Origin of the sequence: Bradyrhizobium sp. NC92 (assembly GCF_025200865.1) — a bacterium.
Classification (GTDB): Bacteria; Pseudomonadota; Alphaproteobacteria; order Rhizobiales; family Xanthobacteraceae; genus Bradyrhizobium.
The window spans coordinates 7,264,119-7,321,789 of sequence record NZ_CP104171.1; the positions used below are offsets into that span (position 1 = coordinate 7,264,119).

General features: G+C 57.7%; 44 protein-coding genes and 5 pseudogenes (1 of these 49 only partly in view). 23 read left to right on the top strand and 26 right to left on the bottom strand.

Annotation, left to right across the window (positions count from 1 at the left end; genetic code table 11):
- The 7 genes from sctV to N2602_RS33835 form a co-directional block, all read right to left on the bottom strand.
- Positions 1 to 2,094: the 5' portion of a type III secretion system export apparatus subunit SctV gene (sctV, locus tag N2602_RS33805; RefSeq protein WP_128266609.1), read on the bottom strand. 24 nt of this gene lie to the left of the window's left edge; the window shows 2,094 of its 2,118 coding nt (coding positions 1–2,094); its start codon is at positions 2,092 to 2,094; the stop codon falls past the left edge of the window.
- A 10-nt stretch (positions 2,095 to 2,104) separates the two neighbouring features.
- Positions 2,105 to 2,530 (bottom strand): histidine kinase, encoded by a 426-nt coding sequence (locus N2602_RS33810; protein ID WP_128266608.1) that lies wholly within the window; start codon positions 2,528 to 2,530, stop codon positions 2,105 to 2,107.
- Positions 2,531 to 2,532: 2 nt separating this feature from the next.
- On the bottom strand, positions 2,533 to 3,069 hold the full coding sequence (locus tag N2602_RS33815; protein WP_260380816.1) for a hypothetical protein: 537 nt from the start codon (positions 3,067 to 3,069) through the stop codon (positions 2,533 to 2,535).
- 32 nt (positions 3,070 to 3,101) lie between these two features.
- A complete protein-coding gene (locus tag N2602_RS33820; protein ID WP_128266606.1) occupies positions 3,102 to 3,995 on the bottom strand; it encodes an EscD/YscD/HrpQ family type III secretion system periplasmic domain-containing protein in 894 nt (297 codons plus the stop codon).
- Positions 3,996 to 4,104: 109 nt separating this feature from the next.
- Entirely contained in the window at positions 4,105 to 4,338 is a 234-nt protein-coding gene (locus tag N2602_RS33825) for a hypothetical protein (protein WP_128266605.1), read from the bottom strand.
- 1,180 nt (positions 4,339 to 5,518) lie between these two features.
- Complete coding sequence (locus N2602_RS33830) at positions 5,519 to 7,312, bottom strand: HrpF/NolX family T3SS translocon protein (protein WP_311738719.1); 1,794 nt, start codon at positions 7,310 to 7,312, stop codon at positions 5,519 to 5,521.
- A gap of 778 nt (positions 7,313 to 8,090) precedes the next feature.
- Complete coding sequence (locus N2602_RS33835) at positions 8,091 to 8,762, bottom strand: nodulation protein NolW (protein ID WP_128266604.1); 672 nt, start codon at positions 8,760 to 8,762, stop codon at positions 8,091 to 8,093.
- Between the two features lie 208 nt (positions 8,763 to 8,970).
- Here N2602_RS33835 and N2602_RS33840 point away from each other — a divergent pair, with 208 nt between their 5' ends.
- The 11 genes from N2602_RS33840 (at position 8,971) to N2602_RS33890 (ending at position 17,650) form a co-directional block, all read left to right on the top strand.
- The gene (locus N2602_RS33840; RefSeq protein WP_244941535.1) at positions 8,971 to 9,486 is read left to right on the top strand and encodes a nodulation protein NolB; all 516 of its coding nucleotides are present in this window, start codon (positions 8,971 to 8,973) and stop codon (positions 9,484 to 9,486) included.
- Between the two features lie 10 nt (positions 9,487 to 9,496).
- Entirely contained in the window at positions 9,497 to 10,357 is an 861-nt protein-coding gene (sctJ, locus tag N2602_RS33845; RefSeq protein WP_128266603.1) for a type III secretion system inner membrane ring lipoprotein SctJ, read from the top strand.
- 10 nt (positions 10,358 to 10,367) lie between these two features.
- Entirely contained in the window at positions 10,368 to 11,000 is a 633-nt protein-coding gene (locus N2602_RS33850) for a nodulation protein NolU (RefSeq protein ID WP_244941536.1), read from the top strand.
- A complete protein-coding gene (gene sctL / locus N2602_RS33855) occupies positions 10,997 to 11,620 on the top strand; it encodes a type III secretion system stator protein SctL (RefSeq protein WP_128266602.1) in 624 nt (207 codons plus the stop codon). Before N2602_RS33850 ends, sctL begins: the two co-directional genes overlap by 4 nt.
- On the top strand, positions 11,617 to 12,972 hold the full coding sequence (sctN, locus tag N2602_RS33860) for a type III secretion system ATPase SctN (RefSeq protein WP_128266601.1): 1,356 nt from the start codon (positions 11,617 to 11,619) through the stop codon (positions 12,970 to 12,972). The genes sctL and sctN overlap by 4 nt, the downstream gene beginning before the upstream one ends.
- Positions 12,948 to 13,484, top strand: a complete 537-nt coding sequence (locus N2602_RS33865; protein WP_128266600.1) for a YscO family type III secretion system apparatus protein — start codon at positions 12,948 to 12,950, stop codon at positions 13,482 to 13,484. Before sctN ends, N2602_RS33865 begins: the two co-directional genes overlap by 25 nt.
- A gap of 131 nt (positions 13,485 to 13,615) precedes the next feature.
- The gene (gene sctQ, locus N2602_RS33870; RefSeq protein WP_260380817.1) at positions 13,616 to 14,602 is read left to right on the top strand and encodes a type III secretion system cytoplasmic ring protein SctQ; all 987 of its coding nucleotides are present in this window, start codon (positions 13,616 to 13,618) and stop codon (positions 14,600 to 14,602) included.
- Positions 14,595 to 15,260 carry a type III secretion system export apparatus subunit SctR gene (sctR, locus tag N2602_RS33875; RefSeq protein ID WP_128266598.1) on the top strand — a complete coding sequence of 222 codons (666 nt, stop codon included), beginning with the start codon at positions 14,595 to 14,597 and terminating at the stop codon, positions 15,258 to 15,260. Before sctQ ends, sctR begins: the two co-directional genes overlap by 8 nt.
- A 1-nt stretch (position 15,261) precedes the next feature.
- Complete coding sequence (locus N2602_RS33880) at positions 15,262 to 15,537, top strand: flagellar biosynthetic protein FliQ (RefSeq protein ID WP_128266597.1); 276 nt, start codon at positions 15,262 to 15,264, stop codon at positions 15,535 to 15,537.
- 263 nt (positions 15,538 to 15,800) lie between these two features.
- A complete protein-coding gene (sctT, locus tag N2602_RS33885; RefSeq protein WP_128266596.1) occupies positions 15,801 to 16,616 on the top strand; it encodes a type III secretion system export apparatus subunit SctT in 816 nt (271 codons plus the stop codon).
- The gene (locus N2602_RS33890; RefSeq protein WP_260380818.1) at positions 16,613 to 17,650 is read left to right on the top strand and encodes an EscU/YscU/HrcU family type III secretion system export apparatus switch protein; all 1,038 of its coding nucleotides are present in this window, start codon (positions 16,613 to 16,615) and stop codon (positions 17,648 to 17,650) included. Before sctT ends, N2602_RS33890 begins: the two co-directional genes overlap by 4 nt.
- A 152-nt stretch (positions 17,651 to 17,802) precedes the next feature.
- On the opposite strand, the gene N2602_RS33895 is transcribed toward N2602_RS33890, so the two are convergent.
- Genes N2602_RS33895 through N2602_RS33905 form a run of 3 tightly spaced genes read right to left on the bottom strand, consistent with a single transcriptional unit; the run spans position 17,803 to position 20,599 of the window.
- Positions 17,803 to 18,447, bottom strand: a complete 645-nt coding sequence (locus tag N2602_RS33895; RefSeq protein WP_311738724.1) for a CpaD family pilus assembly lipoprotein — start codon at positions 18,445 to 18,447, stop codon at positions 17,803 to 17,805.
- Positions 18,444 to 19,886 (bottom strand): type II and III secretion system protein family protein, encoded by a 1,443-nt coding sequence (locus N2602_RS33900; RefSeq protein WP_409241940.1) that lies wholly within the window; start codon positions 19,884 to 19,886, stop codon positions 18,444 to 18,446. Before N2602_RS33900 ends, N2602_RS33895 begins: the two co-directional genes overlap by 4 nt.
- The gene (locus N2602_RS33905) at positions 19,883 to 20,599 is read right to left on the bottom strand and encodes a response regulator transcription factor (protein WP_128266593.1); all 717 of its coding nucleotides are present in this window, start codon (positions 20,597 to 20,599) and stop codon (positions 19,883 to 19,885) included. The genes N2602_RS33900 and N2602_RS33905 overlap by 4 nt, the downstream gene beginning before the upstream one ends.
- 1,402 nt (positions 20,600 to 22,001) lie before the next feature.
- Here N2602_RS33905 and N2602_RS33910 point away from each other — a divergent pair.
- The gene (locus N2602_RS33910; RefSeq protein WP_260380820.1) at positions 22,002 to 22,445 is read left to right on the top strand and encodes a hypothetical protein; all 444 of its coding nucleotides are present in this window, start codon (positions 22,002 to 22,004) and stop codon (positions 22,443 to 22,445) included.
- A 191-nt stretch (positions 22,446 to 22,636) separates the two neighbouring features.
- On the top strand, positions 22,637 to 25,090 hold the full coding sequence (locus N2602_RS33915; RefSeq protein ID WP_260380821.1) for an NEL-type E3 ubiquitin ligase domain-containing protein: 2,454 nt from the start codon (positions 22,637 to 22,639) through the stop codon (positions 25,088 to 25,090).
- A gap of 978 nt (positions 25,091 to 26,068) precedes the next feature.
- Here the strand turns inward: N2602_RS33915 and N2602_RS33920 are convergent.
- Positions 26,069 to 27,036: pseudogene (locus tag N2602_RS33920) on the bottom strand (IS630 family transposase).
- A 243-nt stretch (positions 27,037 to 27,279) separates the two neighbouring features.
- Between N2602_RS33920 and N2602_RS33925 the strand changes: the two are divergent.
- The 3 genes and pseudogenes from N2602_RS33925 to N2602_RS33935 all read left to right on the top strand — a co-directional run bounded on the left by N2602_RS33925 (position 27,280) and on the right by N2602_RS33935 (position 27,794).
- A complete protein-coding gene (locus N2602_RS33925; RefSeq protein ID WP_260383837.1) occupies positions 27,280 to 27,495 on the top strand; it encodes a hypothetical protein in 216 nt (71 codons plus the stop codon).
- A pseudogene (locus N2602_RS33930) lies at positions 27,492 to 27,539 on the top strand (hypothetical protein); the annotation flags it as partial. The gene N2602_RS33925 and the pseudogene N2602_RS33930, both read left to right, overlap by 4 nt.
- Before the next feature lie 18 nt (positions 27,540 to 27,557).
- Positions 27,558 to 27,794, top strand: coding sequence for a hypothetical protein (locus N2602_RS33935; RefSeq protein WP_260383838.1), 237 nt, complete (start codon positions 27,558 to 27,560; stop codon positions 27,792 to 27,794).
- On the opposite strand, the gene N2602_RS33940 is transcribed toward N2602_RS33935, so the two are convergent.
- Both N2602_RS33940 and N2602_RS33945 read right to left on the bottom strand, forming a co-directional pair.
- Positions 27,791 to 28,681: a TauD/TfdA family dioxygenase gene (locus N2602_RS33940; protein ID WP_128266711.1), complete on the bottom strand. Its 891-nt coding sequence runs from the start codon at positions 28,679 to 28,681 to the stop codon at positions 27,791 to 27,793. The two genes, N2602_RS33935 and N2602_RS33940, sit on opposite strands and share 4 nt — an antisense overlap.
- A gap of 1,117 nt (positions 28,682 to 29,798) precedes the next feature.
- Entirely contained in the window at positions 29,799 to 30,308 is a 510-nt protein-coding gene (locus N2602_RS33945) for a hypothetical protein (protein ID WP_128266710.1), read from the bottom strand.
- Positions 30,309 to 30,551: 243 nt separating this feature from the next.
- Between N2602_RS33945 and N2602_RS33950 the strand changes: the two are divergent.
- Positions 30,552 to 30,806 (top strand): annotated as a pseudogene (locus N2602_RS33950) (IS3 family transposase); the annotation flags it as partial.
- A 239-nt stretch (positions 30,807 to 31,045) separates the two neighbouring features.
- Here the strand turns inward: N2602_RS33950 and N2602_RS33955 are convergent.
- From N2602_RS33955 to N2602_RS33970, 4 genes are all read right to left on the bottom strand, one after another.
- Positions 31,046 to 31,957, bottom strand: coding sequence for a pantoate--beta-alanine ligase (locus N2602_RS33955; RefSeq protein ID WP_128266709.1), 912 nt, complete (start codon positions 31,955 to 31,957; stop codon positions 31,046 to 31,048).
- A 201-nt stretch (positions 31,958 to 32,158) separates the two neighbouring features.
- Complete coding sequence (locus tag N2602_RS33960) at positions 32,159 to 33,655, bottom strand: pentapeptide repeat-containing protein (protein WP_244941548.1); 1,497 nt, start codon at positions 33,653 to 33,655, stop codon at positions 32,159 to 32,161.
- Between the two features lie 1,110 nt (positions 33,656 to 34,765).
- Positions 34,766 to 36,193, bottom strand: coding sequence for an MATE family efflux transporter (locus tag N2602_RS33965; protein WP_128266708.1), 1,428 nt, complete (start codon positions 36,191 to 36,193; stop codon positions 34,766 to 34,768).
- A 170-nt stretch (positions 36,194 to 36,363) separates the two neighbouring features.
- Positions 36,364 to 36,657, bottom strand: coding sequence for a hypothetical protein (locus N2602_RS33970; RefSeq protein ID WP_128266707.1), 294 nt, complete (start codon positions 36,655 to 36,657; stop codon positions 36,364 to 36,366).
- Positions 36,658 to 37,846: 1,189 nt separating this feature from the next.
- On the opposite strand from N2602_RS33970, the pseudogene N2602_RS33980 reads away from it, so the two are divergent.
- Positions 37,847 to 38,131: pseudogene (locus N2602_RS33980) on the top strand (hypothetical protein); the annotation flags it as partial.
- Between the two features lie 27 nt (positions 38,132 to 38,158).
- Here N2602_RS33980 and N2602_RS33985 read toward each other — a convergent pair.
- Genes N2602_RS33985 through N2602_RS34005 form a run of 5 tightly spaced genes read right to left on the bottom strand, consistent with a single transcriptional unit; the run spans position 38,159 to position 44,764 of the window.
- On the bottom strand, positions 38,159 to 39,865 hold the full coding sequence (locus N2602_RS33985; protein WP_409241867.1) for a dipeptide ABC transporter ATP-binding protein: 1,707 nt from the start codon (positions 39,863 to 39,865) through the stop codon (positions 38,159 to 38,161).
- Between the two features lie 3 nt (positions 39,866 to 39,868).
- On the bottom strand, positions 39,869 to 40,732 hold the full coding sequence (locus N2602_RS33990; protein WP_128266704.1) for an ABC transporter permease: 864 nt from the start codon (positions 40,730 to 40,732) through the stop codon (positions 39,869 to 39,871).
- Positions 40,729 to 41,637 (bottom strand): ABC transporter permease, encoded by a 909-nt coding sequence (locus N2602_RS33995; protein ID WP_244941550.1) that lies wholly within the window; start codon positions 41,635 to 41,637, stop codon positions 40,729 to 40,731. Before N2602_RS33995 ends, N2602_RS33990 begins: the two co-directional genes overlap by 4 nt.
- Before the next feature lie 53 nt (positions 41,638 to 41,690).
- Positions 41,691 to 43,388 carry an ABC transporter substrate-binding protein gene (locus tag N2602_RS34000; RefSeq protein WP_260380823.1) on the bottom strand — a complete coding sequence of 566 codons (1,698 nt, stop codon included), beginning with the start codon at positions 43,386 to 43,388 and terminating at the stop codon, positions 41,691 to 41,693.
- 32 nt (positions 43,389 to 43,420) lie between these two features.
- A complete protein-coding gene (locus N2602_RS34005; protein ID WP_128266701.1) occupies positions 43,421 to 44,764 on the bottom strand; it encodes an NtaA/DmoA family FMN-dependent monooxygenase in 1,344 nt (447 codons plus the stop codon).
- Between the two features lie 1,450 nt (positions 44,765 to 46,214).
- Between N2602_RS34005 and N2602_RS34010 the strand changes: the two genes are divergently transcribed.
- Positions 46,215 to 46,496, top strand: coding sequence for a helix-turn-helix domain-containing protein (locus N2602_RS34010; protein WP_128266700.1), 282 nt, complete (start codon positions 46,215 to 46,217; stop codon positions 46,494 to 46,496).
- A gap of 135 nt (positions 46,497 to 46,631) precedes the next feature.
- Here the strand turns inward: N2602_RS34010 and N2602_RS34015 are convergent, their stop codons facing one another.
- The 4 genes from N2602_RS34015 to N2602_RS34030 all read right to left on the bottom strand — a co-directional run bounded on the left by N2602_RS34015 (position 46,632) and on the right by N2602_RS34030 (position 52,864).
- Positions 46,632 to 48,842, bottom strand: a complete 2,211-nt coding sequence (locus N2602_RS34015) for a hypothetical protein (RefSeq protein ID WP_128266699.1) — start codon at positions 48,840 to 48,842, stop codon at positions 46,632 to 46,634.
- A gap of 554 nt (positions 48,843 to 49,396) precedes the next feature.
- Positions 49,397 to 50,677, bottom strand: a complete 1,281-nt coding sequence (locus N2602_RS34020) for a DUF2130 domain-containing protein (protein WP_128266698.1) — start codon at positions 50,675 to 50,677, stop codon at positions 49,397 to 49,399.
- Between the two features lie 31 nt (positions 50,678 to 50,708).
- Positions 50,709 to 50,924 (bottom strand): KTSC domain-containing protein, encoded by a 216-nt coding sequence (locus tag N2602_RS34025; protein WP_247474327.1) that lies wholly within the window; start codon positions 50,922 to 50,924, stop codon positions 50,709 to 50,711.
- A 14-nt stretch (positions 50,925 to 50,938) separates the two neighbouring features.
- Entirely contained in the window at positions 50,939 to 52,864 is a 1,926-nt protein-coding gene (locus N2602_RS34030; protein WP_260380824.1) for an ATP-dependent endonuclease, read from the bottom strand.
- 914 nt (positions 52,865 to 53,778) lie between these two features.
- Between N2602_RS34030 and N2602_RS34035 the strand changes: the two genes are divergently transcribed.
- From N2602_RS34035 to N2602_RS34050, 4 genes and pseudogenes are all read left to right on the top strand, one after another.
- Positions 53,779 to 54,027, top strand: a complete 249-nt coding sequence (locus N2602_RS34035; RefSeq protein WP_244941551.1) for a hypothetical protein — start codon at positions 53,779 to 53,781, stop codon at positions 54,025 to 54,027.
- 185 nt (positions 54,028 to 54,212) lie between these two features.
- Positions 54,213 to 54,788: an alpha-L-arabinofuranosidase C-terminal domain-containing protein gene (locus N2602_RS34040; RefSeq protein WP_244941552.1), complete on the top strand. Its 576-nt coding sequence runs from the start codon at positions 54,213 to 54,215 to the stop codon at positions 54,786 to 54,788.
- A gap of 596 nt (positions 54,789 to 55,384) precedes the next feature.
- Positions 55,385 to 55,563, top strand: a pseudogene (locus N2602_RS34045) (transposase); the annotation flags it as partial.
- A gap of 249 nt (positions 55,564 to 55,812) precedes the next feature.
- Positions 55,813 to 56,370, top strand: coding sequence for an Mpo1-like protein (locus N2602_RS34050; protein ID WP_244941553.1), 558 nt, complete (start codon positions 55,813 to 55,815; stop codon positions 56,368 to 56,370).
- The last annotated feature ends 1,301 nt before the right edge of the window (positions 56,371 to 57,671 follow it).

The window sequence follows — 57,671 nt, forward strand, 5'->3', positions numbered from 1 at the left end:
ACGACGCTCTCCTGAAGACGTCTTATGTTTTGACGCCTCTAGCTTGACGGATCCGATCGGCTGAATGGTAAACTCCGGAGCGAGATCCTGGTACGAAAGAACAGGCAGTTCGATCCCGTTGCGGGTGAGAAAACCCCGGACGAAACGCCGGATATCCATTGAGCCCAGAATGACGGGTTGGCTCTGCCCCCGCGCGATGCTCGAATGAATCTTGCGGAATTGCGAAAGCAGCATTTCGCTCTCGCGATCTTCCAAAACGAGATAAGGACCCACGGCGGTGTCGCGCACCGCACCGCGCACGATATCCTCGGTTTGGCGCTCTATGATAAAGGCAGCTACAACACGGTGTGCGTTGGCATAGCGATGACAGATCTGCCGCTTCAGACCGGAGCGAACATACTCGGTAAGCAATACGACACTTTGCTCGCGCTCACTCCATTCGGCCAACGCCTCCAGAACTAAGCGAGTGTTGCGAATGGGAATACCCTCGTCCAGTAAGCGGCGCAGGACGTCGGCGATTCGGGGAATCGGCGTCGTGCGCAGCACCTCTTTCACCAAATCGGCATATTCCTGCTCCATTCGGCCCAGCAATTGTCGGGTCTCCTGAATGCCCACCAGACGTTGCGCGTAGCGCGTCAATGTTGACTGAACGCGCGAGCCGACAACTTCGCTCGGACGATGATGCCCTATTCCGGCTGCTTTGAGAGCCGGCGCATGAACTTGTTCGACCCAGATCCGATCTGTCTCTACATCTTGCCGAAAGGGGATACCGCTCAACTCGACGTTCGCTACGTCGTCATTGAGCATAAGTTGCGTCGGGTCCACTAAATCTCGTCCAACGGGCACTCCCTCAACGTCGACCCTGAACTGCGATTCAGGTAAGTGCCGGTCGACCTTGGTTGGTATGCGCGGAATTGTGATCCCAAGATCAGATGAGACCAGGCCCGAAACTCGCCCGATTTCCCGCTCGAGTTCCTCATTGTCGATTGCAGCTGCAAGGTTTGGTGCGAGGAAGAGCGCGATTGGAAGGGCCTCTGCAGGCAAGGTTTGCTTCTGACCCTGTGATGGAGCTTGAGGCGTACCGGTGCTACTGACCTCCTTGTTGGCGGCGGTCTTGCCGCGGTGCACGCCAACATTGACAAAGCTCGCCGCTCCGAAGAGTACGGCCAGTATGATGAATGGAGGCAAAGGGAAACCCGGAACGAGCCCCATCACAATGAGGACGCCGGCGGCCAACCGCAGCGCTTGTGTGCTGGCGGTAAGTTGGCTGACGATATCGGCACCCAGATTGAGGCGCGAAGGACCATTGACACGAGTGACAATGGTTGCTGCTGTAATTGACAGCAGTAGCGCCGGAATCTGCGAAATTAGCGCATCACCTATAGTCAGGATCGTATATTGATGGAGCGCATCCTCCAGGAGCATTCCCTTGGAGAGCGAGCCAATTGTGATGCCGCCTAGCATGTTAATGCAGATCACTATGAGCCCGGCGATGGCGTCGCCCTTCACGAATTTCATAGCGCCGTCCATGGCGCCGTGAAGTTGGCTTTCTTGCTCCAGTGCCGATCGCCGACGGCGAGCTTCGTTCTGATCGATGTGCCCGTTGCGCAGTTCCGCGTCGATTGCCATCTGCTTGCCAGGCAGCGCGTCGAGCGTGAAGCGCGCCGACACTTCTGCGACCCGTTCGGCCCCCTTCGCGAGCACCATGAATTGTACCATGGTCACAATGAGGAATATGACGATGCCGACAGCGATATTGCCTGATATGACGAAATCACCGAATGTATGTATGATGCTGCCGGCATCCCCTTCAGCAAGAATCAACCGCGTCGTTGCGATGGTAAGAGCCAGACGAAAGACAGTGGAGATCAGAATGACGCCCGGCAACGACGAAAAGTCAAGGGGCGTCATAAGATACAGGGCCACCATCAGTAGCAGTATGGCAAAGCCGAGATTGAAGCCGATCAGCATGTCGATCACGACGACCGGGACCGGCATGATCATCATTCCGATCGCGAGAAGAAGCATCAATGCAACCATCAAATCTGGATTGGATGGCGCGCGCACGATGAGGCTACGTAGGAAATTGACCATGAGGAGCCTACTATTGTTCGGATGGAGCCGCGTTGCTCCTCAATGAAACATAGCTCTTGAAGATTGCGCGTGCCTCGGCCATGCGGCCGGCCTGACGCAGCGCGTGACTGCGCAAGACCATCAAAGGCAGACGCGAAGACGGGTCATCGTCGAGTTTGTCCAGCCTATCCAATGCCACCAGTGCTTCGTCACCGTGGCCCTCCGAGATGAGAGCGTAGACTAGAATGCGGAGCAGCTCGACGTCGTGAGAATGTTCGTTAGCTACGATTTGCAACAGAGCCAGGCTCTTTGCGCTCTGACCGCAGGCAAGATGGACATAGGAAAGCGCGCAGAGCAAATCACGCTCTCTCTTCGAGACGTGAGACACCTCACCGACACTTGATAAGTGTGCCGGCGGACCAGGTGTGAGGTGTTGCTCTCGGTCGGGCTCGGCCATTGCTAGCCTTTGATTAAGCCGTTGTGATTCTGCCGGAGCAGAATTAACCGTCGCAGCTCCGACTGCAGAATCGCGAGGTTTTCACGAGACACTGAACTCTCTGGAGCGGCCGAGAGGGTATCAGCCAAACGCTCGAGAAGAATGCCTTGTTTCTCTGGGCGCAGAACATCCGAATGACATAGGCGCGGCGTGACAAAGGAGAGCAGGTTGTCCGCGAGACTGGGACCGTTAAGCCAAGAAACTTCTGATCCTGGCTCGAACTTACCAATCTGGACGCGCGCCTCGTTGTCTTTGATGGGCGAAACGGGATCAGTCGGCTCAAGCTCGAGTGCGGTCTCGATCGCGGAGACACCTGGCAGATCTTGCGGGGGCCCATCCTCGAGGATCGCGAAGCTCTTGCGACCATTTGCATGAGCTCTCTCGATTTCGGTTTCCTCGGCTCTAGCAGTCGTCGGCGTGATAGCAGGTGGGAGATCGTCGACATTGAGCCGCTGAAAAGAGGCGCCAGGCTCTAGCGAATGCTGAGGGAGCCTAGTCATGAGACTTTCCTTCTTAGTTGCGGGCTGAAGCTCTAATAGGGCACGGCAACAAGCCGGCCGTTCCGGCTCAGCAGCACACGCCGTTCATCGATCCCATTGACCGTCCATCCGTTATTCAACATCGCGCCCACGAAATACTTTTGGCCAGCGATGACCACATATGGCTCGCTTCCGCGCCAAACGGCCTCAACGGAAATCGCGGTCGGGCTCTTCTCCTCTTTGACGGCTACTGCATTGACGAGGACATATGCTCCCTTTCGGTCGTGATCAAACCGTTCCTGGACTTCCCGCCATTTAGTGAGAGAGGCGCGAGTTACGGTACCGTCGGCTGCGACAACACCCGACTCAGATCTGACTTTGATATCAAAAAGGCCTGCTCTATCAACTTCCTCTTGCAGCCGTGCGGCAGCTGCGTCGGCGGTCGGAGCATCGGGAGTGCTAGGCGCCTGCTTAGTTGCAACCTCGACGGTCCGCCGCAAGTCGGAGTTCACGGCGACGGCGCTGTCCGTCTGGACGAAACTCGTCGATACTGCGCCGACCGCGACAGAGCTGATCAGGACAGAGGCGAGTACGGCGGCTGATCCGAACCAGCGACCGACAGAGCTAGCTTGTTTAGACTCCTCCATGGAGCAACGGATGGACATCTCGCCTGCGTGTATGACGACGGGAAGAGGAACAATAACGCGCTCGCTCAGGGAAATTTGCTCGCGTCCCTCGATCCTGACGTCCCTAGCAAGCGGCTCGATTTGGATCGAATCGCAATGTGGGGTGATACGAAGGTGATGGCGCTCGAGCCCTTGTTCGATGAAGACCAAGTCAGCATCCAGGTCGCTGCCAATCAGGGTCGATCCCAAGCCAATTTCTCCGGTCAGCCCGGAGTAAAGCCCCGACAGCACCTCGAAATGCAGGGAGTTTAATTCATTCACGATCGATGGTCTTCCGAACAGCGAGGTGAGCCCTGCGGCTCGTTGCGAGCTTTGCAGCTAACGCTATGCCAAGGAAAGGTGGGACGACGACGTCGTCCCACCTCATCCGTTACTGCACCCGCTCGTCGGCGACTTTCTTGATGCTCGTGAGCTCTGTTGAAACTACGCGAAGTTGCAAATCCCTCTCGGTAACTTTGGTAGTTTCTGCAGTCAGAGCGGCGATCTGCCTCTGCCAGGCGGCCTCTCCGGCAACTTCAGCAGCTCCAGTACCAATTGCAGCAATACCAGTGCCAGCCGCCCCACCTGCAGTCGAGGTATTAGCCGCACCTACCTTATTAGCCATAGTCTTCTCCTGTTGTTCGGGTGTTGCCGCTACTGGCGGCTCCTATTTCCTGACGTCGCAACATCCGACGTCAGGAATCCTCCTCGCTAATGGTCTCATGGAAACGAGCTATTGCATTATTTGCCATTTGGAAGGCCGCAGCTCCGAGAGCGGCGTTAAATGCTTGGTTCCACGCGGCCTCTTGCGAGCTACTGTCCGGATTTGACGTGCCACTTACAGGGCTGCTTGCACCGGGCGATTGACCGTGATCGTCATGGACGTCGGGTGTGCGCGAGCCTTTCTTGTCACCACGAGCGGCATGGAGGTCGGAATCCACGCGCGCAGTGGCGCTCGAACTCGGAATGCGCATCGGCTTCTCCTATGTCAACTCGATCCTGCCGCAGTGGCTTTCCTCACTGTGCGAGCGTTAGCTTTCGACAAGCTGACGGATCTAAGAAATTCAGCACCGGTTCTGGCGGATTAACGAATTCAACGTGATTGGTGCATCGGTCACGTGTGGAGATGGGATAGTTGGCACCAAGAAGGACCATCATGTTATGAAGCCGGTTGATCGGGCGATCTTGTTGGTCATCAAGCTTTGAGGTCGAGATGCTATAGCGTCCCGCTCACCGTCGCCGGCGACACATTTGCTTCCTGCCAGGCGCAGGCGGCGATGTGCCCAGATCGGATCAAACACGACCGGGAATGTTAAGCGTGCTGAGACGATCAGAGCGCGAAGGCAACTCTTTCAACCTGCCAAGGCCTCAGCGTCATCGAGGGTTTCCCCGCCCAGCGGGCAAAGGCCACGCCTCGTGCGGTCGCAGCTGGCAAATCCGCTCTGCCCACATCTCACTGCGGTGTAAGCATTCTCGTCGACCTCATCTGGTTCAGTCGCGGTGTTAAGTTAAAACTCTTGACAAGTTCAGCGTCGGCTTTGGAGCTGGATGGCCGCCTATCGAACTGTCGGCGCCGACGTACTGCATTTGCGGCTGCTGCCGACCCGGCTGGTCGAGTACAGCCGAACATAAATTGGGCCTTGATGAAAACCAACGACGCAAAGTCGTCGGATGTGGCTAAGGAACTCCAACACGCTGGCAACGCTTGCGCATCCTACCGGTTTGCAGTGGGACCCGACCGCACCGGGGCCGCGCAAGCTCGCCTAGCTACTCAGTTGTGATCTGAGAGCCCCAAGTCGCTCTGACTAGCTGTAAACGCTTGCAGCTTGCATGCCCTCAGACTCAATCCGGTCCTTTAGGGTGTTCAAATAGTCCTCCGCGTAAGACTGTGCCATCGAGACCGGAAGGTTCACGCCAGTCGTCGCGGCTTCTTGAATTGCCTGCTTCATCAAGCCTTCGCGCATGGCGAGTTTGACCTCAGGACCACCGATACAACCTACCGCCTGTGCCGCAAGACTGAGTCCCGCTTCTTCCAGTGCCTGCTTTATGTTGCCGCCTGTGATGGCTGTGTGCAGAAGATTTGCTGCTTGCGCCTCGCTCTCGAGGACCATTGACGCGAGATCGGCCAATTCGCCCAAACCTGGAATGAAGCCGAGTACACCAACTGCCGTCGCAGCCCAGTCGAGCACTTTGGAGCCCACCTTGAGCACGTCATCAAGGGTGTGCATGAAGGCGCCTCCGTTCTTCTTGGGTGACTTGATGTCCGGCTGGTCTGCCACGCCCATCATCATGTCCGCCACGGCGGCCTGATCGGCAGCAGTCTGAGTGCCGTGCGTCTTCAATTGGTGAGCGGTGCGGTTCGCAGCGGACATGTTGTTGAAGAAATGGGTGAAGTCGTTATTGCTGATGTTGCCGGAATCGACCGTGTGGCCGCCGCCGAAGTCGAAGAACTTGTGGTGGGTCTTGTAACCTGTGATCGAGTTGTTCAGCACTCCGAACAGGATAGGATCCGAAAGCAGCTGGGAGGCCGCCTTTCGCACGTCGGGCGCGAGACTCTTGTCATCGACCATACTCGCGAGCTTCTCCCGTGTCAGGTCACCCTTGCCGAAAAAAGCGTCCTGGTTCTTGTTGATTATACCAAGCGTATCCAACTCCGCATGCGTGAGTCTCATCGATGATGAAGCCGCCTGCAAGAAGTCCTCTTTGTGAACCTTATCTACCGAGCCGCCATACAACTGTTTCCATTCCTCCGGATGATTGAGGAAGTATTGAGCGGCTGCGAGAACCTGAGGTGGGCATTTGCCGGTTTTAGCCTCGCCATCAACGATCTGCCTGAAATCCGCAAGACTCAGGTTCTTGGGCAAGTTCTCAGAGTAGCGATAGAGCTCACGCAATGCGTCGGTCTGGGTCATAACGCATGGCTGGCCATTTCCGGTGCCGTCCGACGGAACGTAGTTATGCTCGTAGCTCCGCGCCTGCTGCTCCTGGAATGCCGCCACTTGTGGGTGATGATCGGAGAAGCCGGAGAGATCACCTGCCTTGATTTTCCCGCCGCAGCGGCCGTCGCCTTGTGAGCCTATCGCATAGAAGAGCTCCGGATCCTGCTGCAATGCCTCGATCGTAGCCTTCAGATCCGGCGGTGTGGAGGGGTCGTTCGCCAAATCTCCGAGCGACTTCCAATCGAGAGGGCATTTATCTTTATGACGGTTCAGCACCGACACAATTTGCAACTCAGTGTCAGTCAGGGTGCCACTGTTCCATGTGATCCGTGAGCTTGGTACTGGCGCGGCTGCAATCGCAGTGGAGCCCGCAGCAGAGGTTGACTGCGGGGGCTGGCCATACGCATCTGCATCCAATGCAGCCCTAATCTCAGGTGGCAAGATATTGCCAGTCAGCTGTATGAGCTCCTCCGTCAGGTCCTTGGTCAACTGCGAGGTCGCATCTTGTGGTGCGGAATGATCGCCGGTCGTGTTTTTTAAGGCGTAGCTCGCTAGCATCGCCTCGAAACTTGACAGCTCCTGCGCCGGCGTCAACCCGGGAGCAATCCCGGACAAAGCCTCGTTCGAGTTGGCGGCTAGAGATAGGTTGTTTACTGACATTATACATCCTGTGCTGTGAGATTGCGCCGCAGTCCTGTCACATCGTGCAGCCCGAGTTCGCGACGAACACCAAAGTGTTGATGGGCGGATCCAACAACTCCTGGCGGCTGCTCCCGGCGACTGAGTGGGCGTCCGGTGCTCAGGTCCGTGCGATCAAGAGGCTCATTGCCTGCTAGATATTGACCCCTTTATAGTAGCGGGAGTTAGCTTTCGAGAAGCTGACGGCGCTCAGAGGAATGCGCGAAGGGACATGGATGGGTGTTGCGCAAAGTTGCAGCGTATTTACAATACCTGCATCCACCCAGAATTTTCTGCCACTCCGTCGCGTCCTGACGCGGGCAGATGGCAAAAATGGGAACTCGGGCCTGCGAATCCGCGGAAGATCGCGCGCGGGTTCGTGCAACAGGTCTAAATGATACGGCTCGCGTCTCGTAGAGAATGCGGTGGCGAGTGGCCGCGCTTACCGCTCCGGTTACGGTCTGCTCCATCGGCGCCGTGAAGCATCATGGATCGGACACCTTTGCCGGCAAATGTGCTCAAACAGTTGAGGGAGAGAGTCCTATTGTTCATAGGCAATCGTCGATCGTTGAGTGGAGCCAAAGGCGTAGTCACCGCAAGAATGATGCCGCCCGGCCGTTCAGTTGAAGGCATACGTGCGCCAATCGGTGCATCACCGTCTGGCCTCGGGCTCTTATGCCGACAGCATCAGCTTTCGAAATGCTCACAAAGAATGCCGCGACCGCATTGAGTTCCCTTGTAAGCTACTCTTGCTGTCAATTCATCTCTGGCTTGGACTAGGCGCGTGAGCCACGTTGTCTTGATGCGGCGCCTCGGGCGAAACAGGTCCCTCCGCTCGTCCATCACGAACGACCGTACTTGAGGAGCCCCGAAACAACATCAAGACCGACTCGGGCGGCGGCTTTGCGGCCGTCGTAAGATTTCGTCGCGCCTGGGCTTCCGCCACTAGGCCTTTGAGCGTTTGGTCGACAAGCGCGATGAAGCGAGGCGGGCCAGAAGCGAAGACCAGTCCATCTTCCGGTGCAGCTCTTACGACGTAGCGTTCATCGGAAATTTTGAGTGCATCAAGTGCCGCCTTGAATGCATCGAAAGTGATCGGATTTAAGACAAGCAGGCGACTTTCCGCCTCGTGCGCGTCGGATACGTACAGCACCAGCCCGTCGTAGTACCACTGAAAATTATAAAGATTGGTCACGCGCTCGAGGAACTCTCGCGGCGCGAGATCCGGCATGCGCCCGCGAATCCGCCCCTTTACCTGGGGGCTGACGTTGATTCGAATTTTCAAGTTGTTGCCGAACTCCTGCAGTGCGGCCGCGAGATCCTGATCCAGAACCGTGTAGGTATAAGGCGTGGATGGCAGCTCTAGGGGGGCGCCGAGCGCCCTAACGACACTCAAGGAGATGAAAACACCAACAATTAGAATGTTCTTCAACGTGTGCAGCCTCGTCGTTTGGATGAGTATTCCTGGCGGTCATGCGCTGGAATTCTTCCAGAAGTTGGAAGACGAAATTCGTCGCAAATTGGAAGCTAATCGTGATTTTTGGATGACGTAGCTCCTGATCCACGTCAGGTTTTGGTCAGCTCGCCTCGCTAGGGTGCTGAGCCGTTCACGGCAACGACAGCTAATAGACGCGAGAGCAATGATTTCTTCCGTGAAGTTTGGCGCTATGCCGATCTCTGCCAACCTCGGCGAGTGTCTCACCGAGGGGTGTTCAGCGGCGCCGGGCAACTTTCATGAGCATCTTGCAAAGGCGGCCTCGAAGCAGGGTGTCGCCTCTTTGGTGGCCGACAGCGCGTTGGCGCCGCCTGCAGCAGAGGTTCAGCGTACAGTCGCGCAGACCCGTCCGCCGGGCGAACGCATCCTTCAGAATCTTTCTGCAGTGCACCTAGGCAAACCATATCCTTCGACTGCACTTCCTTCGATCGGCGAGCCGGCACCTTCGAAGAGCGTCCAGCTTGGGCCTGCCGCGCAGCCTATCGCGCGCTCGGACGGAGTCGATGTCCATCCCGTCGGCAAACCAGAAGGTGCGGATAATTTCGAGTCGACGTTGCAGAATCTGCGGGATGTTTACAACGGTGTTATTGAGGTTTCGCTCATCTCCAAGAGTACCGGCGCCGTCGGTTCATCTCTGAACAAGTTGCTATCAGCGGGCTGAGCGGCGGTTCATGGCTCTGTTCGCCCAAAGAAGGATCGGCCGCGGCGCGCCTGCGGGAAGGCGGCTCGATGTTTTTCTGCTGTTGCCGCTTGTGCTGTTGCTAGCTGGCTGCAAGGCCGATCTCTATACGAAAGTTCAGGAGCGTGAAGCCAACGAGATGCTTGCGCTTCTCCTCAGTAAGGGTGTCGATGCAGTCCGTGTTGTCGCTAAGGATGGTACCAGCACGATTCAGGTCGACGAAAAGCAACTGGCCGTTTCGATAGAACTGCTGAATGACCAGGGCTTGCCGCGCCAAGTGTTCAAGAATCTTGGGGAGGTGTTCAAGGGATCGGGTCTGGTTGCGTCCCCGGTTGAGGAGCGCGCTCGTTACGTTTATGCCCTAAGCGAAGAATTGTCGCGCACGATCAACGATATCGATGGGGTTCTCTCCGCTCGGGTTCATGTTGTCTTGCCGAAGAATGACCTTTTGCGACAGGATGCGACCCCGTCCTCAGCGTCAGTCTTCATTCGACATGGCTCCAATGCGAAGCTCTCGGCCTTGTTGCCCCAAATCAAGATGCTCGTCGCCAACAGCATTGAAGGACTATCTTACGAAAAGGTGGCCGTCGTTTTCGTGCCGGTTGAGCGGGCGCAGCATGAGATGTCCTCTGCACCAGCAGTTGCTTCGATCCAGCCAACCAAGTCCATGTCATCCTCCCTTCTTGCGGTCGGAGGTGCCGGCGCCGCGTTCGGCATTCTATCTTACGTCCTGCTGAGCACACGTGCGCGCCAGCTCGGTCAGTTCTGGCGGAAAGTGGCGAATATTGGCAAAGCGGCGGGTATGCCCGCCGTCCAAGCCGCCGGCAAAAAGCTGAACTCCGATGCGAGATAGGCGGAATGCAATGTCCGCAACGATGACACCCACCGAACCAAATCATTCGCTCAACCGACATTCCGATCGGGCGCGCGAGCTTACTGCTTTAATCCATCCAAGCCGTTTTGCTGAACGGCTTGATGCGTCGCTGGCGGCTTCTACAGTGCTGCAACTGCAGAAAACTCCCAGACTGCAGGAAAGACTAGCCGAACTGCTGCTAGGCAGTGAACTGCTATCGAGGGGAAGTAGCTGGGGAAGGGGCGCTCTGCTTGGGCATGATCCGCATCGTGCGGCACTGCTCGCTGGCGGTACTTGGCACGCCCGTTCGGTCTTGAAGCTGGTGTCAAAGCATGATCTTTCGCTACTGATCGGAAATATCGGTGCGGAAGCACATGCTTTCGCTATCCGACATGTATCCAGCGCCGTCGAAACCCAATTGATTGTCGATCCGGAGGAACTTTCAAAGCGGATTAAGCATGACGGATATGCCTGCCTTGGCGCTTGGCTCAAGGAAGCCTCAGAGCTCGACCGTACGCGCGTGCTTCTCTGCTTGCCTGTCGGGACCGCCGCGGAGAGCCCGGCCGCCGAACACCACAAAGCCGCGGGCCAATTGATGTCTTTGGTGATGACCCATTTGGCCTCGGAGACACGGCCGGCATGACCGCGGGTGAGCCAGCATTGCCAGAACGCCCGCAGATACGTCCCGTGGGTCCACTCATACCAGCCTCGGAACTTGGGATCTGGTACGATGCGGCACAGACGCGCGCGCTGGCAGAGCGGTATCTCCAGCAGGTTCGCAACTGGGCAAGGAACGCTTATCAGCGCGAGCAGGCGCGCGGGCACTCCGAAGGCCTGAAGACAGGCTCGGACGAAATGGCGCGGCTGGTTACTCGAGCTGCTTCTGAGCTGGCGCGACGAAAAGCCGTACTAGAACAGGAGCTGCCACAGCTCGTCATTGAGATCTTGAATGACTTGGTCGGCTCCTTCGATCCGGGCGCAATGTTAGTGAGGACGGTTCGTCACGCCATCGAGCAAAGATATGGCAGCGCGGAATTGTGCCTTCATGTTTCTCCCGTGAACGTCGATGCCCTGATACGCGAGTTCGCGCCATTCGATGGAACACATGGGCGGCCTAAGGTCAGAATTGATCCGGACCCGGCTCTGACGCCGGACCAATGCGTTTTGTGGAGTGAGTTTGGTAATGTCGATCTAGGACTTGCCGCGCAGCTCCGTACATTGCATCTCGCCCTTGCTCCGCCTTCTCAAGAAGGCGACCCATGACTTCTCAAAGGCCAAGCTATGGCGATGCGGCTGATGAAGGCGCTGTGCACGCGGCGTTATCATCTCTGAAATCTACAGCAAAGCATGTCGATACGTGTGCCGTGCGTGGACGGATCACCCGAGCCGTCGGCACCTTGGTCCATGCCGTGCTGCCAGGGGCCCGCGTTGGGGAACTGTGCCTATTGCAGGACCACAATACAGGATGGTCACTTGAGGCGGAGGTGATCGGCCTGCTGCCGGATGGGGTGTTACTCACGCCAATCGGCGACATGATAGGCATGTCTAACCGCGCGGAAGTGGTTCCGACCGGGCGGATGCAGGAAGTTCCAGTCGGAGCCGATTTGCTGGGCCGCGTCATCGATAGCTTCGGCCGTCCGCTCGACGGAAAGGGTCCAATAAAGACGACCCACACTCGCCCCCTCCGCGGCAAGGCACCCAACCCAATGAGGCGGCGCGGTATCGAGCAGCCTTTTCCGCTCGGCGTCCGCGTGCTCGACGGACTTCTGACCTGTGGCGAAGGCCAACGGATCGGAATTTATGGAGATGCCGGTTGCGGCAAGTCGACGCTGATGTCGCAAATTGTTAAAGGCGCGGATGCTGACGTCACCGTCGTTGCGCTTATAGGGGAGCGCGGACGTGAGGTGCGTGAATTCATCGAGCGCCACATTGGCGATGCCATCGATCGTACCATCGCTATCGTGGAGACCTCCGACCGGTCGGCAATGGAGCGCGCGCAATGTGCTCATACGGCGACGGCACTCGCCGAGTACTTTCGTGATCAAGGATTGCGTGTCGTTCTCATGATGGATTCATTGACGCGCTTCAGCCGCGCGATGCGTGAAATCGGCCTTGCCGCGGGAGAACCTCCAACGCGGCGCGGCTTTCCGCCCTCCGTCTTTGCACTTCTGCCGGGTCTGTTGGAACGTGCCGGTATGGGCGAGCAGGGCTCGATCACGGCCTTCTATACCGTGCTTGTGGAAGGTGACGGCACAGGCGATCCAATCGCCGAAGAGTCGCGCGGTATTCTCGATGGTCATATCATTCTCTCACGCGCGCTCGCATCGCGAGAGCATTTTCCTGCCATCGACGTGTTGTCGAGCCGAAGTCGCGTGATGGATGCGGTCGCCTCTGTGTCACATCGAAAGGCCGCCTCCTTCTTTCGAGATCTTCTTTCGCGCTATGATGAGGCCGAATTTTTGATCAAGGTCGGTGAGTACAAGCCAGGGGGCGATCCGCTGACTGACCGAGCAATCGCATCGATCGAGGAGTTGCGGAATTTTTTGCGCCAGGGGCAAGATGAGCCGTCCACTTTTGAGGAGGCCGTCACGTGGATGTCGCGTCTGACCGCCTGAATCCCATCCAAGCGTCGAAACTGCGGCTGGTGAAGGACATGAGGGAGCGAAGTGCGCTTCGTCAATTATCCAATATGCAAGCCAAATGCCAAATGGCGGTTGAAGCGGTGGAGCAAGCTTCCAAGAATGTTGCCAGCGCCGAGAAACGCCGCGCAAGCCTCGAAGCTGAACTTTATCTGAAACTCGCATCGTCTGATACGATGAGCGTCACCGAACTCGACCGTCGGTGTCATCTCGTCATTGGACGACTCACAGCAGAGATCGCATCTGCACTCCAGGCGCTTGAGCAAGCGCGCATTGCTCAAGAGCAGGCCCAGGCGGCGGTTGTTGAGGCGCGGTTCGCGTGGGCCAAGCGTTCGGCGGCGAGCCAGAAATGGCAGCAGATTGAGTGCGATGTTCAGCGCACGGCCAACGCTCGGTCCGAGTTTGCAGCTGAAATCGAAATGGATGATGAAGTCTTGCTCCGGTATCAGAGCGGCTCGCAGAGCCAGGCCGCCGGCGTTTTAACATAATGGCTGCTTCTCTTATGTCGGCGCCAACTTCCGGTCCCGTGAACATGTGCGGAGCAGATGCGGCCGATGAACCTGCGCCATTCGTGCCGCCGCTAAGATTGTCGCACAGCGCGGTCTCGTGCCTCAATGAGATGGCCGCTCGGCGAACGGTGCTGAAGGATCGCCTTGGCGATACACAGGTCTCGATATGTGTTAGCCGGCTTGTGTGGCAGGCGCCACCATCGACTGCGCCCATGCTTGACTGTACATTTCGCGTCGGAGCCGAAATGGCCGTCTTGTCGGTGCCTCGTCCGCTGGCGGAGGCACTTATTTGGACAGTGCAGCATGGCCTTAGTTTACCTTCGGACCCAGCCCGCTCTCTCGTCCTCGAACTTGCGCTTGAATCATGGCTCACTCGACTAGAGGGTCTGCTAGAGCGGGATTTGCAAATTATCCGCATCGACGAAGCATCGACGCAAGGCCCTTATCTGGAACTCGACTTGGTCTATGGGACGCTCGTGGACAAGGCCCGGCTCTTCCTATTCTCGTCTCCTGACTGTCGGACTCCGTCTGCATTCTATAAGCTAGGCGAGTTGCTTGGCCAATTGCCCCGTGAAATGCGCAATCTTTCCCCGGCGTTGCCCATTATGGTTGCCGGCGAGATTGGCTCGTTGCGCGTGTCCGTCGGGCTTGTTCGCCAGGCAAAAGCTGGCGATGCCCTGTTGCCGGACGTCATTCCCTTCGCGAGCGATCAGGTCATCCTGACTGCTGACAAATTGTGGGCGCCGGCCGAGGTTGCTGGCGACAGACTGATCTTGCGGGGGCCCTTCCGCCTGCAACCCCACCCATTAAAGAGTGCATATATGACGACACGACCCCAAACCCAGGCATCGAACTTGCCCTCGGAAACCGACATCGACAGTATTGAGATTACGCTCGTGTTCGAATGCGGCCGCTGGCCTATCCCGCTGGGTACGTTGAGAAGCGTCAACGAAGGGCATGTCTTCGAGCTTGGCCGCCCCGTTGACCGACCGGTTGACATTGTTGCCAATGGTCGAGTGATCGGCCACGGCGACATCGTACGTGTCGGAGAGGAAATGGCCATCAGGCTGCGTGGTGGGTTGGCGGTCAATGACTGACATCCAGCCAGGCATCCTTGCGCTTCTCGCCGTGACGGTCGGCCTCGGTCTGCTGGCCTTCGCAGTCGTCACGACGACGGCATTCATAAAAGTGTCCGTCGTTCTCTTCCTCGTGCGTAACGCGCTCGGGACCCAATCGATACCCCCGAACATGGTTCTGTATGGCGCTGCATTGATCCTTACCGTCTTCATTGGTGCTCCAGTGCTGGAGCAGATCTACAACCGCGTTACCGCTCCGCAACTTCATTATCAGACGCTCGACGACTGGGCGGCAGCCGCTAAGGAGGGAAGCGAGCCGCTGCGCGCTCACCTGAAAAAATTCACCAATGAGGAGCAGCGCACGTTCTTCCTGTCATCCACAGAACATGTTTGGTCAGAGGAGATGCGGGGAAACGCTACAGCGGATGATTTTGCGATTCTTGTACCGTCCTTTCTAATCTCGGAATTAAAGCGTGCCTTTGAAATCGGCTTCCTTCTCTATCTTCCATTCATCACGATTGATCTGATTGTAACGACGATTCTGATGGCCATGGGCATGTCAATGGTATCGCCCACAATGATATCTGTTCCTTTTAAGCTCTTTCTGTTCGTCACGATCGACGGATGGTCGCGGCTCATGCACGGGTTGGTGTTAAGTTACGCCGCGCCCGGAGGTTAATATGGACGAGGCCAGCATCCTCACGCATTTGACCCGATCGCTCGTCCTCTTCATGATCTGGGTTCTGCCACCGCTCCTAGCAGCTCTCGTGGCTGGATTGCTTGTTGGCATCATACAGGCGGCAACGCAGCTCCAGGATCAAACCTTGCCCCTCACCGTGAAGCTCCTCGTCGTCGTTGCCGTGCTCGTTCTGTTTTCTCCGGTGCTGAGCGCGCCGCTTATCGAACAAGCCCAGCATATCTTCACTGAGTTCCCCTCTCTCACATCGAGGCATTAGTGCGGAACTGAAAGGCGGAGTTTGTGAGGACAAAACCGCCCATCGGCATCCCCCTTGAATTACCAAAGTGCGCCAGTTTACCGAGCGAGCATGAGAGTATGGAGATCGTCGGCCTACCGTACAGGATTGCAGTTCGGCCGGTGCTCTCGTTGAGCGCTCATAAAACGAACGCCGCCGACTATCTGCGGCCTTCTGGCACCAAACATTAAGGCACGGCGAGCGGAGCCGGTTAGATCAGCTGAAGCGAACAATGGGCGCCGCGAATGCATGCTTTGTCACCCACCGAGACGCAAGCTCTGATCCAGGCTGCCGTCGAGTTCGTCGTTGCAGCGGGCCTTAGTGCCGCCCGGGCGCTAGGCATTATGTTGGTGCTTCCCGTATTCACGCGGCCGCAGATTAGCGGGATGATCCGGGCAAGCTTGACGATCGTGATCGGACTGCCGTGCCTTGCGCATGTCAAGGCCGGTCTGCAGACCCTGGATCCGGCCACCCGTCTGGCCGCGGTCGCGTTTCTCGGTCTCAAAGAGATATTCATCGGGCTGCTGTTCGGGATGTTACTAAGCATACCGCTATGGAGCATCCAGGCAGTTGGCGACATCATTGACACGCAGCGGAGTGTTTCAAGCCAGCTGGACGACCCTGCGACGCGCAGCCAGGCCTCCGCCACGGGTCTTTTTCTCGGAACTGCTGCGGTTACTATTTTCGTTCTGTCTGGAGGTCTACAGACGATGGTTCGTTGCCTCTATGGCAGCTATCTGATCTGGCCCGTGTACCAGGTACTACCTCCCCTAACAATGCAAGGGGCAATGGAGTTTGTAGCGCTTCTCGATCAGATCATGCGCACGGCCCTGCTAGTCTCCGGACCCGTGCTGGCTCTGCTGCTCCTGATTGAGGTATCTCTCATGCTGCTCGGGCGTTTTGCACCGCAAATTAAGCTGAACGACCTCTCTGGCACTATCAAGAACGCCGCCTTTGGCATCATCATGGTGAGTTACACTGTCTTCCTCATTGAATACATGGGAACGGAGATTGTCCAGTTCGACGGGGTGCTGGAGCGGCTCGGGAAATTCTTGAAATGAACGACTCGAGCGAAGAGAAGAAGCTTCCACCAACTCCTAAGAAGCTACGTCAGGCGCGTAAGAAAGGACAATTCCCGCGCAGCGCCGATTTTGTGAGCGCGCTCAGCATGTGCGCCGCGTTCGGCTGCCTATGTTTCCGAGCGAGCGCGATCGAGGACGTATGGCGTGAAGGGGTGCAGCTCGTGGACAAGCTCCAGGGGCAGCCCTTCAACACTGCGGTCCGGCAGGCACTGGTCGGATTGATCGAACTTTCGTTTACGAGTGTTGCCCCAATCATTGGAGCGGCCGTTGCTGCAGCCATTCTAGCCAGTTTCTTGGCTGCTGGCGGGCTGACGTTCTCCATGGAGCCGCTGAAACTAAGCCTTGAGAAATTGGATCCCATCAAGGGGCTGAAACGGCTTGTCTCTCAGAGGTCTATTGTCGAGCTTGGTAAGTCGCTGATCAAAGTGTTCGTTCTCGGCGTAACGCTGTTTTTCACCTCAGTCGCAAGTTGGAAGGCGCTGGTGTACCTGCCTGTCTGCGGTTTGGGTTGTTTTAGCTTTGTATTCAAAGAGCTCAAGTATCTAATTGAAATTGCTGCTGGGGCGTTTCTGATCGGCGGCTTGGCCGATCTGCTAATTCAGCGATGGTTGTTTTTGCGCGACATGCGCATGACGGAGAGTGAAGCGAAGCGCGAGTCTAAGGAACAGGACGGCAATCCGCAGGTAAAGGGCGAACGCCGTCGGCTCCGTCGGGACTCGGCGAGCGAGCCGCCGCTCGGGGTCAAGCGGGCGACATTGATAGTAGCGGGCCCCGCGATGCTGATTGGACTTCGTTACGTTCGTGGGCAGGCCGGAGCCCCCGTAATGGTGTGCCGCGGCGAGGACGAATTTGCTTCACAGCTGCTTGATCAGGCGAAAGCTCTGCATCTGAACATTATTCAGGAGCCTGGCTTGGCGCGTCAGCTGATCCGAAAGGGAATATTGGGAAAGGCCGTTCCGATAGACTGTTTCGAGGGGGTTGCAAAGGCAGTCTTTGCCGCCGGCCTCGTCTAGCTCGGGGCGCCAAAGCGATGCGTTCGGGCGCTCTAGTCAAAGACGCCATGACGCAACCTGATATCTGAGTGACGTCGGAAACGGCGGAAGCACTTCTGCAGATGTTGGCCACAGTATCGCCAATGCTCTTGCCGCTCAGAGCTCAAGATTGCTCATTGGGGGCCTGACGGAACGCTATTGTGAGTGCCACCTTCCAAGTTGCCCTTGTTGCCCGCGGCGAGACTATCGCGTGCGATAAGGGGAAGCACCGCACGGTCACCACTGGTTGGCAAGACAGCTCTGTTCTCTAGTAAGTCGCCTGGATCGTTGACCGTGACAGCGAGGTTATTGCGGATCGAACAGCCTAGCGTTGGATTGAAAGAATTGTCGTCTACTGAAGGGCCGATGATCGAAAGAGATAGACAGAGCGGAGGACGTGCTTCGTAAATGATCGCCTCGATTTGAACGCCGAAATGGCTGGACACATCCAGGGGGGAAGCGGACAGGCGGATATTATAGCCAGGAACGCCCACCGCCCGGGCCTCATGAGCCACCTGCGCAACGAGCCGGGGTGAGCCACTAACGTCCAGATGGAGTGCATCCCGCCGACCGCGGCTTGCATTCGCAATGAAATTTCGCAGACCAGACCTCTCAGAGCGACGAAGGCTCTGTAATCTCAAGATACTAGTCTTTTGCTCAACTTGGATTGCTTGCTCAGTCGGCCTAGAATAGATCGCAGCATTATGTGTGCATCCGCCGACAGTTGCCGCGACAGCGATCAAGTGGCCCAGGTTTCGCACGGTCATTCGCGGCCTCATTCGATGATAAACCCGGTTCCCCCGGTCGCTTGTGGTTCGGTGCGGGGAGCGTCGCGGCTTCGTGGGGAACTCGCCAACGTATTCGTCAAAATGCGCCCCGCGTCTGATGGCGGCCGGAGGCGGTCAGTCGGCGCACTTATCTTGGCGGCATACGATGCTGGCCGCACAATGTACGGGGTAACGACGATGACAAGCTCCGTCTCCTGCTTCTGAAATGAGGATGACCGAAACAGCGCGCCAAGGATCGGGACATCGCCTAACCCAGGAAACGTGCTGATGTCGGTGTTGAAATTGCGCCTGATCAGCCCGCCGATTGCAAAGCTTTGACCGCTGGCAAGCTCGACGACAGTACTGGCACGTCGCGTGGATAGGCCGGGCAGAGACATGCCGTTGATATTGACTTCACCTTCTTTCGATAACTCACTGACTTCAGGCTTGACGTGGATATTGATCTGGTTGTTGCTGAGAACGGTCGGAACAAACTCCAGGCTAATGCCGAACTGACGGAATTGAACTGAGACTTGACGATTGTCCTGCATGACCGGAATTGGGAACTCGCCGCCAGCCAGAAAACTTGCTGATTCGCCAGACATGGCAGTAAGATTCGGTTCCGCCAGTACTGACGCGAGGTGCTCGTTGGCGAGCGCGTCAAGAACAGCACTGATGTTCGTGCCGCCAACGCCGGCTCCAATACTTGCCGTGCCGCCGCCCCGGCTCGCCGCAGAACCTCCAGGTTTGCCACTGCTAAATCCAAAAGCGATCGCGCCGTTTTGACCCGATGCAGAGAGGTTGATGCCAAACTCCTTCATGGCGCTGCGCGAGACCTCGGCCACGCGCACGCTCAAATTCACCTGTAATGAGCCGGCCACCTGGACCTTGTTGACGACCAGCGCGCCCGCACCGAGAAACTGCTCGGTGATCTTCTTGGCGCGCTCAACGACATCGGCACTGGGCGCTGTCCCGCTAAGAATAGCGCCGCGTGGCGTATAGGTGACTTGGATCGGATAGTCCCCGAGCTCGGCCTTCAGCGCGGCACGCAGATCCTCCACAGGCTGGGTAACAACAACACGAAACTCGGCTAACGCCTCTCCCTTGTCGTTCAATGCGAACAGGCTAGTCCGTCCCGATTTTTTTCCAAAGACGAAGATGGTCGTGCTCGATGGCGCCTGGTAGTCGGCTATCGTCGGGTCGGCAACAAATATACTGGCCGCCGCCGCCGGAAGATGAACGGTCTTCCCCTGAGAGGAGGAAAGATTCAAGGTTCCGCTAAGGCTGCCGGCCGTCGCGAGCGGCGCCCCCTGATTATGGTCGCGCTTTGTCTGAGCTGCGGAAGGGAAGAGCGGCACGAGCGTGCAGACGGCATATAGAAGGCAGGAGAGAATCGCGGCCGTGACTGCGCTCGGCCGTCGGCTACCGCAAGGATCGAGGGCGAACTTCAAGGCAGCGTCGTTTTCAAGTTTGATCGGCAAGGCGGCGGATCGTTCTTCAGCTCAAGCGCGTAGCCGACGCCGCGTGCGGTTTTGATCCGCAGCGTCGCGTCCGAGTTGCTCAAATGTGTGCGCAATCGATAGATCCCCACTTCTAAGGCATTGGTCGAGACTTCGTCGTCAAACGCATACAGACCTTCCTCCAGCGACGCTCGCGGCACGGTACGGCCTGCCCGGCTGAGTAAATGTTCAAGAATGCAGACTTCGCGGCGCGCAATTCTTAATGGCCGGCCGCCAACTGAGACTTGCCGGCCGATAGGATCGAAATGTAAGTTGCCGAAGGTAACGACGGGTGCCGTCATTTGCGTCGATCGTCGCAAAATGGCGCGCATGCGAGCAATGAGCTCATCAAGAGACACCGGCTTAGGCAGGAAATCGTCGGCACCACCATTGAATATCGCAATCCGGGTGCCGAGATCGTTGAGATTGCTCATCATCATGGCGGGCATCGAACATCCTTCGCGCCTCAACTGTTTGAGCCAGTCCAGGCCATTTCCATCCGGCAGTACCAATTCGAGCAGGAGAATGTGATAGCTGGTGCAACCAAGCGCGGTCTCCGCTTCGTCAAGGGTGTGGATTACATCGACGGCGAAGCCGCAAACCAACAGCGTTTCCTTGGCGGCTCGCACAAAGGCCGCATCGCGATCTACCAGGAGAATTCGCATTTCATCGCCTATCGAAAGACTACGCTAAAACTCAAGCGAATGACGATCGACAACGAACTCCGGTGAACCCACTGCGTGCTCAAGCAGGTCGAGTTGGTGAGGAGGTGACTGAAAAGAGATTCGCACGAGTCCTGATTGCTCCTTCTAATGAACGGCCCATGACTTATGAGGCTTCAGGTAAGATCAGCAAAATCTATTTTATTTATGATAGGTATCCAGCTCGCGAATAGATCGTAGCGCGATGCATGGAGTAAGGCGCGCCAAAGATTGCCGAACGAGGCCTGGCTTCGGTGTAAAACGTCGCGTCTTGCAATTGCTATTCCATTCACACTGGCGATCGCAAATGGATGTAGCAACACTCTTATGCTTCGGTGCGACGCACTGAAAAACAGAACCTCGAGCATAGAGCATCGAGCATCGCTTCTGCTGCTGTGGTTGGGGGCCGCTGTCAATCGGCTTGCGGATTTGCCCTCTCATCGGCGTCCGATTGGCGCTGACGCAATTTTGGTGCAGCTCCGCTCTAAGCTGCGCCGATTAGCCTAGCTCGCAGCAGATCGATTTTGACGCCGCCGTGCATTTGCCGCCCGACGAGCTTGACCGTCCCTGCCTTCGAGAGCGTATCGCGTCCAATCGTCATGAGACGAGCGATCGTTCTCGCCGACGGGATACGGTAAGGTTCTGTGCGTTGGCCTTTCCGCTCCCCGCCGGCGTGTTGGCCATTCTGCGACGACACGAAGAGAGCCTCTGGAGCCGCGCGCCTTAGGGGCCGCCAAAGTTCAGCGCCGTTCCGGCACCCGGCGGCCCTCTGGTCGCCGAGCCGGCAGGGGTTAGTCGAGCGAACTGTGTCGGGTCCGGAAGACATCGTGGCGTTCGCCGAGGATCACCTGACGAACCAGATTCCTGCTATGTCCAGTCTGGCCACGACCTGCTTAATCGGCATTCCACTTTTGGACAGGACCAAGATCGTCGCATTGGTCTCTTCGCGACGAAGGTATCCTTCATACTGCAAGGCGCGGGCTACGTTGAGCAGTTTGGGATCGATCGTGGTCGCCGCGATCGTGCTCGGATCTCGCGCATCGATCTGCGGATGGCATCGAGGCAGGCCCGACTGGCATTCTCCATCAAATGCCAATGATCTGCGACCTGTCCCGCGTACGATTCCCCGCTGCGATGGCAAGTGACGTTAGCGATCATGGGATGAGCGGCGAGCCAGCATTGGGCTGTCGACGGCTCACGATCCGACGTCTTTCCAGGTCATGGTGGCTTATCGGTGATTGCGCCGCCACGCCCAATCATCAACGCCGATAACCTTGAGCGGGCAAGATGGGGACGGTAACGGCGCTGGACCACGCGCAGGAGAGTATAGTTTCTCACTTGCATGGCCAAGCGCCGAGCCGAGGTGATGAACGATAGAGTCCAGCCTCGCGAAGCGTCGCGCCGATGGAGCCAGTACCCTTGCGGCGAAGCGCTCAGTAAAGATCTGGCGCCCGCACAGGAGGACATCGCAGCGGAAGCGGCGGGCGGCGATTACCAGGAGCTGGACGATGCGCCCTGCGAGTGGAAGATCGGTCACGCATCTTCGATAATGACTATGGAACACGTCGCGAAACCGTTCCGCGCGATGGGCACAGACTTCCGGACGGCCTGCCAGGACAACGGCCTTATCGCCTTCGTCGTAAGCACCCGCTACGACAAACCCACGCACAGACTAGAGCGGTGGAGTGCTCGCTTGGCGCTGATCACGGTAATCAACGTGACCGACATCCCACAAACTGCATCAAAAGTAAGTCAGAGCCCATCTTGGACGCCGTCCTCCGGTTTAGGAGCAATATTGCAGGCCGAATGATAGCAAAGATTGTGAACGGCCCAACAAAGTCGGTGCGCGGTCCGCAGATCGTTGATCATGAGTCTTGCTCCATCTTTGGCGGCCACGATCATGCTGATTCCTCGTCAGCTTCTCGAAAGCTAAACCTGTTAGCGAGAACGTGTTTATATCCAGATGTCGCGTCAACTGCTCAGATCTGCCAGGAGAATGGGATGGATCCGCTCGACGACCTCAACCCCTTCGAGGTGTCGGGCGTCGATCGGACGCATGACGACGCGCTGCAAACGCAGCAGGCGGACCAAGCGAGCTTTCAGCAGCACCTGAACGAGTTTCACTCCCGCGAGCGCCAATCTCCCAATTCAAATAGCATCGGTGATCTTGTGTCGAGCACAGATGCAGTGCAGTTGAGTATGCAGCACGAGGATCGCGTCGGACAGAGCGCCTCGCGGTCGCCCTCGGATACGGCCTCTGAACAAGGGGGCAATCAGAATGTGTTTTTTGCGGCCACGGATCACCGTGGGCAGTTGCCGGCCGGCAGTCTCGGCCTGACAGATTACCGGCACGTGATGGATGCAGCTGCCGATTGGCCCACCCATGGTGTCGATCAGGAGGAGCATCCGTGGGATGACGTGGTGTCGGAGTGGCCAACGTCCCCAGCGATTCCTTGGGAGCAAGATCTCGGGGCATCGATCCCTGACCGACAGCCCCGCTCAGGCGATGGCAATAGTTTAAGGGGAGGCCGCAGGCTCACCCCGGCCCCGGCGCGGCTGACCGGAGCCTTGCACGGCACAGGCTTCTCCACCTCTAGCTCGGCCGGCAATCTGACGGACCTTGAAGACCCCGTCCTCAGCGAAGCGCGGCTTGACCAGATCCTAGACGCATGGGCTGGCGAGCCAGGGCAGACGGAAAACGAGGACCGGCACGAGGCCATAAGACGAATAAGAGCCTGGGCAGAAGCCGGCTACGTCTATGCACGGCTGGAGCTGACATACCTAGGCTTAACAACATTGCCTGCCGCCTTTCCGCCCGGACTCCAGTCGCTGGACGTCAGCAACAACGAGTTGGTGCATCTGCCCGACGCGCTCCCGGCCGACCTCCGATGGCTCGGCGCCAGCGACAACCGATTGACCAGCCTGCCCGAAACGTTCCCGGCAGGCCTACAGTCACTCGAAATCGGCAACAACCAGCTGACTGGACTGCCCGAGGCTCTTCCGGAAAGCATTTCGACGCTCGCTATCGGCAGCTGCCGGCTGACCAGCCTGCCGGACACACTGCCGGCCGGGCTCCAGGACCTCGATGTCCGCGGTAACCTGCTGACCAGCCTGCCCAACGCACTCCCGACCGGACTTCAGACCCTTGCGGTTGGCGGCAATCGGCTGACTAGCTTACCCGAGACCCTGCCGCCCGACCTCCAGGAGCTCGAAGCCGACGGCAACCGGCTGACCAGCCTGCCCAACGCACTCCCTGCCGAGCTCCGGTTGCTCTTCGCCCGCGACAACAACCTGAACAACCTGCCCGACACCCTCCCGCCTGAGCTTCAGAGACTCCACGTCGGCGTCAACAGGCTGACGAGCTTGCCTGCGACTCTTCCGGCCGAGCTCCAAGTGCTCGAGGTACGAGGTAACCGGCTGACCAGCCTGCCGGAGACGCTGCTAACTCAGCTGGGTCTTGGGTGCATGGTTTATGTAGAGGATAATCCGCTGTCCGAGCGGGTGCGGACGAATCTGGCGGGAGCCCTGAATGCCCCGGGTTATGGCGGTCCGCGCGTCTTCTTCTCGATGAGTGAGGGAACGACTGTCGGTTCAGCGCGACCCTTGAGCGAGGTGGTGGCGGACTGGATGGAGGGCGAGCCGGAGGTGATCGCGGTCTGGCAAAACTTCGCCGACGAGGCGGGTGCGTCGGAATATGCGCTTTTTCTCGACAGGCTGCGGAGCACCGTGAACTATGGCAATCCCGAGTTTCGAAAAGCGGTAGCCGAGGATCTGCGGCAAGCAGCGAGCAGGCCGCACATACGTCAGCAGTATTTCCAGTTGGCGTTTGGGGCGAGCGAGACCTGCCAAGATCGCATCACCCTAACTTGGAACGGCATGCAGACTGCCCGCCTGAACGCTGATGTCGAGGAGGGAGCCTATGACAATCGTCTCGGCGAGCTCGTCCACCAGGCGCGGGTCCTGTTCCGCCTGAGCGCACTCGAGCGTATCGCTCGTCAGAAGGTCGGCTCCCTTCAATTCGTCGACGAGATCGAGGTCTATCTCGCCTATCAGGTCAAGCTGCGCGAGCGGCTGGACCTACAGCTCATCGCTCCGGATATGCGATTCTTTGATGTCTCCTACGTCACTGAGTACGACCTCATCGCGGCCGAGACGCAGGTGCGGAATGAGGAGGCGGCGGGGTTCAGCGATTTTCTGGCGACTCGTTGGCAACCCTGGGAGGCGGTGGTGGGCCGGATCGCCCCCGCAGCCCATGCACAGACGCGGGACCGGCTGATCGCGGCGATGGGCGAGGAGTTCCAGAGCCGCCTCGAGCAACGGCTCGCCGCTCACGACCTGATCGGAAATACCGATGCCGAGTTGCAGTTCGGACCGATGATCCGTGACGAGATCGCCTGCGAAATTAAGGGCGCGCTGATGCAACGAGTGCTTGGGGGCGACGGCGTTGAGCTGTGAAGCAGCCGCCATCCTATTGCGAGGGACCTCAATCTCTCTTCCCACTCAGCCTCGCCAGGTCATGGTGGCTTTCGCGATGCCGGCGCGAATGGACCATTTGTTAAAGACGCTCGGCGGCAGAATCTAAGTGCATGCGCGCGATCGATTTTTCGAGGGATTACAACGGCCCATGCGCGGCAGCAGCGCAAATGCAATTCATCGCTCTCGCAGCGACCGATACTTTTGCTGCGCAAATTTCCCCTTGGCAACTAAGATATCCATATCGGCGAAAGACGCGGACCGATTGACTGGCTCATGGCTCAAGGGGCCGAATTTGCCTTTTACATCCTGATGAGCACCTCAGGGTGTCGATTAACGCAGCTGACCGATCTTCGACAGAAAGTCGAACTGAGGTGATCCATTCACCTGAAGTTCGGCGGGCATCGTCGAGTTAACCGACGTCGGCAAATGCTTTCGTTTTAAATGGGCAGTCCGGCCGAGCGTCGCACTCGACGGCAAAAATCTCAGCGCCGATCGCAAGCTACTCGCAGTTGATACCGCGCTGCGACGCCAACAGGCGGCCGCAAGACCCAACCCGGCGAACTTGTTCGCATCGATGCCGATCCCAAACCGCAATGGCATCGCGTCACCGCGTGAGATCATCTAGCCTAGCAGGTAGGCCGGCATTGAATGGATCAGTTGGCGATGATCGGGCCGATTTTGTATGACACTCTAGGTTTGCCATAGCATGCAGAACCAAGCCGTTCGACCAATCAACGCCGAGCTCAGGCCCCGCGCCGAGCACGAGCAAAGCGTGACGTTGAGACTTCGTGCCCCGAGACCCGACGAGCAGGGAAGCTATATGCCACTTTGCCATCGAAGGCGCACCAAATCGCCGAACGTCGGCTGCGGGCGTGCGCTGCCAAATAAACTGGCGGTTCGAACCTTCCTTTGACTTGCTTGGCTTTAGTTAGGCATGACGCCGCAGCTTCGAAAGACCTAGTGTCCTGAACCAGAAGTTCGCAACATCGGATCTTGCTTTGCCGGGGCATTGTAACGACAGAAGCGCTCGATGGAAGCAAGGATGTCATCGGCGGATTTGGTCCATCGGAACGGCTTGGGATCGGTGTTGTGTCGCTCGATGAACGAGGCGATATCGGCCCTGAGGGCGGCTACGCTGCGATAGACGCCGCGCCTGATCTTCTTATCGGTGAGGAGCGCAAAGAAGCGCTCGACCTGATTGAGCCATGACGAACTGGTCGGGGTCAGGTGCACATGCCATCGCGGCCTTTTAGCCAGCCATCGCCGGATCAGCGGGGTCTTGTGCGTGGCGTAGTTGTCCATGACGAGATGGACGTCGAGCCCGTGCGGCACGGCAGCCTCGATCTCGTCGAGGAACTTGCGGAATTCGGCGGCACGGTGGCGTCCGTAACACTTGCCGATGACCCGTCCGGTCGCAATGTCGAGGGCCGCAAACAGCGAGGTGGTGCCATGCCTTTTGTTGTCATGGCTCCTTCGGGCCGGCTGGCCGGGACGCATCGGCAACATCGGCTGGCTGCGGTCCAAAGCTTGTATTTGAGACTTTCGTCCACGCACAGAACGATGGCGTGCTGCGGCGGCGAGACGTAAAGGCCGACAATGTCGCGGACCTTGGCCACAAAGTTCGGATCGGTCGAGAGCTTGAACGTCTCCATCCGATGCGGCTGGAGCCCGAAGGCCCGCCAGATGCGTTGCACCGTCGACACCGACAGGCCGCTGGCCTTTGCCATGCCGCGGGAGCTCCAATGGGTGGCGTTCTCGGGGCAATTCTCCAGCGTTCGCACGATCACGGCTTCGATCCGGGCATCGTCAACCGTGCGCGGAGCCCCGGAACGCGGCTCATCGTGAAGCCCGGCCACGCGCTGCTCCATAAACCGACGCCGCCACTTGCCTACGGTCTGCCGGTCCAGCCCCAGCTCGGCCGCCACATCCGTGTTCTGACCACCCTCCGCACAGGTCAGTACGATCCGGGCTCTCAGAGCCAGCGCCTGAGCCGTCTTCCGCCGCATCGTCAGCGACGCTAGTTCGGCCCGCTCATCATCGCTCAGTATCAGGGGGGCAAGTTGCCGGACCGCCATTGGAGACTCCGTCGCTGTTTGCCTCCATCCTTGGCACAGCGACACGAATCTAATGCGAATCTGTGATTGCGAACTTGTGACTCGGGACACTAGATGGCTTCCATCGCCGCATCACTAGCGAGACCCGTCAGCTCGTCGAAAGCTGGCTTGAATTGGATTCCGTCACGTCGTGTGCGCACGCGGCTGGCTGGCAACAGGATCCTCGTCGTGCCCGTTTCCTTCAAGACACTGGACTTGAACCTGCTCAACGTCTTCGACGCCGTGATGGAGGAAAGCAGCGTGCTGCGCCCAGCCACAAGGTTGCGCTGAGCCAGTCCGACGTCAGTCATTCGCTTGCCCGGCTTCGTGAGATACTGGAGGATGACCTGTTCGTGCGTACGGCCACGGGCATGCAACCCACGACGCGCGCGCTGACGATGGCGCCCCAGGTTCGCGAGGCCCTTCGAATCCTCGAGGCGACGGTCGAGCTGCCGACCTTCGTCCCGGCGACGTCAACTAAGCAGTTCACGCTCGCCGCCAACGACTTCACGACAATGGTCCTGGCATCTCCGCTCCTGAAACTACTCAGCCGCTTCTATGGCGATAAACCAGATCAGTGGCCACACTAGGCGGCCTTGGCAGTCTGCAGCTTTGGCTTGGAGCGCGCCACGCTGCGAGGACCAGCGATACTGAGCGGTACATCGCCATCGATAGCGCTACGCCTCTCGCCTCCATCTCGGTCACGGGATTTTCCGATGGCGCAGCGCTGGGTCGCGCGGTTATCCCAGATTACAACGTCGCCTGGTTTCCAGCTCCATCTTACGCTATTCTCGGGCGAGGCGAGGTAAGAATGAAGGCGCTCAAACAGCTTCTGGCTCGCATATCTTTCCAGGCCGACGAAGTTCCTCACGGACTCGCCAAGCACGAGCAAGCGCTCGCCCGTCTCGGGATGGACGCGAACAACCGGACGCGCGTCCTCGCAGATGGTTCCGGTGAAGACAGCCCCAAATTGCTTTGCATCCATCTCGGCGGAGTGCCTGGTCAAGGTGCAGTCATAGGTACTGCAGTGCACTGCCCAGAGATTGTCGGCCAGCATCCGCAGCGGCTCTGGAAGATCAAGATACGCGGCCGCAGCGCTTGACCAAACTGTGTCACGGTCATCAGCCGGGATCACGACGCCGCGCAGCACCGAAATCTTCGGACATTCGTCACTGAAACTGACGTCCGTGCGCACCTGGTCCGCATGATCGCTGCGATGATCCGGCGTCATATCCATAGGCGTTAGCAGCGAACCGAGCCTGAGGGCAAAGCGATGCTGTTCGGAATCCTCGAGATGTCCCTGATCACGGAAGAAGATGACCTTGTGCTCAAGGAGTAACTTGCTAATAGCACGGACCATCTCGTCTGATAGTTCATCTGATAGTCTGATGTTCTTGATCTCCGCACCGAGCCGGACCGTAGATTTGACGATATCCGCGCTCGGGATAATGTTGTCTGTCATGTTGCTCATGCTCATTCTCTCGCTATCGTGATGCGCGAACAAAGCTGCGTGATCACTCGGTCGAGGGACCGACTACAGAAGCCACCCAAGTCGGCCTGGTGATGCACCCCTACTCGCTCGCAATGTGGTGCAGCAGTCGCCACAAAAGGCTGCGATGGATCTTGGGCTACAGACCACGACGATCGTGTGACCTGCTCCGTCGCACAGCTCCGACTCCTGCATCGGCCCTGACCAGAGGACGAGTCGACGGGCAGCGATGCCGGGGTCGACGTGCAACATGATCGATTACCTCGCTCTTACATCGCAATCATACGGTCAACAGATGTCCAGTCCATGAAACGAAACCAGCATTCTTTTCGCCGATGAGAAATGTTCGCTCTGTCCAGGAGCTAAGCTTAAAGATATTTTTGGGAACGCACTCCCCACACTGCGCAACAGGTACATTCGAGCTTATTAGCTCGCGCTCTCATCAATCAGGCCGATTACTCAGCGATATTCTATCACAAGTTACCCATACTTGCACATGCAATTTACGCGGTAATACTACATTTGTTTCGTCGCATTGAATTTGGTAGATTGCGCAACGGTTTCATTCGCCTGTCACATACGGAGCAGGCGCGCAGGTCCCAATGCCATCCACGATATCAATTCCCGCTGCGGTTTAATAACTGGCTATATCACTCGTTTTGCGGGATTTCCATTTCAGGGGACCGCTTCAACGTGAACTGGGACTTGTTTCAGTAGCTTGGATATCATCGTTGCCAATCTAGAGGATTGAATTAAGTCGCGACTTGGCGCTCGCACAAATGTCCGATACGTTGAGCGCGGTGACAGGCTCTTCTCGGAAAAGCCGAGACGACCCGCACCGCCAGCCGCGGACGACAATGCCTCGGCGGAGTGACCGTGCACGCAACGCACACCAAGGCGCGCTAATCCGTCTCGGCTTCCATTGGCGTTCTATTTCGGACTCGATTGTATCTCACAAAATGCTTCTTACGTTTGCCAATGCGCGCCACGACGTGCCAGCTCCGCTTCACCACCCTATTTGGGCGCGGAGCCAGGAATGGAAACATCCCGCCTCCTTAGCTCGACTCGACCTTGGGAAACGGGATGATCGTTGTCGCGACGCGAGTCATTTCGGTGGGCCAGCTTCAGGCCAATCTGCGAATTCCATCTCGAATTGACGAGAACTGACGGGTTTGATCGTGAAATTTAAGGTCCTTCCTGAGAGAGCCGCCAACGATCCGGATGCGAACTTAAACACCATCTTACCGGAAGTTGCCATGCCAATAGCCCTGTTGTTCTCCGTGACAGAGGAACCGGTCGCCTCTAAGAGTTGACCAACCGCAATTCCGTCGAGCGCGCGGTAAACGTCGATAGAACCCAAGTACCTGCCTTTCTCACTGTCCCACTCGCTGACCGACAGTCCCGTAATTCCCCCGTCCTTCAACAAACCGTCGGAAACGCGGCAGGTGTATTGAAAGCTTACAATGGTGCGCCCATTCCGATCACCTGACGGCTCTCGATCGGTGCCATCTATGGTGCACTCGTAGCGCCGCGTTGCGTCCGCGCGCGCAATCTCATTCAGCCAAAGCAGCCCGCAAACGACACATAGTACCATACACAGAGAGAGCTGTTTCATTGCCTATACTCCGCCGATATGCCAGCGTAGCGTTGTACAACCTGACGCTACGAGCGGTTCAAGCCCATCGAATGTGTTCGGATGGGTGCTCCTCATAGTCAGATCGGCATGTTTCCGAGCCGAGGTAAGCACCGGCGTACTCGCTGGAATGAAGCTCAACGCTGCTGGGGAGCACAACGAGCAATTCGATCATAGGGATCAACGACGGCTCAGAAACAATGTATCGGCGGTTTAGGCCGGGTTGGAGTTCTCCGGTCCCTTCCGCGACCGCTGCCGCAAGCCGGCCTCGCGGTCATGCGGAGTCTCGACTGGCTGCATTTGGAGTTTCCCTAGCCGGTGCGCGAATGCCGAGAGCCTGGCGACGAGAGGTGCAAGATCGGCCGCCGGCAGGTGAAGACGCTGATGCGGCGGATTGGGTTAGAGGCGCTTTATCGCCGTCCGCGCGCCATCAGACCCGAGCCCGGCCGCAAGATCCATCAATATCTGCTGCGCGCCATGCGGCAGCACGCCGGATCATGCCTCCTTTACCCTGCTGTCATTCCGCATGGAAGCCCACCCCCGGGAGAGGTCGATCTACCGTTTCGAGGACCAATTGGCAATTAAGTCCGAGGTGTCGCGCAAAGTCGAAGAGCTCGGCTGGACCGAGAGCAACTTGGCTAGAGACAAGTAGCAGGTCAAAGATGAAATTCGAGCCGCCTGCCGTTAAGCGATCAATGCACAAACTGCCGCTGGTCTCTTCAAGCCCGCGCTTGCGCATGGCCGCCAGACTCCCACCTTTCAGGCAACTCGATCCATATATCTGCAGGACCATGCAAGAGTGTATCCTGATCCGGTACAAAGATATTGTCAGGCACTCTGAGGCCACGACCAAGGGCGACTCCACTGATTATAAAGGGAAGCTCGATCAGCTTCTGATCTTCAAAGCTGTCAGCGCCAACAATGCGAAGGGATTCCAATTCGAACCGTCGGAATTTGATCAGCCGTCTTGCCGACGCTATCAGGTCTTGGGCGCACGACACTCCCCGCGCTGCCTCTTTTCTCAGGTAGTCCAGCGCCAAGAAGAGAGACGAAAGCTCGTCCAGCTCGGAACGATTGAAGTGTCGCAAACGTGATGAAATAGGCACTCCGTTCTTGTATCGCACGGTCGGCACAAATCGTATCTCGCAATCAAGAAGCAGGTCTGCCACCGCTCGCTTCACGAGAAGGGCCTGTCCAATATCTTTCAAGCCAAAATAACTGCGAGATGGGCGAGCGAAACAGATCCAGCGGATGCATCCGGTGATACCTTCCATGAGGAGTCCATGAGGCCCGTTCGCACGCAGCGGATAATCCCCTTGAGACACAAACGTTCGATATCCTGGCGGGAACATCTCCGCGTCCGTCGTGGAAATGACGGCAGAAGCGCCCGCTCCTAGCGCAAGCGCAATGTCATCCTGCAGATTGAACTCGTATTCAGGACCTGGGCTGAGCTGAATCTTGTTCGGATAGACTGTGACAATGGCCACGTCGTTCTCGACTGCGGCCCTCCTGATCAACTCCGCGTGCCCCTGATGCAACGCACCTAACGTGTGTACTGTGCCGATCGTTCGACCTCGTCTTGCCATGTCAGTAATGAACGCCTTGCCAGCTGAAAGAGACGCTAGATGCATGTATCCTGCTCCGTGTTGTTGATTGCACAGCAGCTGGGCTGCTCGGTCAGACAGGACGCGTGGTGAGAGCTGGCCTCACACTGGCCACGCGCGACCGCTCAAGAGCGCCTGGAGTCCCGCCACAGCGCCCATGCATCGTGCTCCTCCTTTTTCTTCCGCGATGACATCTGGCCTCGATCGCCATGCGCATTTTGGCTTAAATCAGCTTGATCCCTCTCGACCGCGACTCATTAGCGATGAGAAGTCAGCCAGATACTCTGAAGGCTTGTATTTCCGATCTTCGACGCCCTCCAAAGCGGCTTGGAGCCCAGGACATCTGTCGGCAAAGAACGGCGGTTCAAAAGTCGTTATCTCTGCATCCGAAAAGTCGGTCTTTACGAAGCTTGCCTGGAACGGCGTAACTCCACTCAAGTTTGCCTTGCGGAGAGACGACTGATTCATTCGAACATATGCAGTACGGGCGGCTTCCAGGTTGCTGCCGGTCATTCCTGCCGCAATATATGACTGAACAAGATTGGCTCCTTCGAAATTGGCGCGATTCAAGGCCATAGATTGCGGAGGATCACCGGTAATCATTGATCGATACAGATACGCCTGTGAAAAATCAGCGTCATCGATATCGCAGTCGCGTATGAACGCACAGCGCGCACGAAAGCCGCCCAGTCGAGCGTCGCGCATCGTGCTTTCGGTGATTGAAATGGTCTCTCCTGATGCGCGAGATAGATCAGCCCCATCGAGCTGGCAAGAGCGAATAGATACTCCGTTCAACACCGCGCCGACGAGGTTGGCTCTGACTAGATTTACAGACAGAAGTCGCGCCTCAGATAGGTCCGCCTCTTCGAACTCCGCCTTCGCAAGATTTGAGAGGCTGAAATCCGAGAAGGGGGCGCTCAGTGCCTTGGCCAGGATGAGACCGCTTGCCTTTGCAAGCCTGAAATAGGGAAGATGAGCGTTCTCTAGAACAAGACCGTCAACCGACGTGGGGCGCAGGATCGATAGACACTCCCCCCTCGACTGCAGAAGCGAGCTTCCGGTGAGATGCGCCTTGGTCATTGTGACCTGGTTTAACTTGGCAAAATGGAAGGACGAGCGAGGCAGGTAGCATTCATTGATCGCCGACCCTTGCAGTTCGGCGCCATCAAAGACAGCCTGGCTTGCGTCACACTGATAGAAGAGAACGCCACTTAGGACTGCATTGTCGAAACGCGTTCTCCTCATGCTGCATCCATGGAACAGGCTACCTGTTGCATCGACGAGATTACGCAAACTTGCATCATCGAAATTGCAGACCTGAGCGGCGATGGCATGCATATACGCAAAATCGAGCTTGGCTCCGCGGAAGCTTGCTCGCTCTAATCCTGGGCAGATAAGGTTGGCCTCGGACAGATCGGCTCCATCCAGCTTCGCTCCGTGCAGCTGCGCACGATTGAGAACGCATCGCCGCAACGGAAAGCCGGATAGATCGTGACCGTTAAAGTTCTCGGAGGATAGCTGCAGGCCGATGCCAGTTTTCTTGATCGTTTCCTCGGTTCGCTTTCCCACGGCGGCGAACGCGGATACGCGATCACTGTTTCGGCTCCAATAGCGGACAAAGTCACCATCTGCCGAAGATTGGCTTACCGTCGGTGGACGGATTCCCAGCTCCTCATGCACGCTGAACTGGCTATTGGTATCGATGGCCTGCGTCACTGTCGACATCTTCCATTCTCGATGATGAGCGCACTTTCTCAGCCTCCGTTACGATATTCTGCATAGCCTTGCCTGTTTCAGGTAGCCGACGTTTGCGCTTCATAGCGGTCTTGGAACTCCCTTCTGTGCCCAGCATCATCACTCACACCAGGATGTAAACTGCCTGACCGGCCCTTTTGGAACTGTGCCATCAAGAGCCGACACGCGCGATAAGCCTAAGCAACTTGTGGCAGACGGACGTGATCTCCCCACGACCTCCCTACGGATGTTTATCAGTGTGTTGGCAGTAGACCGAAGGAGCCGCAACTCGGGTTACCTCCAAAGTTTCATGCAGTCGTTATTCTAGCGGTCAGCCTTTACGAGGCACTTCAATAGCAATGTCTGTGCCAGCCCTCATCTATCCTGATTTGACGTTGAATGCGTGTTCAGGCACGAACGTGGCAGACGCCGCCAGAATTTCGTAACTGAGAGGACTCGCGTCTCTGTCACAAACGGGACAATGGTTCGCAACGCTTGAGACGGCACGTCCCGCTTGTTCGCTATGGCTTGACCCGAAGGGGCACGAAGGCGATGTCGCTCTCTATGGCGATCCAGCTTTAGTTTACTTCAATGCACGTACGCGCATTCTCCAGATGTCGGGCCATTGAGCCATAAATCGCCAATCGCTTTCCGTTTCCTCAGTTTTCGTAGCGAAGTTCTGAAGGATGGAGCTGGGACTAGCGGTCCACCTGAAGGCGCGTGAAATTGCAAGAGCGGATCACCTGTCGCTTTCATAGACGTCGGCCGTACCGGATCGGCGCCTTAGTTGATGAGCGTGAAGAAGCTTTCGACCTAATTGAGGCAGGAAGCATGGACGGTGTGAAGTGAATGGCCCGCGCGAACATCGGCCGAGCCAGGTCCTGACCTTGGAGGCTTCGGTGGTGTGGTTGTCCAGAGGGGGAGGCAAGCTGGGCCGGCGTTCGATGTGCCTTAGAATGGGCCGCAACTCCTTGTGACTACGCGTTGTAGCATCTTCTTCCGAATCAAACGGCTTGCCTCGGTATGAAGGCGGAGCGAACTCTTAGTAAGCAGCCCCGCATTCCTAAGATTATCACTCGCCAATAACCGTGATTCACGCGATCAAGTGACGGTTCTGAGAGCACGCCTGCTCGCCAGCAGATGGAACCGCAGGACGAGGAGCGTCGCGTAGATGGTTGTCCCGATTGACAAGCCAACCCAGACACCGATTGCACCAAGCCCGACCTTCAAACCCAGCACGTATCCAAGTGAGAAACCGATCAACCAATAGGCAATGCCGACGAACAGAAGCGGCACCCGGGTGTCCTTCAGTCCGCGCAGACCGCCCGCCGCAATGCTCTGCGCGGCATCAGTAATAAAGAGACTGGCTGCGACGATAAGGAGCTCTGCAGCTAGTCCGATCGTTGCGTCAGCACCTCCGGCGGATTTCTCAAGAAATAGCTCGGCGATCTCAAAACGCGCGACGATCACCGCAACCGTCAGCAGCGCAGCAATGAAGGTACCGAGCAGTATCGCGACCAGGCCTGCCCGCTGGATGCCGGGACCGTCGTTGCAGCCGAGCGCATGGCCAACCCGCACGGCCGCCGCCATGCTGATGCCGAAAGCGATCATGGATGTAATGACGGTGATCTGAAGCGCGACCTGATGAGCAGCGAGTGCACTGGTGCTAATTAGACCGGCCAGGAGCGCGGCAGCCGACAAAACTCCGTACTGCATCAGGGAGGCGATTGAAATCGGAGTTCCGATCACGATTAGCTGTCGCAAGAAGGGCCAATCGGGTTGCCAGAGATCTGCAAGCATGTGGTAGTCACGGAAAGGACGACGCATCATGGCAAACCACAAACCGGCCAGGAACATCGCACAGTTCACCAACGTGCTCGCAAGCGCCGCCCCGAACAGCTCAAGCCGCGGCAGCCCGAGCTTCCCATCGACCAGCAGGTACACGAGCAGGGCATTGAGGGGGATCGCCGCCAGTGAGATCCACAAAATCGGCTCCGGCCGCTTAACCGCACTCATGAAATTGCGGATGGCCTGAAGCCCTAGCGCTGGCACCACGCCCAAGACCAGTCCGAACAGATATTGCTGGGCGAGCCGCGCCGCGTCTGGCGCCTGACCGAGAGCAAGCAATATTTGCTCTCCGCCAAACGCAAATGCGATGATCGGGAACGAAAGCATCAGCGCCGCCCACAGCCCCGTGCGCAGTGCGCGCTGTACCATAGCAAAATTCCCGGCCCCATAGGCCTGCGCCGCCAAAGGCGCGATCGGCGCGAGCAGGCCCGCGCCAAAGGTGAAGCTGACGAGATAGAGCGTGACGGCCAGGGCAGCCGCGGCGAGTGCCTCAGGCCCGATGTGCCCGATAAAGGCAAGATCTGTCGTCATCATCGCGACCTGCGCAAGCTGGGTCAACACCATCGGCCACGCGAGCTTTACAGTTTCCCTGAGTTCGACAGTGAGGTGTTGGCCAGCCGCTCGTCCCGTCATTCCGAACCGCAAAGCTGATACTGGTCTTCTTTCGACTATCTTGTTCATGGATTGCTGCTCGATCTGCCTCGTCCGCAAAGGACGTCTTGTTCCGCCGAGAGGGATACTTTTTCCCGCCCTGAATTCGTGATGGCCTACCGATGCGGAAACGTGGCGGCCCGCCTGGGCAGCTGCGTCTCACAGAGGAGGCGCGCGTCGGCTTAGACCTGCCGTTAGGCTTAGGGTCTGGCGACTGCTCGCCCGCTGATGAGCACCTTGATCAGTGCCTCCGCCATCGCATCGCCTTTTTTGGCGCGTGTTAAGCGCAAAGAAGACGCAGCAGGTGGCTGGCACGCCGAATGGTCGGTCATCGGCATCGCGCCATCGGTGCCGGCGCGGACTGCGATAGCAGTTGCTCGATCACGGTGGCGAAACGCGGCGCGAGCTTGCATCGAGACAGACAATGGCTTTCTGGGACTCGTAATCGCACGCGACGCATAGGTGAACTGAGAGGCCTTCATCTTATGAGCCATCGCTGCAATTCCTCGAGCATGCAATGCTGAATGACAGCTCCTTTTCAAGGCTCGTGCCAACTGCGAGAGCTTGATTTGTAAGGCTATTTGCTCAAGCGGACGTGTCCTGGGCCCGACAGCATAGTCGCAAATCACACAGTCGGTATCAGAGACGAGCCCATAGCGCGTAATTATGCGGCAATTTATCCGCGCAGAAATCTCAACAGGCGGATGCCGATGTGACAACCTCCCACCCACCAACGCGCCAATGAGCTAAACCGAACTCTCGACGCGAATGGCAACAATCAGCACTGCCCCTCGCGCGTGCATCGCGATCGACGATGGCCGAGAACATTATGATCGTCGAGCTGTTGCGTGACGACCTCTCACGCGTTTGCGCTCCGCATTCGGTCCAAGTTCCTGCGCTGTGTCACTCCGACTCCGATGTCTCCGCATGTCGTGCATATGAAGCACAGACCCGCATTAAGCAGGCAGACGTTGATGTCGTCCGGCAGCACCGCCACCGCCTCGTCGACGGTCTAAAGCGCCGTTGCTCAACCCCCGGCCTTGATCGCCGGCGCATGTTCGGGCGAAGACCGCTCGGTCAATTCGTGCTTGTACTTTTGCTCTTCTGCGTTGACCTTCGGCGATCCACTCCGCATCGCGGATTTCGCTTCATCGTTTGTGCCGTCAGGTGCCGTTGAGAACTATCAGCAAAACGTCATCGAGTTGCATCGGATGATCGATTAAGGTGATCTGGCCGTCTTGATCGACGAGGAAGGAGGTGGAAATTTCGCAAGAACTGGCAAACATCCAAGCTTGTCCATTTCACCTGTCGCATGCGATCCGACAATTCAGATTCGGCTTTTTTTGTCAAGCGTTCGTCCAACTGAATTCGGACCTCATCCCGCGTTGGAGCTCGTTCATAAAGCTGCGGCTCCGATGACCTCAAGTCCCGCTGCCTTTATATTTCTCTTGACCTGCTCCAGATGGGATATCGCCGCCCAGCTCCGCACCCAGTTGCCCCAAAATTCGACGATTTACACTTTTCGCGGCTGGAAGCTTGTGAGGAGCTGGCCCCGCAGCCAGCTCTCCACCTTGATCGGAGGGGCCGGGGGCTTGATGCGCAACACCAAATTTCTCTCAAGAGATAGCACCAAACGATGCCTCGCTTGCTGAAGGCTCGGACTGGTGTCCAACAGGTCTCGACGGAGACCGCGCGATCCTCGGCAAGTACTCGAAGCGCGGCAATTGCTACCGGCGCGTTCTATTCGTGCAGACGACATCGGCTGTCCAGGTCAGGATCACAGGAACGTTACGGGCTCAAATCCTGGATCGAGGCCGCCAAGGCGTATTGCACCACAACGTGCTGGGGATCGCACTCGCCACAAGCTTGCCCGTATGGTTCGTGCTGCCTAAAGGACGCGCATTCGAGCCTTCGATCGCCAAACGTGTTGGCCCGTCCTCGAAAACGTCGTTCATGACAGAGCATTGAAACGGGCCCATCTATGCGGGCCTCTTCTTAGACGCGACTGAATGAACGATTACCCGCCTCACCGCGTTCAAGGCGCGGGACTGCGGCGAGCAAGCGTTGGGTATAATCGGTACGCGGATTGAGGAAAATCTCGTCCCTGGTACCGGTCTCGACGACGCGCCCTTGGCGCATGACCATGACCCGGTCGCTGAGCTGGCGCACCACACCGAGATCATGCGAAATGAAGATGTAGCTCATGTTGAGATGCGCCTTGAGATCGGTCAGCAGGTCCAGCACTTGCGCCTGAATCAAGGCATCGAGAGCCGAGACCGGCTCATCACAGACGATCACAGTGGGCCTTGGAGCGATCGCACGGGCGATTGCAACGCGCTGGCGTTGACCGCCGGAGAGTTCGAGCGGCCGGCGATCCAATAGGGCTGAGGATAGTCCGACCAGCTCAAGGAGCTGGACCACGCGCTCATAGCGCTCGCCTCTGCTCTCCACGTCACTTGCGAGGCAATCGGATATGATGTGTCCCACAGACCAGCGCGGATCAAAGGAGCTGAGAGGATCCTGGTAAATGACCGACATGGCCCGGCGCCGCGCCCTGCGGTCGCGTTCGGCAAGCGTGGTCCAAGCCCGACCTTGAAACAGAACAGCCCCTTGATCTGGCAGGTCAAGCGCCAGCGCCATTCGTGCCATCGTTGACTTGCCAGATCCGGACTCCCCGACGACGCCCAAAGTCTCGCCGGATCGCAGCTCGAAGGAGACACCATCAACGGCCGTGCGCAGCACGCCATCAGGTCCTTTGAATCGCTTCACAAGCTTTGCCGCGCTGAGCACGACAGATGGGGATGTCGATGGCAATTGCTCCCAAGTGCGGGACTGCGATTTCGGCCGGGCAGCGGGCAGAAATGAGCGGCGAGAGTCGCGCGGGCGCGCAGAGGGCACCGCATCCAGAAGCTGGCGCGTATAGGCGTGCTGGGGGTCTTGGAAGACCTGGTCTGCCGATCCGCGCTCGACGACCTTGCCTTCATGCATGACCAACACCTCGTCGGCTATCCGGGAGACGACGGCCAGATCATGGCTGATCATGAGAAGCGCCTTGCCCCGCACCTTGGTCTCTTCCAAAAGTCCCAGCACCTGCGCTTGCACGGTGACGTCGAGAGCCGTGGTCGGCTCGTCGGCGATCAGGATGCGTGGATCGAGCGCCAGGGCGGCGGCGATGAGCGCGCGTTGGCGCTGGCCACCGGATAGTTGATGCGGCAGTTGCCGCGCTTTGACCTCTGCTTCAGGGACGCCGACGAGCTCGAGGAGTGCGACGACGCGCCGCTCGAGCTCCTCACTTGATGCAACCGCCCCGTGGAGACGCAATGCTTCGCCAATCTCCTTGCCCACCGGGCGTAGCGGGTCGAGCGCAACGAGTGCATCCTGCAGAACGAAGCCGATCTCCTTGCCGCGGACGCGTCGCCAGCTGCGATCATCGAGAGCTGTGAGATCGGTGCCGGCGAAGGTTAGCTGACGCGCATGGACATGTGCCCGGTGGCCGGCAAGACCGACAATGGCGCGCGATGTTACGCTCTTGCCGGATCCGGACCCGCCGACGATGGCCAAGCAACGCCCAGTCTGGAGAGAGAATGAGACGCCGCGCACGGCTGTTCCCTCTGGAATATCCCGCCCGAATGAGACACAGAGCGAATCGACAGTCAGGAGGTTCGCCTGCGGGGGAACTTGCCGATTAAGAACGTGGAGCATTACTCAGGTCTTTCCTTCCAGGCGATCCTGCAAATAGCGTCCGACGACAGTCAGGCTGAGAGCAAACGACACCACGGCAACGCCCGGCATGATCTCAAGCCACCATGCGAAGATCACATAGTTACGCCCAGCATTTAGCAGCGCGCCCCATTCAGGCGCCGGGGGAGCGACGCCGAGGCCGAGAAACGCAACACCCGCCGCCCAAACCATGGCTTGGCCAACGCCAAGCGTCATCATCGCAGTCAGCGGGCTCAACGCGTTCGGAATGATATGCCGCCATAGGATACGAGGATAAGGATGGCCGAAGGCCTTGGCAGCCTCCACATAAGGCGCCCCTTTTACCGACAGAACCTGTCCTCTGATCATCCGAGCATAGCCCGGAGCTGTGCCAACTCCGACCGCTATAACGAGGGTCAGCACCGATGGACCGAATAAGCTCACGAACAGAAGCGCGAGGAACAGCGTGGGAAGTGCGAACAGCACGTCCAAAAGCCGGCTGAGAACATTGTCGAGCGCGCCACCCACAAGGCCGGCAATAACGCCGAAGACGAGCGCAACGCCGATGCTCAGCGCGGTTGCGCCAAGTCCGATGGTGAGCGACTGGCCTGCTCCCTCGACAATTCGGGAGTAGAGATCCCGGCCGGATTGGTCCGTTCCGAACCAGTGCGCGCACGAGGGAGCTTGCAATGGTGCCGTCAAATCGATCGCGAGCGGATCGTGCGTCTGCAGCAGACTCGGCGCGATTGCCGCGACGATAAAGACACCGATAACGATCAGAGCGACGTGAACCCGAAGAGGAATACGACGGAGGATAGCCGACGCCTCTATGAGCTGCGAAGACGCGCTCCAGTCACCTACGTTGCTCATGTCATCTTGATCCTGGGATCGACGATTCGATAGGTGAGATCGACGAGCATACTGGTGACGGCGAACAGGCCGGCGGAGATCAGAATAGCCCCCGAGACGACTGGAACGTCTCGAGACGACGTCGCAGCGACAAGGACTCCACCGAGGCCTTGACGCGCAAATACCGCCTCAATCAGAATCGCACCAGAAAGAAGCTTTCCGATCGCCCAACCGGATAAAGTGATGCCGGGCAACGCCGCATGACGCAGGACATGGCGAAATCTGACGCCGAGCTCACCCATGCCTCGCGCACGCGCCGAGATGACAAATGGCTGCTCGAGGACACGCGTGAATTCGCTACGAACGACTTGCCCCAAAAACCCCGACAATTCCAAAGCCAACGCAATCGTTGGAAGAACGAGCCCGATCGGGGAATTTCCCCCGATGACCGGGAAAATGCGAAGCTGCACCGCAAACACAACGAGGAGGATTGTAGCCAGCCAGTAGGGCGGCACAGTCGCCAAGAACACCTGTACTCCGCTGAGCAAGGTCGACCAGATGTTGTCTCTGCCAGCGACGAGGACGGTCATCAGAACCGCGATGACCCATGCCGCAATGAGCGCCGCAACCGCCAGAATGATGGTTGGCCCAATCTGTTCTGCGATGATGTCAATGACCGGCCGATGCTGCTGGTATGACAAGCCAAGATCCCCATGCAGGATGCCCCATAGGTATTTGGCGTATTGCAGAACGAGCGGCTGATCAAAGCCGTACTTTGCGTTGACCGCCGCTAGCTCTGCTGGAGGGGCCTCTCCAACGTTGCCGCTTGCCATGTTGATGATGATTTGGGCGCGGTCGCCGGGCATCAGACACTGAACAAGGAAGGTGAAAGTCGCAGCAAGCCACACCACAGTCGCAGCGGACACGAACCTGCCTGCAAAGGAGCCTATCTGAACATGAGCTGCGCTATTCACACGCATCACTTCACGTCGACGAAATGAGCGTCATAAAAGACGGGTTCACCGACTGACCCGCGGTCCAGCCAGACATCCTTCAGCTTTGGGCTGGTCGCCAATGTGACGTCGAGCACCGTGAAACCTAGGACGGCCGCTTTCTCCACGATATTGCGTTCGGCCTGCTGATAAAGCGCAATCCGCCCAGCATCGTTGAACTCCTGTTCCGCTGCCTGAATGACATTCCACAGTGCCTCATCCTGGTAGCGCGATGGATTATAGCGGTTCCGCTGGCCGTTCTGATCAGGCTTCCATGAAATGCGGAAGATCTCTGCGCCGGGTGCAACCCAATAGAGGAGCACAACCTCGTAGTCGTTCGGACCGAGATTCTTCCCGGCAAAGAAATCCGCCTGGTTGGTCGGCTGAAGGCGCACATCGAATCCGGCAGCCTTTGCCTGCTGCTGGATGACCTGCAATGCTTGCTCACCATCGGGCTTTAGAAAGGCACTCGAATAGGAGATTCGCACGACGAGGGGCTTGCCATTCTTGAGACGAATGCCGTCCTTGTTGTGTTCAGTCCAACCCGCTTGGTCGAGGAGCTGATTGGCCTTCCCGACGTCATACCCATAGGACTGCCCGAGCCCACTGACATATTCCGGCGAGCTCTGGCTGAGCGCTCCATTAGCCTCGAATGGCAAAGCGCCGAGGAAGGACAATTCGACGGCGGCTCTTCGGTCAGCAGCGTATCCAAAAGCCTGGCGGACGCGCACGTCGTCAAACGGAGGCCGTGCCGTATACAGCGCCAGGCGCAAAGGGGTGCCGCCCGTAATATGCCGCAAAACGGCGAACCGGGAATTGGCATCCTTCCAGGCAACCGCCGGAATATCATAGACGACATCAGATTCGCCCGTCAGCAGCGAGCCATAGCGGACGGTCTGATCCGCAAGGAACCTCCAGTTGATACCATCAACGTAAGCCGGCCCCTGGTGCTTGGCGTGACTTGGCGCCGAATTGTAATCCGGGTTGCGGCGAAACACGACGTTCTGCCCGCGGTTCCATTTCTCTACGATGAACGGGCCTGAACCGACCGGGCTGTTGCAGTTCACGGCAAGTCCGCGCTTGAGCGCCGTTGGCGACAAAATGCCTTGGGAGGACTGCGCGAGTACGTTGAGCAACCGCTGAAAAGGTGTCTTCAGCGTTATCTGCAGCGTGAGCGGCGCAATTGTTGTCGCCGATTCGAAGCTGTCTTCGAGGTAAGGAGCGGCAGTCGGATTGCGACGATCCGGATCATTGCCGAGCCAGCCGTTGATGTTCTCGGCAACAGCTTGCGCGTCGAGAGGCGTCCCGTCGGTAAATTTGACGTTTGCCTTGATCTCAAACGTGTATACCTTCCTGTCGTCGGAGATTGTCCATGACGTTGCGAGCCACGGCACAATCGTTCCATCTTCCCTCCGAGCAACCAGATTGTCGCTATACTGCCGCTGAAGATACCATTGCTGCACCCATCCCCCGAACAGGCAGGGCGGCTCTTGAAAATGCCCGTACCGAATAATGCCTCCGCGCTTCGGCCCGCCGGCTAACGCGTCTTGGGCAGAGCAGCTCGCCATGACCGAGATCTGCAGGAGCGTTGAGACCGCCAACAGGATAGCCGTTGCCTTTTGCTTTCTTCGAGTGTTCGGCTGGATGCCGAGACGCCAAAGGCTCGTGCGTTCGATAACAGACATCTCCAAACTCCAATGAATGTGGAAAAACAACGTCACAGAGACGACGGCCTCGCCAAAGTCTCGGCAGCAACGTCGGGGTGAGGAATTCCCAGGTGCTCGCGCAGTGTCTCCCCCCGGTATTCCGTGCGAAACAGACCGCGGCTCTGTAGGATCGGCACGACATGATCGACAAATGCCGCCGCGCCGTCTTCCAGCAGGTCCGGGATGATGTTGAAGCCATCAACTGCGCCTGTGCGAAACCATGATTCGATCGAATCGGCGATCTGCTCGGGTGCACCGACGAGCAAGCGATGACCGAACGCTTGAACGCTGCCGATGATCTCGCGAACCGTGCGGCCTTCCCTGGCCAATGCTTCGAACGTACGGTGATGACCGACCGAGAACGCAACATTGTGCGGATCCGGCAAGAGCTCCTCGGGAAAGGGCCGGTCGAGGCTGAGTTTTTCGACCGGCACGTCCATGCTCCGTGCGAGAGCGTCCATCGCGCGCGTCAGATCAAGAAGCCCGTCGATTTCCTTTTTTCGCCGCTGCGCCTCCTGTTCCGTGCCGCCGATGAAGGTGACGAGGCCGGGGAGGATGAGTGGAATTGCACAACGGCCAAATTGACGCGAGAGCGCGCGCAGGCGCTCGGATTCCCCGATTGCCGTTTTCAAATCCCCGGCTGCGGTAAAAACGATATCGGCGCTGCGCGCCGCAAGGCGCACACCAGGATCCGAGCCTCCAGCCTGGACGATGATGGGATAGCCCTGGCGCGAGCCGGGATGGGTGAGCGGGCCTCGGATTGCGAATGTATTCTTGTTGGGATCGAGCAGCCGGAAATGATCGGTATTGGCGTAAACTCCGGATGCCTGATCAGCGATGATGGTCTCATCCCCCCAGCTCAGCCAGAGAGAACGGACAGTTTCAACGAACTCCTCGGCCCGCTTGTAGCGCTCGTCGCGTCCGATCTGGCGACCGCCAAAGTTTGCGACCGTCGCGGGGCTGGAGGTCGTAACCGCATTCCATGCGGCTCGGCCACCACTAATGACATCGAGCGACAGAAAACGTCGTGCCAGATTGTATGGCTCATTGTAGGTTGTCGAGGCCGTTGCGATCAGCCCGATTCGCGTTGTCTCGCGCGCGATCACGGAAAGGACGAGCGTAGGCTCAAGCCCGTTGAGGGGCGGCTGGCGAGTGATGTCATAGGAGATGGCGGGGGTATCCGCCAGAAACACTGCATCCAATAGGCCGCGCTCGGCAATCTTCGCAGCACGAACGTAGTGCTCGATGTCGAAAAAAGCGCTGGGGTTGGTGCCCGGCCAACGCCAAGCTGCGGTGTGACCGCCCGCGCCGTGAAGGTTGAGACCAAGATGAAGGGTGCGGACAACGGAAGACATGACACTCCAAAATGCGGCGACCTCCGAAGCCGGTGGGAACGCCTTCGATTACAAGTTGATCTTGATTACGCTATTCGACGACTGTCCCCGCCCCTGGTGGAGAGGCTTGGCCGGAGTGCGGCGGAAGGAGGGCGGCGACGGGACCATGCTTCAAAGATAGCAATCTCGGAAGGTGAGACTCTGGGCATTGCGCTCGCCAATGGGCCGTGACTCGGCCCAGCTGACGGGCATCAAGTGACGCCAAAATGATTCCGAACGTGGTGCTGAGTCGGTTGCGCAGCGACGCAGTTCTTTCGGATCTCAACGCGATGGGCCGCAGCAACATTCTGCGACACGCACATGCCGCACCAGACAACGATAACCCGCCTCGCGCCCCTTGGCCGCTCGCCCCAGCTGCAATCACAATTTGCTTCATGGAGAACAGTTTCCCCTTACTCCGCCAGCCAACGAGAACAGCTCATGGCAAGACAACGTGTAGCTGTGAAGAGCGCGTGAACGCAATAGTTGAGAATTTCAATCTACTAACGCGCAATGGTACCATTTTCTAAGACGAGCTCTTGTTCGATTCATTTGATACGCGTTGGTGGCACTGTCCAAATTCGCGAACTCCGCCGATGCAACGATGGCACCTTCGTTTCTGCCCAGCCTTACTCGAACCATCACCGTAAGATCGATGCACAAACATCCAGGTGAGACGTGCATTGGCGTTGGCGATGCGGAGCAGAAGTTTGACGCTGGCGCATTCTTGCAATCGTCGGCAATTTTGGATCCGGCGGCAGCATCGAATAATGCGATTGTTTGCCATTTATTTTGCGATGGATTGCGTGAGAACTAGCAGCCCAATGGGACCCTGGTCTTTGCAAGGCCCCCGGATCCTATTCGGGCCCGCGAACCGCGGTGCTTGAGGTGACCGCGTCTTTGCCCGTCAGAAGTGCTGACATTCTCCGCGCCGGCCAGAGAGCGTGGGATGCGCACAGCCTCATACCCGGTTGCGCTGACCGCCCATGAAAGCCAGCGCAGCGCCGCGCAGGTAGGCCTACAGGTCAAGATCACAATCGCGCGACACGGCCTCTCTATGTTGGTCGACGCGGATGATCCTCGCCGGGAAACCCCTCTTCATTCCAGGCGCTTTTCAGGATCATCACGATCTCGCTGCCGCAGGAGGGAAACCGCTTGCAGGGCCGGCGAGAAGTGACACGATGCCGGCAACTTACTCCAAGTCAGCGCCCATGGTCTTCAGCATCTGGGAGCAATCAATATGTCACCGGGCGCTGTTCGTCATAGGGCGTCAGCACCAACTCATTGGGCGCCGCGTGCTCGAAATGTGGATCTAACGCCGACTTCTTCATGTAAGCTCACGCGGCGAATTCGCTATCGTTCGAACGAACTTGCGGCAATAGAACGGGTATAGCCAGTGGTTTGATGGCCTGCCGAATGGCTGCTTTGGCGCATGGAAGCTCGTGCGCTTGTGGCCTGGAATGTACGGCGGATCCGCGTGGATCTCGGTATTCCGCAGGAGCAATTGGCCTACGATGCGCAGATTGACCGTTCACATATGGGGGCTGTTGAGCGGCAAGATGCGAATCCAACGATAGATCTTCTCGATCGAATTGCTAAAGCACTTGGTGTCCATGTATCTGAGTTCTTCGTCCAGCCACCCAAAGGAGCAACGCCCCACAGGACATTGCGCAAAGGTCGCAAGCCTGCTCGTCTACGTCAAAAGAAGAAATAGCGCTCTGGTCGCTTAAGCTCGCTGATAACTTGCAATTTGGCGAGCCGGAGTTCGAAGGCTGCGGAAGCGGAAAGGCTTCACGCGGGAGAGATTCGCCACGGTCTATGGCTTTACTCAACAGGTCATCAGCCGAACTCACTCGTCAACGTCTCGGAAAAGGGATGAAAGAGCAGCATGTTGAGGAGTTGAAGAACTCGTCGGCGCAGTTGTTGACGGACTCGGCCGATAATCGTCATACATATCACTGAGCGCGCGGCTTATCCCATCTGACGCAGCTCGCAGAACGTTTCTATAATCTCCCCTACAAGATAATGCGCTTACGAAAGTTCTCAAGGCAGACTCAAAGAGATCGAAATATTCGTCGGGCGGGCTATCGGAATCCCACTCCCCTCGCAAATGGCTTATTTGATCATCAATGCGTTGGAATAGTTCCGTCTCGATCCGGTCCAGGAGAGCCTCGCGCTCATCGTCTGTAAAGATTGCTCCTAGTCGTGGTTGTTGGAGAAAACTCGCGTCTGCATGCTCGATTGCGGCGTTCTCCAAAGCGCTCTTGAGCTTCTGAAGGTGCTCGGGGGGAAGTAGGCCCTGATCGTGAAGCTTGATTGCGAGATCGGCATCAGTGTCGTCTTTAATCGGTATGTGATAGTGGAGAAGGCGATCCAAGACATCCGGACGCTTTCCAAGCATTAGCAGGGAAAAGGTCTTGTTCGCGCGATACGAGAGGAAGCTTGCAATTCGATAATCTTCGAGGGAGGAGAGACGCTTCGCCAGCAGACCATGCAAGCTATCAGGCACAATCACTGGAGCGCCGGTGACGATACACCCGGCACAAACGACTTCCCTCGCGATTGAATCAGGCTTTGCGCCTCTCAAGTAAATGTCCACGAGTTCGGCGTTCTGCGCAACATAATGAGCGAATGCATCACTGACAGTCGGATGTTTATACGTCCAAAATTGACCATGATCGTCGGCTGACAGCAACAGCAGGCTGCCATTGAGAGCAACGAGCTGCTCACGCACTGCACCGATCGTCACGCCGAATGCGTTCGCCGCTGGCGCGATGTCCTTCTCGGAGACCGGGGATCTCACTTGCGCGCCATTCATGAATACGACCGCGATGGCCGCTCGACAGTCGGCGGATAAGTTTGTGATCGTCTCCAACAAAAACTGTTCAGGCTCTGCGAAAAACTTCAGTAACGATTCTCTTGAGCTATCTATGGAGCCCGCGAAGAAACTCGATCCCAAGCGTCGCGCTGTCTCAGGCAAAAAGTCTTTCCGCTCCGCAATCTCAGGCAAGCTCGGTTTAATCTCCGCGCGGAAGGCGGGCGGCTGATCACCAAGCTTGACATGATTGTAGAGAATTTGAGCCTTCTCCTGCGTGGATAGCTCGTGTACGTTAATGACCACCTGGCTCTTGCTGAGGATCGGCAACGCCTGAAATTTCAAGTCGCCTCTTGCTGCCTGCCAAATGTAGTCGCGGGAGGTCATCAAGAATCTCGCGCCCGAGGCAACCGCCGCCTGCATCAGCGGGAAGACTTGGTTCCAGAGCTCGGAAGTCTGCCGCTGATACTGGGTGTTTCCCCACGCATCATCGATCCAGAAGAATTGCCGGTCGCCGGGCGACAGGCGCTCCCGAAGTTCTTGCGGAGAAGTCACCTTGATCGTAGGACACTGCCAAATATCGGCTGCGCCTATAGCTAAGCTTGCGCCGATTGTAGACTTGCCGGCAGCAGGTGCACCAAGCAGGAGCACCAAATTGTGCGCACTGATAGCTCGCACGCTTTTGCGGTGTGCTTCGGTGACGACCAGGCGCTGAAGGTCGTTGCCCATGGCCGATAGAATCAACTGCGCCTGGGCGTAGGCCCGCTCATCCAGGAATTCGTTGAGGTCCCCGAGACCATACAGGCGGGGTGCCATCATCCTCAGTCGCGGAGAGGACCTGACTTGCCTTACGATCCACTCATAGCCAAACACGCGGCAGCGCCCCACCCCTTGCTTTTCGAACGCTTCCTTGATCTTTAGCTCGCTTGCGCCTGATATCGCATGATTTGTTAGAATGATGTAGTCGGCTGCCAAGCGCCGCTTCGCAAGCTTTCTTGCCTTCTCCAACTCTTCAGTGAGAATACTCAAGGACAAGTTCGAGGGTTTGGACGTAAATTTACACTGGATCGTTGATGCACCAGCTCCCGGATCGTCTCCGTCCCATCGGCCAACAAAGGCGCCGTCGCGGCCGGCATCATTGCCCGGCAAGAAGTTCTGAACGGGACGACGGAGGCATTCTTCGGCAAGTGCAATGCAGAGATCCTGAAATGCTTTCCAGCCGAGAAGATGCAGAGGATACGTCATTTGCTAACTAATCCGCTTTGACGTGCCGTTACAGATTTGGTTTTTGCCAAGTCGAAAGATGAAACAACTTTGATGCACTGGTGCGGATGAGTGCAAGGCTGGACGAGCCGACGAGAGGCCGAGATTGAAACGCGCAGAGCTAGGAAACGAGACCCGACCGAGGGGTCAGGTCTCGCTACGCAACACTCGCCGGGAACATATCCCCGGCGTCGTCACTGGCCAATCTGAGCCGCGCCCAAATTGTCAAAAGCCGAAGTCAAGTTGTCCCGGAAGGGACCGGAAGTGGGAGCACACATGCTCCAACTTGCCGAAACGCCAACGCAGATAGCATTGACGTAAACAGACTTTGGCTGACTGCCATGGTTTGCCATAGCCGCCTCCCTTTCTGCTTGAACGGGTTACAGCCCGTCGGCTCGGACTCGCGAAACGCCGAGTCCCCGACGCGGGAGCCCGGCGGTTAGGCCGGCTGCAGAGGGATTGCCGTTGACGATGCTGGACTTTAGCCCGATTCGGGTTCGCGTTCCCACATCGCCCAAAGGACTTTTGCGGTCATCTTACGATTGCTTTGCCTCAGCTCCGGGACCGTCAAGCAGTGGCGTGTCCAGGCTTTCTATTTCAGGCATGGCTTTCCCCGCGATGCCTTGCAAATCTCCATACATGCCGATCGTGGACTCAATGACGCTGGTTAATTGGCTTTCGCGCTTTGCCCATAAGCGCGTCATGAACTTGCGCTCCTTATCCAGATCCTCGCGCATATCATTGAAGCGTTCGACGATGGCCTCGAGACGTTGCCGGAATCTCTTTCCGGTCAGATACTGATAAACCTCCTCAGCCTTGCTGAGCTGTCCCTGCTGCATGCTGCGCGCACCGTTGACGGCCACGAGCGACTGCCGAAGAGCTATCGCGACCGGGACTGCGCAGCGCGGATGAGCTATCCAAATGCCATCTACCAAATCGAAGTGTTCAATATCCTTTGGAAGAGCGTTCGAGATGACCAACGCAACATCGGCGCCGCAGCGTCGTTGATCATCCCGTAACTTGGGCAGCCATCCGTCGGACCAGTTCTTGGTGCGTTTTGACTCCCACAAGATCACCCCCGCAGGCACCCCGATCGCGCCGTTGACACGCTGAATGACATCAGCGCCGAGTTCACCCTTCGCCACCGGTTCAATCACGTCCGTCGGAAACCGCGCCCTGAGCACGTCCTCCAGTTCAAGCTCCAGGACCTCGCCTTGGGCCTGCTGTGAGGTTTGCTCGGACTTTCGCTTCAATTCCTCGATCGTGCGGGCCATGCCCGAAATTTGTTGATCCTTTTCCGACACCTTGAGCTTCAACTCGTCCTCAGCCTCCTGCCTGGCCTTCGTTCTCACGCCGGCAAGTTCCTCCTGGACCTTCTTCTGGACCGTCAGATCCAGCTCTCTCCGGGCATCCTCGATTTCGCGCTGTTTGCGCAGGAGCTCTGCCTGGTCTTTTTGGGCCGCGGCAAGCTTCACGTTGTTCGTGGCCAGCAGGTCCTTCAGCTCAGCCGTTTCCCTGTCCTTGTTCTCGAGCTCGAGGGCTGCCGCCTCACGGGCCTTCCTGGCTTCGCTGGCCGCGATTTGTGACCGCTCACCTTTCAACTTGGTGGCGACCAACTCGTCGATCTGCTCCCGCGCTCTTGCAACTTCATTCTGCTGTGCCCGAAGTTCTTCGGATCTCCTCGCGAATTCGGCTTCTTTGGCTGCCAGCTGGCTGTGAAATTGCTTTTGGGCTTGCTCAAGCAATGGCGCCGCGAGCGATTCGGTCAGCTTTATCTCGCTGCTGCATTTTGGGCAGGTGATAGTTGGCTCGATCATTGGCTCGTCCGTCCTTCCTCGCTGCTCTCCTCTATCTGACTCGTTTAAATCGGAAACCGGCATCCTTGATAAAGGCGTTCAGGTAGCTCCCCACCGAAGCGGCTGCTTTGAGGCCTTCGAACTGCGCCTTGGGCACGGCAAAGTAGTGATATTCACTGCCATTCAGGAATTGTACGCCCAAGACCCTTGCGTCCTCGTCGTATCCGACGGCGCTCACCGTGCTGGATCGCACTCTCACGTAATCCATTATTGCTCCATGTCTCAAGCCAGCGCCAGGATCGCTGCACAAAGGCTGTCGAGCGTCGGCATCTTTGCACCTTTCCCTCTCAGGATTGCCAGATGATCCCCAATGTGGACGGTGTTCTTAACGAAGCTACCGGAGGGGCTGCCCAATCCTTTGGTGGCCGCCGAATAGGAACTGTCCCAAAGCGCGGCTCCTGCCTCCTGCTTGAGGATCGCGCCGAGATTCTCCGGCCAAATCGCATAGCTGCTCGTCCACACCGGATTGTCCGGAAAAGGCGTGGTTACATCACCGTCCAGCAGGGCGAGAATTTTCAGATTGTCCAGTTTGTGACGGTTGCGGCGCCCCGGATTTTGCTCGTTGCCATCGGCGTCAAAGACGACAAACGTCGGAATGCCCAGTTCCCTGGCAATCAGCAGGGGCTCAATGAGCGAGCTCTTGCCGTTCGCGGCAACAATGTTGCAGCCCGACTTGCGATAAACATCCCAAAGATCTGAGTATGTCATCCACGCGGTGATGTAAGCCGTGTCTTCCAGACCCTCCACCAACACCAGCTTCTGGGTGAAAAACATCTCGTTGAGATGCGGTTGCAGAGCTTGATGGAGCTGCGCCCGCTCCGCCTCAATCGGCGTCACCTTCTCTCCGGATATCTCGGATAACCTTGCGACGACTTTTTCGCAGGTGGTCCAGCGTATGCTGGACTCCTTTTTCGTCTCATCCCTTCGAACCAGACGCACATGTTCAAAATGCCTTCCGGACACAAAATACGGGCTGTGGGTCGAAACCAGGATCTGCGCATTTGCTTCGCTCAGCTTCTTGAAAACCGAGGCCAAATGACGCGCTTGCGGGGGGTGTTGATAGAGCTCCGGCTCCTCGCATCCCAGGATCAGCCGAGGTTGCGCCGACTCGTTCGTCGCGGCGAGTTCTTGAAGGAGAGCCAAAAGGTAGGATCGCTGAAGGCCATGCCCAAATCTGGCGAGATCGCCTGAAAACGTTCCCTCGCTCGCGAATAGCCGCGCCGCGGGATCGGCAATCTGCACGGACTTGAGCGGGTCCTCCGTCCATTCCAGCCGCGCAACCGCCTCGGGATGCGCCCATTCACCGAGCTTGGCTGTCAGAGCTTGCGAGAGGTCGTCCAGCGCAGTTTGCTGCTTCTGGATGATGTTCTTGTAAGCATCTAGGGTGGTGTTTCTGAGTGAGGCGATCTCTCCATCGAAATTCACCTTTGAGCGCACTGTCCGTGCGAGGAGCTTGCCCAGTGCGGTGTTGCGACCTTCAACGTTCTCCTTGGTCGCATCCTTGACTGCGGGGACGTAGACCCATTGGACATACCGGGATAGACGGTCGCCGCCTTTGCTGAAGCCGTAGAATTGATCTTCGCTATCGATCAGAACGCATCGTTCCGGGTGGTCTTCCTCGTATGATCGAAGCGCTTGCCGATTGGCTTCTTTACTGCCCTTTTTGGGAAGACCGAACTCAGGGTGAGTCTCGCGTATCCCCTCATAGATCCCCGCCAATTCACCGGCAGCAGCCCCGTCGTTGTATTTGCGGAAGAATTCGCTGAACTCGCTCATGGCACTGCGTTTGGCGAACTGGCGAACCGTCGCCTTGCGCGTCGTGTCGCTAAATTCCGCAAGCGCTGATACGACCAGGATGCCTGACCGGTAGTACTCGGAGAAATCCGCCTGCGCCTCGGGCTCGAGATCGTGGAAGGTCAATGTAATCTCGATCGGCTCTTTGGTGTTGCCGTTGTGGAAATCTTCGGCGTCAAGCTCGATGAGATTTGTCGGAGCTTCCTCCGTCTGACGGAAAAAGATGTTCAGTGCGCAAAGTACAGTGGATTTTCCGGCGCCATTCGGTCCCACGAAGGCCGTGTAATCATCCAGATCAACCACCATGTTTTTGAAGGACCGAAAGTTCTTAATGGCGATAGACTTAATCTTCAAAGTAGTGCCCTCATTCAAGACAGTTCAAAGGTCGCATTTAGGAGGAGCTCCTGAGACTTCCAAACAGTAAGCGCTTGTGGATAACTTCAGCCTGGCCCCAGACGCTGTCAGCCACAGTTAATCGGGCCGGCAATTGTAGGTCCCGCCGTGCGCTCTCGCCGTCCGTTCTCAAAGAGCGGCCGGCTCTCCTGCCGTTGAGCCTAGCTTCTTTGCTGCGCCGCATTTCACCAAATTCCTGGCTACCGAGCTTAACGTATCGTCCGTCCGGTTGATTTACGCAGCTTTCGCGCGCCTCCTGCGGTTCGAGACGAGCGTTCCCCTCAGGTCGCTTGTGGAAACCCGAGGTCTGGATTCGAGATCCTCGGACTCCAGGAAGTTGGTCGCAACGATCAGCGTGCGAGAGGCCACGCGCATGTCGTTTTGTCATAGGTCACACCGATCCCCGTTTGATCGGCGGCTTCATCGAGCATCTTGGGCGCTGTGTCTACGGCGGCATCTACGAGCCGGGTCATCCGTGGGCGGACGAGCGTTGATTTCGCGGGGACGTGCTGGCGCTGTTCAAGGAGCTTGGTCCCAACCTCGTACTATTCCGGGAGGCAATTTCGTCTCCGGCTACAATTGGGAGGACGGCGTCGGCCTGGTGGGAGTCGCCCGACACGGCTCGATCTCGCCTGGTTCAGCACCGAGATCAACCGCTTCGGCACGAATGACTTCATCCACTGGTGTAGGGCTGCTGACCTGGAGCCGATTCTGGCCGTCAATCTCGACACCCGCGACGGCGACGCTGCGCGCAATCTGGTGGAATACTGCAACTATCCGGGCGCCACGGCCTGGTCGGATCTGCACCGCGCTCGCTGTTGGGAGAAGTCGCGCGACGTCAAGCTCTGGTACCTTGGCAATGAGATGGACGGTCCATGGCAGATGAGAAGACTGCCGAGGACTATGGCGCGATCGCGCGGGAAGCAGCCAAGATGATGCGAACGGTGGATCCGACGATCAAGCTTGCAGCCTGCGGCTCGTCGGGCCGCAACATGCCAACATTCGGCCGGTGGCAGGACACGGTCCTCGAGCACACCTTCGATCATGTCGACTACATTTCGCTCCACACTTATCTCCCAACTGCAGGCGGGACACGGCATCCTTTCTTGCGAGTCCCGACCTGATGGATCGATTCATCGAAGATGTCGTCGCTCTGGCTGACGCTGTGGCTGCGAAGCGCCGTTCGAACAAGAGCATGATGCTGAGCTTCGATGAGTGGAATGTCTGATACAGGACCGGACGCAACCGGGCTGATCTGGTTAAGGGGGAATGGCCGGTCGCGCCGGCGATCCTCGAGGAAATTTACACGGTGGAAGATGCGCTCGCCTTCGGCGGGGCCTGCATTTCACTGCTCAACCATGCCGATCGGGTAAAAGTGGCCTGTCTCGCGCAGCTCGTCAATGTGATCGCGCCGATCATGACCGAAACGGGCGGGGGCGCATGGCGTCAGACCATCTTTTTTCCATTCGCTCACATGGGCCGTCTTGGCCGCGGCCGGGTTCTGCGCACGCAGGTCGAGGCGGAGACCTATGAGGTGCCCAGCTATGATCGCCCTGGCATTCCGGACCAGCTCTTCTCTCTATCCAACGTGCCGTATCTGAAGATGGCTGCGGTCGCCGGAGACGACGGCTGCTTCTCACTGTTCCTGCTCAACCGCGATTTGCAGCAGCAGATGGAGGTCAGTGTGGAAGCACGAAGCTTCGGCCGGCTCTCCGTCAGAGAGGCACTGGAATTGCGACATCACGATCTCCAGGCAACGAATTCCAAGGATGCGCCCGAGCGCGTCAAACCGGAGCCGTTGCGCGCTGTCGGCATCGAAGCCCGAAGGGTACTGGCGACACTTAAGCCGGCGTCATGGAACGTGGTGCATCTCGCGCCGAGCTGAGGCAATCGAAGATTCTCCGACGCGTTAAGTTAGCGCTCGCCGTCCCGGGTGGTGCGCGTGGCGAGCTGCTGGCGAACCAGACGAGGCAGCCCCGCTGCGCGGAAGGACCCGCGGAGCAGAGTGAGGCCTGATCGAGGCAGCCTTCGTGCATCATAACCGCTTCGAGAGCTTCTGACCTTTCAACGAGCAGCTGCTCACCTGAGCCCAGATAAATTTCGCTATGGTTGCGGGACTCCTTCCCGTGCCCGCACTTGGAGATTAGTGGCCGGACCCGATCCGCATGCCCGATGACGTTGACGCTCGTCGTGTTCGCGACGATTGAGCCTCTCGCGCTCACGACGTGCTGTTCGAGCCGGTCCGCCGCACATTCCAAAGTCGAGCCTTGAATAACATGCAAGGCGCTCTTCTGCTGCCACCTTCTTGCAGTTGGCACGATACTTGAAGTTCCTGCGTCGGCGGCACGATCGGCCAACCGGCCACAACTGCATGAGAAAGCAATGAACAGCGGTATGTCAGCATGCGTTTGGGGGGGTAACATGGTCCTGGGCTTAGGATCGCCGGCTCCTCCGATTAAGGTGGAGAACTGGTTGAGCGACTGCCGCAAGGCCGGGATCAGCCAAGCTGACCTACTTCAATTGGAAGAAGAAGTGTGACGGTCTGCTGCTGACCGAGATGCGTCGGCTAAAGCAACTCGGGGAGGAGAACGTCAAGCTGAAGAAAACTGGTCGCCGATCTGTCGCTCGACAAGCAGATGCTGCAGGACGTGATCCGCCGAAATGTATAGTCTGCTCCGCCTGTGCAACGCTCTTAAGCGATCCGAGTTCGAAAGTCCGCGTAAATGTTTCCGGCCTCTCGCTGACCGGGACCCAAACGAGTGCGTAGCCTTCCCTCAAACAGGTCCGGCGAGCACCAAGCCCACGAACCTAACGCATGCGCGGTTTGTTGGGAGATTTGACGCGAAGGTTTCCCGCGCTTAGCTATGTGTGAGCGCCAGCATATGCGCTTGGCAGAAGGTAATTGTGCCATGTCTGACATGGACAGCGAAGCAAGCATCATGAACTCCTATCTCCGGCGCTGGCTTGCGGACTACGTGGAGTATCATCGCGCCCCATGGAATTGCGCGATGCACGTTTTGGGCATCCTGTTCTTGTTCCTGGCTCCCCTCCTTCCTCTTAGCCTGTGGTTCCCCACAGCATTCGGAATCAAGATCCCCGTGGCAATTATCGCACTCGCGCCGGCGCTGATCTTTTGGCTTTCGGTCGACTTCGCGCTTGGTTTTGTTATCCTTGGCGCTGCAGTTGCTTTGCTTGAAGCTGCGGCCGTCATCCTCAACCATGTGACGATCGCCGAGATGTGCTCGCTTACTGCCATCCTGATGGTCACAGGCGCTGCATTGCTGATCATTGGGCACTTGGTGTTCGAGCGCCGGCGGCCAGCGATGATCGACAATCCTGTCCATCTGTTGGTCGGACCGATGTTCATCGCAGCGAAGTTGGTTGTCGCGCTCGGATTTCGGGACGATCTCAGAATCATCCTCCGGAAACTTCGCCAGTCTTCCCCGCAAACTAAGCTTTCCTGTTAGGTCGCTTCGCTGCCAAGCTCGGCGGTTACCGTCTAAGCGGCGTGCAAGAAGGTCATCGCGATTCAGATTCCTTCCCTATTTAGGACCCGTGCAAGCCAGGCGCCCGATGAAATTTATTCGCCAACTCAGTGCGGTTGACCGTCGCCTCGGCTGATGAATTCCAACACCGTCTCAGCCTGATCGATCTCACGTGAGTACGCTCCAATATCCGAATCGTAAATGCTCGCGCAGCAATAAGACCTGCTCTTTTGTAAGCAAGCTTCAAATGATGCATCGCCGTTTCGGGGGGCGGAGCGAGGCGATTCTGTAGGGAGTAATTGTCATTGATGAGAGCATCTGCTGCACCACGCTTTCTTCCGCTTGAATCAATATTGATTGCCTCTTCTGACTGTTGGCTCATGTTTAGTTGAAATCAGATATCGGCGAAAGGGTGTGCGTTCCGAGGCGACGTCGAAGCTCTTCGCCGGCCCCGCATTGATAGCTTGCAGGAGCTCGGCGCAAAACGCCGGACGCGCGAAGAAAACACGCATCGTCTTCAATCTTGTCCAAGAAGGAACATTTTTGGCGGTGCAAGATGAGGGTTCGCATTTGTCGTGGCAGCGTTTTGTGGATACATGTTGCCCGGCCTGTGTTGCTTCCCTCCAATGAGCGTTGAAATGGAAAACTGTGTGATCGTGCGTGCATCAGGAAGACTATTGGATCAGCTGCGCGAGGAGGCGTACCTCGTTTCACGAGGGCACAAGGCGAACTGGTGGATCGAGCATGGTGACCAAGGGAGACGCTTTTGCTTCGAGAGCGTCGAGGCGAAAAAGGCATTCGCGTCGATCTGCGAAAACCTCGCTATTTCGTATAGGGAAGCTTAGGGAGGCGTTCCAATCAGAGCCAGCATAGCTGAAGGCGCCCGGATGGCTTCACGGCCGGCTATGTGCGTGCGCCTACGCTGGGATGGCAACGATCGGACCATCACCTGCCAGATTGGTGCCGACGCAAAAATGGAGCTCCAAGGAAGTGAGGAGGAAGGTTGGCCCTACCAATTCGCCCATCGCATACTGCCGCGCAATTGCTTTCAGCGTCAACCAACAGGGCCCACACTCGCCATCCTCGCGAGGACGCGCCGGTCTTGCCAGAATACAGGAATGCCGAGCTTCTGGCTCAACGAGATGGATACTTCAGTCCCGATGAATGTCGCTACGTTGCGGGAATGATGCGTTCGGCCACATTTGGAGGTCCGTTTTATGCGCACGGCTCGCGATGCTCGTCATGTTCGCTTCCCGTGAGGTGGCCCTTGCGGATAGAGCCGC

Coding starts and splice junctions, on each gene's coding strand:
- N2602_RS33810 (WP_128266608.1), bottom strand. CDS start 2,530: ATGGCCGAGCCCGACCGAGAGCAACACCTCACACCTGGTCCGCCGGCA.
- N2602_RS33815 (WP_260380816.1), bottom strand. CDS start 3,069: ATGACTAGGCTCCCTCAGCATTCGCTAGAGCCTGGCGCCTCTTTTCAG.
- N2602_RS33825 (WP_128266605.1), bottom strand. CDS start 4,338: ATGGCTAATAAGGTAGGTGCGGCTAATACCTCGACTGCAGGTGGGGCG.
- N2602_RS33830 (WP_311738719.1), bottom strand. CDS start 7,312: ATGTCAGTAAACAACCTATCTCTAGCCGCCAACTCGAACGAGGCTTTG.
- N2602_RS33840 (WP_244941535.1), top strand. CDS start 8,971: ATGATTTCTTCCGTGAAGTTTGGCGCTATGCCGATCTCTGCCAACCTC.
- sctJ (WP_128266603.1), top strand. CDS start 9,497: ATGGCTCTGTTCGCCCAAAGAAGGATCGGCCGCGGCGCGCCTGCGGGA.
- N2602_RS33850 (WP_244941536.1), top strand. CDS start 10,368: ATGTCCGCAACGATGACACCCACCGAACCAAATCATTCGCTCAACCGA.
- sctL (WP_128266602.1), top strand. CDS start 10,997: ATGACCGCGGGTGAGCCAGCATTGCCAGAACGCCCGCAGATACGTCCC.
- sctN (WP_128266601.1), top strand. CDS start 11,617: ATGACTTCTCAAAGGCCAAGCTATGGCGATGCGGCTGATGAAGGCGCT.
- sctQ (WP_260380817.1), top strand. CDS start 13,616: ATGGCCGCTCGGCGAACGGTGCTGAAGGATCGCCTTGGCGATACACAG.
- sctR (WP_128266598.1), top strand. CDS start 14,595: ATGACTGACATCCAGCCAGGCATCCTTGCGCTTCTCGCCGTGACGGTC.
- N2602_RS33880 (WP_128266597.1), top strand. CDS start 15,262: ATGGACGAGGCCAGCATCCTCACGCATTTGACCCGATCGCTCGTCCTC.
- sctT (WP_128266596.1), top strand. CDS start 15,801: ATGCATGCTTTGTCACCCACCGAGACGCAAGCTCTGATCCAGGCTGCC.
- N2602_RS33890 (WP_260380818.1), top strand. CDS start 16,613: ATGAACGACTCGAGCGAAGAGAAGAAGCTTCCACCAACTCCTAAGAAG.
- N2602_RS33895 (WP_311738724.1), bottom strand. CDS start 18,447: ATGAGGCCGCGAATGACCGTGCGAAACCTGGGCCACTTGATCGCTGTC.
- N2602_RS33905 (WP_128266593.1), bottom strand. CDS start 20,599: ATGCGAATTCTCCTGGTAGATCGCGATGCGGCCTTTGTGCGAGCCGCC.
- N2602_RS33910 (WP_260380820.1), top strand. CDS start 22,002: ATGAACGATAGAGTCCAGCCTCGCGAAGCGTCGCGCCGATGGAGCCAG.
- N2602_RS33915 (WP_260380821.1), top strand. CDS start 22,637: ATGGATCCGCTCGACGACCTCAACCCCTTCGAGGTGTCGGGCGTCGAT.
- N2602_RS33925 (WP_260383837.1), top strand. CDS start 27,280: ATGGCTTCCATCGCCGCATCACTAGCGAGACCCGTCAGCTCGTCGAAA.
- N2602_RS33940 (WP_128266711.1), bottom strand. CDS start 28,681: ATGAGCATGAGCAACATGACAGACAACATTATCCCGAGCGCGGATATC.
- N2602_RS33945 (WP_128266710.1), bottom strand. CDS start 30,308: ATGAAACAGCTCTCTCTGTGTATGGTACTATGTGTCGTTTGCGGGCTG.
- N2602_RS33955 (WP_128266709.1), bottom strand. CDS start 31,957: ATGCATCTAGCGTCTCTTTCAGCTGGCAAGGCGTTCATTACTGACATG.
- N2602_RS33960 (WP_244941548.1), bottom strand. CDS start 33,655: ATGTCGACAGTGACGCAGGCCATCGATACCAATAGCCAGTTCAGCGTG.
- N2602_RS33965 (WP_128266708.1), bottom strand. CDS start 36,193: ATGAACAAGATAGTCGAAAGAAGACCAGTATCAGCTTTGCGGTTCGGA.
- N2602_RS33970 (WP_128266707.1), bottom strand. CDS start 36,657: ATGGCTCATAAGATGAAGGCCTCTCAGTTCACCTATGCGTCGCGTGCG.
- N2602_RS33985 (WP_409241867.1), bottom strand. CDS start 39,865: ATGCTCCACGTTCTTAATCGGCAAGTTCCCCCGCAGGCGAACCTCCTG.
- N2602_RS33990 (WP_128266704.1), bottom strand. CDS start 40,732: ATGAGCAACGTAGGTGACTGGAGCGCGTCTTCGCAGCTCATAGAGGCG.
- N2602_RS34000 (WP_260380823.1), bottom strand. CDS start 43,388: ATGTCTGTTATCGAACGCACGAGCCTTTGGCGTCTCGGCATCCAGCCG.
- N2602_RS34005 (WP_128266701.1), bottom strand. CDS start 44,764: ATGTCTTCCGTTGTCCGCACCCTTCATCTTGGTCTCAACCTTCACGGC.
- N2602_RS34010 (WP_128266700.1), top strand. CDS start 46,215: ATGGAAGCTCGTGCGCTTGTGGCCTGGAATGTACGGCGGATCCGCGTG.
- N2602_RS34015 (WP_128266699.1), bottom strand. CDS start 48,842: ATGACGTATCCTCTGCATCTTCTCGGCTGGAAAGCATTTCAGGATCTC.
- N2602_RS34020 (WP_128266698.1), bottom strand. CDS start 50,677: ATGATCGAGCCAACTATCACCTGCCCAAAATGCAGCAGCGAGATAAAG.
- N2602_RS34025 (WP_247474327.1), bottom strand. CDS start 50,924: ATGGATTACGTGAGAGTGCGATCCAGCACGGTGAGCGCCGTCGGATAC.
- N2602_RS34035 (WP_244941551.1), top strand. CDS start 53,779: ATGGCAGATGAGAAGACTGCCGAGGACTATGGCGCGATCGCGCGGGAA.
- N2602_RS34050 (WP_244941553.1), top strand. CDS start 55,813: ATGTCTGACATGGACAGCGAAGCAAGCATCATGAACTCCTATCTCCGG.